Here is a 57,217-nt window from a genome sequence, read left to right as displayed (position 1 = left end):
CTCAAGCCCTACATCGGCCAGTGCCTGGGCGTGTCCCAGCTCAACGAGCTGCTCAAGGTCATCACCGACTACTACTTGGGCAAAGGCCGCGTCACCAGCCGTGCGTACCTGCCGCAGCAAGACCTCTCCACCGGCCATCTGCAAGTGCTGGTGGTGGAAGGCAAACTCGAAGCGTTGCGCAGCGCCGAAGGCAGCACGGTGACCGACCGCGAACTGGCCATGGCGTTTCCCGGCAAAGTCGGTGAAGCACTGAACCTGCGCGAGATCGAGCAACTGGTGGACCAGCTCAACCGCCTGCCGTCCAAACAGGCGCAGATGGAGCTCACCCCCGGCAAGCAAATCGGCGGCAGCGACGTGGTGGTCAAGAACACCGCGCAAAAGCCCTGGCGCGCCAGCCTGTCGCGCAACAACGACGGGCAGAAAAGCACCGGCGAACAGCAATGGGGCGCTGGCCTTGAGTGGGACAGCCCACTGGGCCTGGGTGACCAACTGATGCTGCGCGGCGGCCACGACGCCATCAGCGACCACCAGAAAACCTCGAAAAACACCATGCTCTACTACAACCTGCCATGGGGCTGGTGGAACTTCAGCTACACCTACAGCGAAAGCGACTACCGCACCTACGGCGTAACCGACGGCTTCAAATACAAGCAGGACGGCGACAACCAGAACCACCAACTGCGCGCCGAGCGAGTGATCCACCGCGACGACGTCAGCAAGACTTCGGTCAACGTCGGCCTGGCGCACCTGCGCACCAACAACTACATCCTCGACGTGCGCACCGCGCCCAGTAGCAACCGCCTCAGCGAACTGCAACTGGGCGTCAACCATGGGCGGCGCATCGGCAGTGCCTTCGTCAACCTGGACCTGGGCATGCAAAGCGGCATCGGCCTGCTCGACGCCCAGGCCCAAGACGAGCGTGACCCAGCAGGCCGTCGCCAGCCGAACTCGCGCTACCGTAAATACACCGCCACCGTCAGCTACCTGCAACCGTTCAGCCTGTGGGGCGAGTCGTTCAGCTTCAGCAGTTTGGCCACCGGGCAACGTAGCGAAGACCCGCTGTTTTCGCCGCAGCGCATGAGCCTCGGCGGCTCGGCCTCGGTGCGCGGTTTCAAGGACCAATTGCTGACCGGCGACAGCGGCGGCTACTGGCGCAACGAAGTGCGCTGGGCGCGCCCGGTGACCCTCGATTGGATGCGCCCGGCCTTCGCCGAGTACGGCGCCAGCGTTGGCTACGACCAGGGCGTGATCCGCAACGACCGCTACAACGGCAACGTGCATGGCCGGGTGTCCAGCAACTCCCTGGAACTGTTCGCCCGTGGCAAACATGTCAGCACCAGCGTGACCTTTGCCCATTCGTTAGAAAGACCCGGTGTGGTGACCGAGCGCGAAGCGCCGATCTACTTCCGCATGGATTTTTTCCTGTAATTCAACGCCCCGCTGCATGAGAGCCTGACAATGGATGTTCGCCAATTCGCCTTCCTGGCCCGCCAACCTTCTGCCGCCCTGAAGCGCCGGGACGCGTTCTTCGGCCTGCCCAAGCGCGGGCTGGCGTTGATCCTTGCCAACGCGCTGTTCTGGCAGCCGCTGCTGGCCCAGGCCGAGGGCATTGTGGTCAGTGCGCCGGGCACCACCGTGGGCGCGGCGGGCAATGGCGTGCCGGTGGTAAACATCGCCACCCCCAATGGCGCGGGTTTGTCCCATAACCAGTTCAAGGACTACAACGTCGGCCCCAACGGCGTGATCCTCAACAACGGCAACACCGCCATGGTCAACACCCAGCTGGGCGGGATCATTGTCGGCAACCCCAACCTCAAGGGCGGCGCGGCGAACGTCATCCTCAACGAAGTCAACGGCGGCAGCCCCAGCCAGTTGCGCGGCTATACCGAAGTGGCGGGGCAGTCGGCCAAGGTCATCGTCGCCAACCCGTACGGCGTGACGTGCAGCGGTTGCGGCTTTATCAACACCCCCAACGTCACCCTCACCACCGGCAAACCGGTGCTCGACGCCAGCGGCCAATTGCAGCGCTATGAAGTGGATGGCGGCGCCGTGACCATCGACGGCCAGGGCTTGAACGCCAGCAACGTCGAGCGCTTCGACATCATCACCCGCTCGGCCAAGATCAACGCACAAATCAACGCCCGCGAACTCAACGTGATCGCCGGGCGCAACGACGTCGATGCGCAAAGCCTGAAAACCACGCCCCGCGCCGATGACGGCAGCGCCAAACCCGAGCTGGCAATCGACTCCTCGGCCCTGGGCGGCATGTATGCCGGCGCGATCAAACTGGTGGGCACCGAGGCCGGTGTGGGCGTGAAGCTCGACGGCACCCTGGCCGCCAGTGGCGGCGATATTCAGCTCGACGCCAACGGGCGCTTGAGCATGGCGCAAACGGTGGCCACCGGTAACGTCAAGGTCACCGCGCAAAACATCGACCTCACCGATAAGGTCTACGCCAACGGCAACGTGCAGGTCACCAGCGCCCAGGCCCTGGTCAACCGCAAGAGCATCGCCGCTGGCCAGCGCATCGAGATCAACGCGGCCAGCGTGAACAACCCCGGCATCATCGAAGCCGGCGTCGCCGCCGATAACAGCCGCAACACCACCGGCGATCTGGTGGTGAACGCGCAAACCGTCACCACCAGCGGCAACCTGTTGGCCAGCCGCGCCCTGGCGATTACCGCCGCGCAAGCGCTGACCAACCAGGGCGCGATTATTCAGGCCAAGACCGTCGAGGTCAGCAGCGCCAAGCTCACGAACCAAGGCGCCACTGCGCGCCTGTTTGGCGAACAGAGCCTGGTGATCAACTCGCCGGCCATCGTCAACCTTGGCGGCCTGATCCGCTTCGGCGAAGGCCAGGCCGCCACGCTCAATAGCGCCTCCCTGGACAACCGCCAGGGCCGTATCGAAATGGCCGGTGGCAGCCTGGTGCTCACCAGCGCCAACCTGAACAACAGCGGCGGGCAAGTCATCGCCAACGACCTGACCGTCAACGCTGGCAACCTGAACAACCAGAACGGCGTACTGGTGGCCAAGACCGCGACCGTCACTGCCAGCAACCTCGACAACAGCCTCAAGGGCTTGATCCAGGCCGACGGCGGCGCGCTCAACCTCGCCGTGTCCAACACCTTCAATAACAATCAGGGTTTCGCCCAGGCCAGCACCGATCTGAACGTCACTGCCGGCACCCTCAGCAGCAACGCAGGCGGCGTACTCAGCGCCGACACCGGCAAGCTCACCCTCACCGCCGCGCAACAGCTCAACAACGCCCAGGGCCGCTTGCAGGCCGGGCAGGGCGATATCGAGTTGCACGCCGCGAACCTGGATAACCAGAGCGGCACGATCGTCGGCAAACAACTGCTGCTCGACGTGGCCGGCGGCGAAATCGACAACCGCGCCGGGCGCGTGTTGGGCGACCACCTCGACGTACGCGCCTCGGGCCTCGACAACCGCAACGCCGGCCTGCTGGCCGGTGGCGCCCAGGGCGTAAGTCTGTTGCTCAAAGGCCCGGGCCAGTTGCTCAACGCCCAGGGCCGCATCCAGAGCGAGGGCCTGCTGCAACTGCAAGGCGAGCGCTTGGACAACAGCGCCGGCATCCTGCTGGGCCAGACCGTCGACGTCACCGCGCAGACCTTCAACAACAGCAACAAAGGCGCGCTGGTCAGCGATGGCGGTGATGTGGTGCTCAAGGTCAGCGACCTGCTCACCAACGTCGGCGGCCAGATCGACGCGGGCGAACGCAGCGTGCTGGTCAAGCAGCTCACCACCCTCAACAACGACGGCGGCACCCTGCGCGGCAAGCGCCTGGACATCGCCGCCCAGCACCTGAACAACGACAACGGCCAACTGCTGGCCGGCGCCGAAGGCCTGAGCTACAGCGGCCAGGATGTGAGCAACCGCAAGGGCCTGATCCTCAGCGGCGGCGCCCTCACCGAACTGAACACCACCCGCCTGGATAACCAGGGCGGCACCGTGCAGGGCGACAGCCTGAGCGTCACCGCCAACAGCGTCGACAACGCCAGCGGCGGCCTGATGGCAAGCCTGGTCGGCAACCTGCAACTCACCGTAGAAGCCCTGGCCAACCGTGGCGGCAAGCTGTTCGGCAAAGAACAAGTGACCGTCAGCGGCGCCAGCCTCGACAACAGCGCGGGTGGCCAGGTCAGCGGCAATCAGATCAACCTGACCTCACGCAGTACGCTCACCAACCAGGGCGGCCTGATCGAAGCCAACCAGGGCCTAACCCTTACCGGCGGCAACCTGGATAACAGCGCCAACGGGCAACTGCGTGCCCTGGGCGGCGCCAGCAGCAAACTCAACCTCAGCGGTGCGTTGAACAACCAGAACGGCACCCTCGAATTCGGCAGCCAGGCCTTCAGCCTTGACGCTGCCAGCCTCAACAACCAGAGCGGCATGCTGCAACACGCCGGCACCGGCCTGTTCCACCTCAACACCGCCCGCCTCGAAGGCATTCAGGGCAATATCCAGGGCATGGGCAGCGCCGACTGGGCATTCGGCAAGGTCGACGGCCTGGGCCGCGTGCAACTTAACGACGTGCTCACCTACAAGAGCGACCAAGGGCTGGCCCTCAAGGCCGGTGACCGCATGGCCAGCGCCAAGGGCTTGATCCTCAACGTGGCCAGCCTGGACAACGGCGGCGAACTGCTCAGCGACGGTGACATCAGCATCACCACCGGCGATATCACCAACAGCGGCCGCGTCTCGGCCCTGCAAACACTCACCGTCGCCGCCAACAACCTCAGCCAGAACGGCGGCCGCCTGGCGGCCACCAATACGCGCCTGACCCTGGGCGGCACCCTGGACAACCTTGGTTTCCTCACCGCCCGCCAGCAACTGGATATCGTCGCCGCGCAAATCAACAACCGTGGCACCCTCGGTGCCCAGGGCGCGGTGAACCTCACCGCAGTCAACGGCATCACCAATGCCGCCAACACGCTGCTGTTCAGCGGCGGCGATATGACCTTGCGCAGCAATGGCTTCAGCAACAGCTATGGCGATGTCTACAGCAAAGGCAACCTGAGCTTCGCCGCCCGCGATGGCGGGCGTGCCGTGCTGTTCAGCAACCGCTCCGGCACCGTGGAAAGCGAAGGCTCGATTGGCATCAATGCGGGCTTTATCGAAAACGCCAAAGATGAATTCGAACTCGGGCAAACGCTGACCACCGGCAGCTTGAGTTGGATCTGTGGCCAGCACTGCGGCGAGAGCGACAACTGGGAACGCGGCGAGATCACCATCTACGAAACGTACCTTGAGGCGGCGACCAAGGACTCGGCAGCGGCGCGCTTGGTGGCGGGCAAAAACATGCTGCTGCAAGGCGACACGGTGCAGAACCGCTACAGCCTGATGGCCGCCAATGGCGACCTGAGCATCACTGCCGGTGACCTGCTCAACCAGGGCGCCGCCACGCGCACGGGCCAGCGCAAGCTTGTCATCGGCACGCCAGGTCACGTCTCTGACGATTTGTTTGAACGCATGCAATATGTCGACGTGCCCGCGTTCAATGCGGCCACGGCGGCAGGGAATTTCGACAAGGCGCGCTTCGAAGAACTCAAAAGCCGCTCACCCAATAGCCTGCCGTTCGCCTACGCAAGTGACGTCACCACCTGGACCAACAACAGCGGCCGCGGCTACGACGCCACCCTGCAAGCGGGCGGCACGGTCAACCTCAACGTCACCCGCACCCTGCAAAACGGCACGCTGCACAACAACACCCTGGCCCAGTTGACCGGCACCCTCGGCGACGACCAGACCGGCATCCCCGTCGGCGGCATCAACATCAACCTGAGCAAACACGCCAACGACCCGAGCGCCCAGGCGCCCGGCAGCGTATTGCCCGTGGTAGGCGTGGCCCCCGGTGGCGGCTTCGTGCCTGTGGACTACACCGGCACTGCCTTCGCCCCGGTCGACCCCACCACCTCGCCCACCTTCCAACTGCCCAAGGGCGAATACGGCCTGTTCGTCAAAAACGCTGACCCCACCAGCCACTACCTGATCGAGACCAACCCCGAATTCACCTCGGCGTCGGGCTTCTTCAGCTCCGACTACATGCTCGGCAAACTCGGTTTCACTGCCGACAACGCCTGGCGCCGCCTCGGTGACGGCCAGTACGAAACCCGCCTGATCCGCGACGCCGTCCTCGCGCAAACCGGCCAACGCTTCCTCGCCGGCGGCCTGTACAGCGACGCCGACCAGTTCCGCTACCTGATGGACAATGGCCTTGCCAGCAAAGACGCCCTGCGCCTGAGCCTGGGCGTGGCCCTTACCGATCAGCAAGTCGGCGCCCTGACCCACGACATCGTGTGGATGGAAAACCGCGTCATCGACGGCCAGACCGTGCTCGTGCCGGTGCTGTACCTGGCCCAGGCCGACTCGCGCAACGTACGCGGCAACAGCCTCATCCAAGGCCGCGACCTCAACCTGGTCACCGGCGGCGACCTGATCAACGTCGGCACCCTGCGCGCCAGCAACAACCTCTCCGCCATCAGCAGCGGCAGTATCTACACCGGCGGCCTGGTCGAAGCCGGCAACAACCTCAGCCTGCTGGCCCAGGACAGCATTCGCAACGCCATGGCCGGCGAAATCCGCGGCAAACAAGTCAGCCTTACGGCCCTCAAAGGCGACATCACCAACGAAACCACCGCCATCCAGGTACGTGACGGCGCCGGCATGCGCACCCTCACCGACACCAGCGCCGGCACCATCGTCGCCCGCGAAAACCTCGCCATCGACGCCGGCCGCGACCTCACCAACCGAGGCGCACTGGTAGCGGGCAACGACGCCAACTTAACCGCCGGCCGCGACCTCAACCTCATCGCCGCCAGCGACACCAGCGTCAAACACGAGACCCGCGACGGCGGGGAGAAATCCAGCATCACCACCGACGTCAAAAACCTCGCCGCCAGCGTCACGGTGGGCGGCAACCTCAACATGCAGGCCGGGCAAGACGTCAACATCATCGGCAGCACCGCCACCGCCGGCAAAGACCTCAACATCGCCGCCGGCCGCGACCTCAACGTCGCCTCGGTCAGCGACATGCACAATGTCGAGGGCAAGGAAAAGGATGGCAAAAAACGCATCAAGACTTCGGACGACCAGACCACCCAAGTGGCGAGCGTACTGACGGCGGGTGGGGATTTTGTCAGCCAGGCGGGGCGTGACACCACGATCGTGGCGAGCAGGATCAGTGCGGGGAATGAGGCTTATCTTTATAGCGGGGATAAGTTGAGTTTGTTGGCGGCTGAGAACAGTACGCATACGTTGTATGACATGAAGGAGAAGGGAAGCTGGGGCGCTAAAAAGGCGCAGATGGATGAAGTGACCCGCACCACCCAGGTAGGGAGCGAGATCAAGACAGGTGGCAACCTAGTCCTTAAAAGCGACGGCGACCAGCTGTATCAAGTTGCGAAGCTTAATAGCGGCAAGGACATCATCCTTGATAGCGGTGGTGCAATTGTCTTTGAAGGCGTCAAGGACCTGCATGATGAGAGCCACACTAAGAGCAAAAGCGACCTCTCGTGGTTCAGCGCTAAGGGCAAAGGTAATACAGACGAAACCTTGCGTCAGAGCGAGTTGGTTGCCCAAGGACAGCTTGTCATCAAGGCCGCCGAAGGCATTCGTATCGACGTCAAACAGGTCGATCAGCAGACTGTAAGCCAGACCGTTGATGCGATGGTCAAGGCTGATCCTAATTTGGCCTGGCTCAAGCAAGCTGAAGCGCGTGGCGACATTGATTGGCGCCAGGTGAAAGAGATTCACGAGAGCTTCAAGTACGACAACTCAGGGTTGGGCGCCGGTGCCAAGATTGCGATTGCGATCATGATGGCGGCGATTATGGGGCCGGTAGGTTTTGGGCTGCAGGGCGCCACCCTTGCGGTGAGCACCAGCTTGAGTACGACCGCAGTCACCAGCACCATCAACAACAAAGGCAATTTGGGTGCAGCGCTTAAGGAAACGGTCAGCGCCAATAGCCTGAAAAGCGCAGCGGTCGCCGGGTTCACGGCGGGGGCTCTTGAGTATGCCGACACCAATTGGTTCGCTGGTGCTGACGGCGCAGGTGCAGGCACAAGTACAAGCACAGTCCAAGGTGTTACCCCGAGTACGGGTTCAACCTTGGCGGTTACGAACTCCTCCAAAGATATTTTCACCTGGACGTCAGCAGGCGATATCGCGCTGCGTACCGGTGGCCGGGCGGTAATCTCTAGCGGAATATCGACGGCCATTCAAGGGGGAAGCTTTGGCGACAACTTCAATGCGGCCTTGTTGGGAGAGGCTGGCAACGTTGCAATGGCTACCGGTTTTAATTGGGTGGGTGATTACGTCACGTTCCCCAATGGCAGCCCTCAAAAGATTATTGCGCACGCTTTGATGGGGGGATTGTTAGCAGAGGCCACCGGCAGTGACTTTAAAACAGGTGCGGCGGCGGCCGGGTTAAACGAGGCATTAATTAACCAGCTTGCTTGGGCTGCGCAGGGAAATAAAGATATTACCTTGATGCTCTCACAGTTAACCGGCTTGGTGGCGGCGGCTGCAGTAGACGGCGATTTGGAAAAAGGGGCTCAGGTTGCACAAAAGGCGACTACGTTTAATTATTTAACCCATCAAAAATTTGATGAGGTTAATAATTGCATGTCGGGGAGGACCTGCTCGACAGATGCTGAAAAAAATGCCGCGAAAACGGAAGCAGAACGTCTAAGTAAGCTTCTGGATGACGAAATGAACGATGTGTGTTCCAAAAATCCTGGTAGCGACAGCTGTCGGACTGCGGTGAATTCAGCTATAAAGTACGCTGCAATTCAAGAAGCGTGGAGTGTAATGCATAGTGATGTTGAGCGCTCTACGAAGAACACATTCAATTATTTATATAATACTGAGCAAGGAAAAGAATCTTTCGTATCTTATTTTAATACGATTGACAATCGAGCAAACTTTTTTTCCGCCAGTGATACTTACGAGCATCAATTAGGCGTTGGTGCAAGATGGTTTGGAGGCGCAGATGCTGTCTCGCGTGCACCTATTACAGGGTTGGGGGCGGACGGGAATGCATCATACTTAACCTTTGGAGCGGGATGGGCGTTAGCGCCTGTATATGATTGGCGTAAGGCGGCAGGAGATGCTCTTATGACTGGCGGTTACGATAACTTTAAAGCCCTTTATGATAAAAAGGCGACCGACCCAGTAGCTTGGGATATAAGTCAGCTAAAAAATGAGCAGGCAACGCTCCAGCCTATTCATGAAGCATACTTGCAGGATCATAAGCGGTTTGTAGAATTGACCAAGGAAGCCACCAGTGTCGATGGTCCTATGAAATATATCCCTTTTGTGGAAACTCAGCGCATAGAGGGCGGCGTTGATATTTTGGATTACAAATCAAGAGTTACGTTTGGATGTAAGTTGCTCGGTTATTCAGCAAGCCAAGGGTGCGCGCCATGAACGTCAAGAAATACCCAACAATGAAAATATTTTTCGTATTTTTATTTTGCCCTTTTTTCGCAGGTCTAATCATAGGGCCAATTTCTCTAATTGTTATGCTGGTAGGTCTGTTTAGTGATGCTCGTTTGTTAGGGCAAGTCAGGGGGGGGGAAGCGTTTTCAGTCCTGTTGACTGCTCCACTTTTTGCGGAGTTGGTTTTTTTTGTCCCTTCTCTTGTATTTGCATGCTGTATAAGTTTTGTTAAGCCAGTTAGAAGTTTTAAAGTTTGCAGGAATGTTTCGATTTGCGGGGCTGTGGTTGCTTCGTTGTGGATGTTTTTGTCGGACTGTTATTTGCTTCGTAATAGTGCTGGTTACAGCTTTATGGACAGTATGCTCCCTGCTTCGATTGCTTTTTTTGGAGGGGCGCTAATTACGGGGCTGCTATCGTATTGGAGCTTACCGAAATATTCCCCTGATTGAGGTTACGAAAGGGAGGAGGGTTTATTTAAATAAACCTCGATAGAGGCAGAGGTGAGACTAAACCCTAGACATGAGAAAAGGGAGCGGATTTATTTGAGCTCGGAATGTCGGTAGAAAAGCAAATTAAATAAATCTGCCATCTTCTCCACCCTTTTCATGCGGACTGTCCGGTGGGGAGAAAGTCAGAATTAAGGTGGTGGGCTCATGGCTGGATTCAAAGAAAGTATATATTTGTCTTATTCGCAGTTTTGCGTATTTTTGAGTTCGCTTGATCAGCCGTATAACGATTGGAGTGATCGTAGTTATGCACAAGGATTTGTGTGGAGGTCGGGGAGTGTCTCTTTTAAAGCGCTGGTTGACGAAGGGAGTCATATAATTAATTTTTTCATTAACGAACAAGTACCAGCTATAAACGCAGATGTGGTTCGGGCCTTTAAAGTTCCCTTCTCGGTGAGAGATAGAAATATTGAGGTTGGTAGTATTTCGAGTACGGTTCCTCTAGAGCTGCCTGAAGGAGATTATTCTCTTCAGGTCGAATTTATAAGACCCTCCTCAAGTGGAGTGTATGAGATAAATGTCCATTTGAATTTAGGGGGCTGCGATTTTGAGGTGTTGAGAGCAGACGCCGAAATTGACGAGCAAGGTGAGTTTGATATCGATGCGGTTCCTGCGGGATAAAATTTCGGAGAAATGGGGGCGGATTTATTTTAATTCGAGATGGCGGTAAAAAAGCCTATTAAATAAAGCTGTCCCCTTTTGTTCAAAAAAGGAGCTGAATAGTGCATTCCGTACCGCTAGAACATGAGAAGCAAAAATTGATTTTCTACGTAGCTCAGGACTTAGATCAGATCTATTAGATCTCATGTGCAGCAGCTTGTGAATGAGGTCGCCGCGTCAAGAATATGGAGCATTGCCCCGCCAACCTTTATTGACGCGATAGACGAAGGGGGCGCGGAAGTAGTGGGTGGAATGTTGGAGATTTATTCAGCGCTGCAACCAAGCATACTCTCCGTTGATATGGAGTCGAAAAATCTAGATGAAGTAGAAGAAATAATCTGCGCTGTAAGAATGTTATCTGAAAAAGAGAATATTTCTTTTGAATTTCAACTGGATACAACTTTTGTTGGCGCCATTGATGATGGTGTTATTGGCCGAGTCTTGCTGGAAGGACTGCTCGTGCCGTGGCGAAATCATATGAAAGGAAAAAGTTGAGTTGGTGCAAAGAGAAGAAAAGGGCATAGATTTATTTTGATTCGAGATCGCAGAAAAACCAATCAATGGTTGAAGGGAGCTATAAATAATGACTGATGAATCAAAAAAAGGATTTTGGCGCTGGGGTTTTGTACTGTTGTTTGTTGGTATAGCAGCGGTCTTGATAAAACAAGCAACAGAAGAAACGCCTGAGCCTAGCAAAACAACCTTTCTTAGTGACTTGATAATCGTCACCGCGCGAACGCATGCCCGTAATTGGAAGGTTGACGAAAATACAGAGCTTGTTCGTATGGAGGCGACTAATAGCCATACAATAACGGTTTATTATTCTTTATTAAATTATGATCTTGATGTTGCCGGCTTTGACTTAGACGCTACTAAGTCAGCAGTTGTAAAGATTTTTTGTGATCCGAAAAATTTTGAAGAACAATCCATTTTTTCGCTGGGCGGTACTTACGTTTATGTTTTTGGTAGCAAAAATGTAAAAGAAATTGGCCGGTTCGAATTCAACAAACACAGTTGTGAAGGTTCTTTGTAAGCTATTTGATCATCGAGGCGGAGCAGTGCGAAAGGGCAGATTTATTTAGCCTTTACCCTTCCGGCGCGAGGCCAAAGCGGGCGACACGAAGGCCGCCCTATTTCCACTCAGGACGGATCGGCGTTAAGCCTGTGACTGATGACATCCAGCAAATCACACCCATCGCGCAGCGGAATGGCCAGCAAGTGGGCGAAGTCTGAAAGCACTACGGCATCGCTGCTGAGTTGTTCGCGAAAGGCTAGGTTTTCCAGCAGTTGGGTGACGGCCCGAATGCGGTGCACGGCGGCGTCGTGAAGGACGTCGAGAGGTGCCTGGGTGTCGATGATCAGGGCTGGGACGGTGCAGTCGTGGCAGGTTAGGGGAATGTATCGATTCATCATTAAGCTCTCTGGATTATTGAGGGCTCGTTCTTCGGGTCGCCAAACCCGGTCGCTTTTTGAGCGACGGCCGGACTATAAGCCGCACCGCCAAGCCCGCGCAAGGCATCAAAATGCCGCTGCTTCGGAGCGTGCCCGCAGCCGCTAACATCTTGCTATCCATTGCCGACATACTGCCCACGAACAAACGCACTACGCATACGCAAAGCCGAAGCCTCACCCCAAACATTAAAGGACCAATGTGAAAAACCTCCTCCTCATTCTCCTCACCACCCTCATCCTCGGCGGCTGCGTCAGCCACCCCCTCACTCCCGAAAACCGCGCGCAGATCAAGACCGTCAAAGTCCTGCCCGTGAAGTGGGAAAAGAACATGGTGTACTTCGGCCGTGAACAGGCCTGGGGCGCCGCCCTGGGTGCCGGGGTTGGCGCGGGTGTTGGCATGGCCAGCGGGGCGTCCAAGCTGGGTACTGCGGCGTTGAGTGGCGCCGGGTTTGCCGGCGGCATGAAGCTCGGGCAGTTGGCCGAGATGCCGACGCCGGTGGCTATTCTGACGGTGATGGAGGCGGAAAAACTCGATGTAGGCGTGTTGCTCAAGCAGGGCTTTGTCGATGAGTTGGGCAAGACTTCGACGCTCAAGGTGGTCGGCGATGATGAGCCGGCTGATGCGCAGATTCAGCTGACCGTGTCCGAGTGGGGCTTTCGCCTGACCCAGGGTTTCAGCAGCGTGATTTATCCGACCCTTAACGTGTTAGCGCAGATGGATCGCGGCGATGAGATGATCTGGCGCACCTTTGAAGCGGTCACGCCGTTTAATGGTCAGAACGTTTATGGCTATACACCGTTAACCTACCGCACGGACCCTGAAGCTTTGCGCCGGGCGTTGACCGGGATTACGCAGATTTCTGCGCAGTACCTGGTGAAGGAGCTCAAGTAGGGCTGTGCGAAGGCTCGCTGTTGTTGGTGGGCGGGTTTGTCTTAATGCCAGTCAGGGTTAAACGCAGTTCCCCTGTGGGAGCGGGCTTGCCCGCGAAGGCGGTGTGTCAGTCGCGGCATCTGTTGCTGCGCTATCGCTTTCGCAGGCAAGCCAGCTCCCACATTGGATCTTCGTTGCTTTGGGCATTGCGTTCGTTTAATTGATCGGCATTGGGCTTGCCCGCGAAGGCGGTGTGTCAGTCGCTGCATCTGTTGCTGCACTACCGTTTTCGCAGGCAAGCCAGCTCCCACATTTGATCTTCGTTGCTTCGAGTATTGCGGTCGGCAGTAGGCTAAGACCCCCACCTATGGCCGAAACAACTTGAGAACCGCTCTCAACCCCGTAAAATGCCGCAGCCGTTGCATCACCGTCTTTCAGGGAAGAATTCAGGCCAGCGCGCTTTCAGGCTGCCTAGCTCCTTGGAAAACCCAGCAACGCTGATTTCCTCACCCAAGGAGCACCCTGTGAAGACACTGTCCAAAATCCTGCTGTCGGGCCTCACCGCCGCGGCGCTGTTGACCGTGGCCGGTTGCGCCACCGAGAGCAACCGCGCGATGCCGGTGGAGCAAGTCGCCAGCGCCCACGTGGCCTATTCCGGCGTGCGTGTGCCGATTGCCGTGGGTAAGTTCGATAACCGCTCCAGCTACATGCGTGGCATCTTCTCCGATGGCGTTGACCGTCTCGGCGGCCAGGCCAAGACCATCCTTATCACCCACTTGCAGCAGACCAACCGCTTCAGCGTGCTGGACCGCGACAACATGGGCGAGATCTCCCAGGAAGCCAAGATCAAAGGCACCGTGCAGAAGCTCAAGGGCGCTGACTATGTGGTGACTGGCGATGTGACCGAGTTCGGCCGCAAAGAAACCGGCGACCGCCAGCTGTTCGGCATCCTCGGCCGTGGCAAGACCCAAGTGGCCTACGCCAAAGTCGCGTTGAATATCGTCAACATCAACACCTCCGAAGTGGTGTATTCCACCCAGGGCGCCGGTGAGTACGCGCTGTCCAACCGTGAAGTGATCGGCTTCGGCGGCACCGCCAGCTATGACTCCACCCTCAATGGCAAGGTGCTGGACCTGGCCATGCGCGAAGCGATCAACCGCCTGGTCGACGGCATCAACGCCGGCGCCTGGAACCCGCGTAACTGATCAGCCACACCACAAGGAGCAGTACACGGATGAGCAAGGCAGTGAAGTTAGCGCTGACGCTGGCAGCAATTGCGGCGGTAGCCGGGTGCCAGACGGCGCCCCAGCCCCTGTATCAATGGGAGAGCTACCAGCCGCAGGTTTACGAGTACTTCAAGGGCGAGCCCAAGGAAGCACAGGTGGAAGCACTGGAGCGCGACCTGCAGAAGATCAACGCCAGTGGCCGCAAGGCACCGCCGGGCTACCACGCGCACCTAGGCATGCTGTACATGAACATGGGCAAGGATGACCAGATGGTGCAGGAGTTTCGCACCGAGAAGGCCCTGTTCCCTGAGTCTGCTGCGTACATGGACTTTCTGCTGAAAAACGCCAAAGCCGGAGTCGCCACCAAATGAGCCTGTTAAAACTCACCGGCGCCTTGCTGGCCCTGGCGTTGCTCGGCGGTTGCGCCGCGCCCAAGACGGTCGATTATTCGGCGTACAAACAGGCACGGCCCAAGTCGATCCTGGTACTGCCGCCGATCAATGAATCGCCGGAAGTGCAGGCGTCCTACAGCCTGGTGTCGCAAGTCACCTACCCGCTGGCCGAAGCCGGCTACTACGTGTTGCCGATTGCCCTGGTGGACGAAACCTTCCGCCAGAACGGCCTCACCACCGCCAACGATATCCAGGCCGTACAACCGGCCAAGCTGCATGACATCTTTGGTGCGGACGCGGCGCTGTACATCACCATCAGCGAGTACGGCACCCAGTACATGCTGATCTCCAGCGACACCTCGGTGACGGCCTCGGCCAAACTGGTGGACCTGCGCACCGGCACCACCCTGTGGACCGGTTCGGCGCGGGCGTCGAGCGAGGAGGGCAACAACAACGGTGGCGGCCTGGTGGGCATGCTGATCACGGCGGCGGTCAAGCAGGTGATCAACAGCTCCACCGATGCGGCACACCCGATTGCCGGTATCACCAGTGCGCGGTTGCTGTCGGCAGGGCAACGCACCGGTATCTTGTACGGCCCGCGTAACCCCAAGTACGGCACGGACTAAGAGAACACCGCCATTCAACTGTGGGAGCTGGCTTGCCTGCGATGACATCGACTCGGTTTGCCTGATGTACCGAGGTGTCTGCATCGCAGGCAAGCCAGCTCCCACACTGATAGGGGTGAATTTCAAGGGTTTAACCCGAACCTCACGCACCTCGCGTCTGACCTTGTGAACGGCTCATTCATTCGCGAGGTTCAGCCCCATGTCCCGCCCTCTGCTTTATCTGCGTCCCGCTGCCCAAGGCTTCACCGTTACCCTGCTGGTAGCGCTGGCCGGGTGTGGGCTGTCTTCCTCTCCCGAGGTGGCCAAACCCGCACAACCCATCGCCGAGTTGCACAGCGCGCCGGTTGAGGGCGCGATGGCCAAACGCATGGTCATGCCGGCACCGATCATGGTGCGTGAAATGGCGATGATGAATGACCGCAGCGAACCCCGCGAGCAGTACGCCAACCTGCCCGACAACCCCGTGCATCGCGTCGCCGAAACCCCGGTCTCCACCTTCAGCGTGGATGTCGACACGGGCAGCTACGCCAACGTACGGCGCTTCCTCAACCAAGGCCGCCTGCCGCCCGAAGGCGCGGTGCGGTTGGAGGAGATGGTCAACTACTTCCCCTACCACTATGCACTGCCCACTGACGGCTCACCCTTTGGCGTCACCACCGAAGTGGCCGCCACACCGTGGAACCCGCGCACAAAACTGCTGCGCATCGGTATCAAGGCCTCCGATAAAGCCGTGGCAGAATTGGCGCCCGCCAACCTGGTGTTCCTGGTGGACGTGTCCGGCTCCATGGACCGCCGCGAAGGCTTGCCGTTGGTCAAAAGCACGCTGAAATTACTGGTGGACCAACTGCGCGATCAGGACCGCGTGTCACTGGTGATCTACGCCGGTGAGTCCCGCGTGGTGCTCAAGCCGACTTCAGGTCGCGATAAAACCAAGATCCGCAACGCCATCGACCAACTCACCGCCGGTGGCTCCACCGCAGGCGCGTCCGGCATCGAACTGGCCTACCAGATGGCCCGCGAAGGCTTTATCGACCAGGGCATCAACCGCATCCTGCTGGCCACCGACGGCGACTTCAACGTGGGCATCAGCGACTTCGACAGCCTCAAGCAAATGGCCGTGGCCCAGCGCAAAAGCGGCGTATCCCTGACTACCCTCGGTTTTGGCGTGGATAACTACAACGAACACCTGATGGAACAACTGGCCGACGCGGGCGACGGCAACTACGCCTACATCGACAACCTGCGCGAAGCGCGCAAGGTGCTGGTGGAGCAACTCAGTTCCACCCTGGCCGTGGTGGCGCGGGATGTGAAGCTGCAGGTGGAATTCAACCCGGCGCAGGTCAGCGAATACCGCCTGCTGGGCTATGAAAACCGCGCCCTGAAGCGTGAGGATTTCAACAACGACAAAGTCGATGCCGGTGAGATTGGCGCAGGGCACACAGTGACGGCGTTGTATGAAATCGTGCCCAAGGGCGAGAAGGGCTGGTTGGAGCCTTTGCGATACGCCGCCGCGCCTGCGACCGAGGGCAAATCCGATGAGCTGGCGATGCTTCGGGTGCGCTACAAACCCGCTGCGGGCGGTAACAGTCAGTTGATCGAACGCCCCATCGCCAACCAAACCACCCCGGCCAGCGATGATCTGCGCTTCGCGTCTGCCGTGGCCGCCTTCGCCCAACAGCTCAAGGGCGATGGCCGCTACACTGGCACCATGAGTGTGCAAGACACCGCCAAACTGGCGCGCTCTGCCCGCGGCGCTGACCCGTTCGGGCTGCGCAACGAGTTCGTGCAACTGGTGGAATTGGCCCAAAGCCTCAAACCCTGATCTCCACCACAACAATGAACCAATGTGGGAGCTGGCTTGCCTGCGATGCAGACAACTCGGTCCATCAGGCACACCGAGTGGATGCCATCGCGAGCAAGCCCGCTCCCACACTTAACCCTGCTTCGGCTGACAAAAAGGAGTTCGCCCACTACATGGCCGTTCCAGACGACTCACCCAGCGACGAATCGCTGCTGGCCCGCTACCGAACCGGTGACGCGGGCGCCTTCGAAGCCTTGTACAGCCGCCACCGCCAGGGCCTGTACCGCTTCCTCGTGTCCCTGTGCAACAAAGCCGAACTGGCCGAAGAAATCTACCAGGACACCTGGCTCAGCCTGATCCGCAGCACCACCCAGCCACAAGGCCGGGCGAGTTTTCGTACCTGGTTGTTCCAGATCGCCCGCAACCGCCTGATCGACCATTGGCGCAAGCACGGCATCCACAACCCCCTGCACGACAGCTACGATGAACAGCTGCACGCCCAGGCCGACGACAGCGCCGGCCCCGAGCAGCAACTGACCCTCAGCCGCGACCAGGCGCGCCTCGACGTGGCCCTGCAAGCGTTGCCCGAAGACCAGCGCGAAGTGTTTCTGCTGCGCCTGCACGGCGAGCTCGAAGTACCGCAAATCGCCACCCTCACCGGCGCCCCGCTGGAAACCGTAAAAAGCCGCCTGCGCTACGCCCTGCAAAAATTGCGGCGCCTGCTGGCCGAGGAGGTACCCGTATGACTGACTCCCGACACACCCCAGACGACGCGCTGCTCCAGCACTTTCGTCAACACAGCACGGGCGAACCGCCCGCGTCCCTCGACGCCTTCATCCTCAACGCCGCCCGCCACGAAGCGCCGCAGCCGCAACCCAGCCTGTGGCAACGCTGGCTGCAAGCCTGCCAACGCCCGCGCTGGCAAATGGCATTTGCCACCGTCGCCGGGTTGGCACTGATGATCGGCGTGGTCATGCGCTCCCCCGTGCCGCAACCCGAAATCTCCACCGCGACATTCTCTGCGCTGCACCACGAAGAAGCCGCCCAGCCAGCGCCGCAAGCCTTCTCCGCACCCGCGCCCATGGCCCGGATGGCGATAGCGCCCCGAGTTGAAAGTGCGCCTGCTCAAGCCGAAAGCGCAGTGGCGGATCAGCCAGCGCTGAAACTCAGCAAACGGGCGCTGCCGACGTTGGAAGAGGGTCTGCAGGAAATTGTGAACCTGCGCCGAGCGGGTGAAACCAGGGCCGCGGATGAAAAACTGCTGGCGCTGTACCAACGCTTTCCCGAGGAGGACTTGCCGGCGAGGCTAGAGGCGTTGCAACAGCATTGAACCTGTCGCCAAGAACCAGCCCCAGGCCTGTCGACCTGGGGCTTTTTATTACAACCCGCCGTAGGCCCGGGACCAGGCCACCGTGTCCGTGAGGGTCTGCTCCAGCACACGAAAGCTCAGCCCCAGTTCTTCTTCACTTTTACGGTGGTCAAAGCGGGTACGGTGCTCCTCGCGAATCAACAGCCGCAACGTCGCCATGCTCAGCAAGATGGGCTTTCCAGTCAGGTAAGCGTAGGCCTCTTGCACTGCGGCCAACAGGTAGAGCGCGGGCAGCGGCAGTTGACGGGAGGGCACCTTGACCCCGGCAATACGCCCCAGCGCCGGAATCAGCTGGCGCATGGTCAAGTTGCGACCGGCCGCGAGATAACGTTCGCCCCGTCGCCCGCTTTGGGCGGCGGCGATGTGCGCCCAGGCCACATCGCGGGCATCGACCAGAGAAAAGCTGCCAGGAATCAGCCCCGGCAACTTGCCGTTGATGACGTCCCTGACCAATTGCCCCGAAGACGTCGGCCCACGGTCGCCCGGCCCCCACATCCAACCGGGCAAGACCATGCAGGCGTGCATCTGCGGATGGCTTTCAAGAAACCTCAACACCTCCCGCTCAGCCAGGATCTTGCTGCGGTAGTAGTCATCCGCATCGGCTTCGGCCCGCAGGCACGTCTCGTCGATCGGCGTACCGGGGGCACCGTCGAGCACGGCAATCGACGAGGTATGCACAAACCGTCGCACACCGGCGTCATACGCCTGTTGCAGCAGGGCTCGCGTACCGACGACATTGATCTTTTCCAACTCCTCCCAATGGCTGCCGCCCTTGTAGTTATCCCGAAAAAACGCCGCGCAGTGAAACACCGTATCGCAGCCTTGCAACGCCGCCGAGAAGGCGTCCACATCAGCCATGTCCCCCACCACCAACTCCACGCCCGGCAAATCGCCGAACTGCTGCGCGCCCTTGGCCGCCGAACGGACCAGCGCCTTCACCGCATAACCCCGTGCGACCAGCTCCCGTACCAGGTTATTGCCCAGCAAGCCGGTGGCACCGGTCACAAAGGTGCTGCGCAAGCGATTGGGGTTCGTGTTCATACAGGCCATTCCATTTGTTGAGAAGGCCAGTAGATATACCCGCGAGCCCGCGCCGTAAAAACAGCGCCTACGGCATAATGGCTTTGCACATCTGCACACCAGGGAAGCGCGGAGATATGGCATTGCAGGCAAATTGGGACGATCTTCGACTGCTGCTGGCAGTCTCACGGCGCGGCAGCTTTTTACAGGCAGGCCAATTACTCGGTATCGCGGCCTCTACCGTCTCCCGCCGCCTCACCCAACTGGAAACCGCCCTGGGCGAACCACTGGTGGAACGCGGCGTGGAAGGCTGCCGGCTCACCTCCCGTGGCCAAGCCCTGGTGGACGTCGCCCTGGCGGCCGAATCCGGCCTGCGACGCCAGGCCCCCGTCGACGGCGTGCCAGCAACCCTCAGCGGCACCGTGCTGGTGAGCGCCGGCGAAGGCTTCTCTGCCAGCGTGCTCGAGGCCGCCAGCCGCTTCACAGCACAGCACCCAGGCTGCTCCGTAGAGCTGCAGGTCACCACCGACTTCCACAAAATCGTACGAGGCGTAGCCGACATCGCCATACGCACCGCACACCTGGGCGAACCTTCCCTGATCTACCGAGGGCTCGGCAAACTCGCTTACGGGGTCTTCGCAACTGCGGAATACCTGCAACGATTTCCGGCGCTAACTCCCGCCACTGCCGCCAGTATCGCCTTGCTGCCACCGCTGGACCTGCTACCGCAAATGCGCGCCGCGAAAGCTGCCGGGCTGGACCATGCGCCAATCAGGGTGAGTTCGTTTGCGGTGCAGCTTGGATCGGTGAAGCGCGGGATGGGTGTGGCGGTGCTGCCGCGTATTTTGGCGACGGGGTTGAGTGAGGTTTTTCCGGAGATGGAACTGCCGGGGATGGAGGTTTATCTGGTGACCCGGCCGCAGGCGTTGAAGCAGGGGCATATTCAGGGGTTTTTTGGGGTGTTGGAGGGGGTGTTGCGCGACGAAATATCTAGCCTGGATAAGCAGCATTCCGGGAATTCATCAAGGCCTACTAATACTCAACCCATCGGGATGTAGGCGCTTAGCCACTCGTAGCAACATTGAGTTGCGCGTGCAAGTGGCTCACAAAAAAGCCCCGGGTCTTAAGACCTCGGGTGTTTCATTCATATCTGGGTCCGCACTTCTGCGGCGATGGTGCTGGCGTCTTTTGACATTTCCAACACACCAATGCGTTGTTGCCATTCCTCGAATTTGACAGGTAGAAAGGACGCATTTGTAATGCGCAGCTTCGGTGATATACCTCTAAGGCATCAACTGCATCTCCGACAAACCGTATTCCCCCAACGAATACAGCAACGTCCCATACCCCAGCTGGACGTCGCCAACCCTGTCAGCACCATAATCCCCGCCACCACCTTCCACTTGGACGTTATTGGCCATGGCCTGCACATTCGGTGCGCGGAGGCCCTTTCGCACGGCGTAGTGGTTGTAGAGCAGTTCCCATATCGGACGGGTTTCGCCGCGATGATCGGCCGAGATGACGGTCTGTTTGAAGCTGCTGTTGGGGATGGGGGTAAACGGCACCTCCTGGCCAAGGTTGTACTTGGCCACATACTCGGCGCCCTGCAGCACGCGGTTGTTCTGGTAGCCGAACAGGTCGTTGCCCTGGCTCCAGGCCATTTGGCAGAAACTGCCGAGCAGGGCTATGTCGAGCATGGCGTGTGACTGATCACGTCCGCTTTCCTGGACTTGACCAAGGCCATCGCCGTAGAGCTTCCACACCGCGTGGGCGATGGCGCCGTTACCGGTGCCGTGCTTGAAGTAGTCGACGGCCTCGTTGTAGAGATCGCGGCGGTCGGTCAGTACGCCGATGGCCAGCATCGAGTTCATGTTGGCTAGGTCCCAGCTGGCCCCATGATGATCAGGCCGGGCGCCGTCGTGGTTCACCAGGAAGTCATGATTGATGGGGTAGAACACAGTGAGCATCATGCCTTGAAAACGCTGGAAATCTTCCGCCCGCCACTTTGGGTAGCTGCGCAGCAGTTCGGCCGCGTTGGCCAGTTGGTAGCCGTACAAGCCTGGCACCAAAGCTCTGCCGGGCTTGTCTTTGATCGCGGTGAGGGTCAAGGCCCACTGGTTCAAAATACTCACGGCCTTGTCGGCATACGCCGGGTTGTTGGAGATCTGCCAGCGCAGGGCCAGTGCATACGCGGCGGCTGCGTCGTTGAACAGAACACTGTCGTTATTCGGGCCGCCTGAAGTGCGGTACACCACCGGCACCGGGTTGGGCTGCCAGTCTAATGAGGCATGGGGGTTGGCGATCAGCTTCTGCCAGCCGGCCAGCCACGGCTGGTTATAGTTGGCCAGCTTCTCGCGTATCCGCGTGAAGTCCTCCCGGGTGTGGAGCAGGCCAGGATGCACGAACGCTTCGGTAGGCAGGGTGGGGGACGCTTGACTGCCGATACTCATCAATAGCGCATAGAGCAGCACGGCTCTTTTGGACAGGTACTTCAAACGGATCATCGTGTGTACGCCCTGATGGGGAGAACCTTGCGGTCTGAAAAGCCATTCGCACAGGACCGGAATCTGCCCCAGGGATAGTCCAGATGAAGCCTGCATACCCGGGGCTTGTTGTCAGAACGTGTAGTTGATTGCAAACAGGCCCAAGCCTGCGGTTTCGCGCCTTACCAGTGGGCTGTCGCTGGCTTGGTCGGCGTATTGAGTCAGCGTCAGGCTGGCCAGCGTTGACCAGTGCGCGTCGAAGGTGTGCTGCCAGTTCAAGGCAGCGGAGTAGGCATAGATCCCGGCGTCGGCGGTGTACTTGCTGTAGATCGAGCGTTGGCTCTGGGCCTGGGTGACGCCGAAGAACGTCTGGTTGTAGCGGCTATCGCCGGCATGGGCGTCGATGGCCAGGGCCAGGGTGTCGCGGCTTGTGTGCAACAGGATGCCTTCCAGGCCAAAGCGGTAGCGGTTGCCACGGTGCTCACCGGCCATGCGGATGTCGGCTTCACCGTTGATCGACAGCCAGTCAAGCAGTTGTTGGCTGAGGGTAAAGTTGGCGACGGTTGCGCCGTTGATATCGCCCATTCCTCTTAGCTCGTCGCCGCCCGCGCCGGTGGTGCTGTCCTTCTCCTTGCGGCCCATGTCGTAATTGATCGCCGCGCTGGCGCCGAAGCCACTGTCGGATTGAAATTGCAGGCCCACGCCGCGAGTGGTGTCGGCGAACAACGCTCCGTGCTGGATGCTGAGCATCGGCAGTACGAGCGGACGGTAGCGGTCAGCACCCATGTAGCGAGGTGTGACACCCATGCCAAGGCCCAGGGTAACAGTGGTTTCATCGGCTGCCGGGCTAGCGTCGGCCGCCTGAACCTGGGGCACGAGTGCGCAGCACAGCAGCGTGGCGGCGCCCAACAGGACGTTGCGAGTAGGGGGAGTGGTGAAGTTCATGGTCAAGCCCTTTGAGCGTAAAGAAGACAGCAGTGCGCCCGCCAACGCGCGATACCGCGCCGCCCTCGGATCTAGCTGTTCAGGCGCGTTGATAGGCTTGGACAGCGAGGCGGTGGTCGGCATAGGATCGGCTCGCGAAAGCGGGCGTAGGGCAATACTGGCAGCGCACTTTCAATAAACCGTTCGTAAATTATCAAGGTTTCATCAAGAGGCTTCTTTGTGTCAGGAAAACGTATCCTCATCGTCGAAGACGACGCCGACAGCGCCAACATTCTCGAAGCCTACTTGCTCCGGGATGGCTATGAGGTGGCCCTGGCCGAAGACGGCCAGCGCGGTCTGGACCTGTACAAAAGCTGGCAGCCCGACCTGATCCTGCTCGACGTGATGCTGCCGCGCTTGAGTGGTACCGAGGTCTTGTCCGCAGTGCGCCGCAGCAGTGACACGCCGGTGATCATGGTCACGGCCATGGGCGACGAACCGGAAAAGCTCGGCGCCTTGCGTTATGGTGCCGACGACTACGTGGTCAAGCCTTACAGCCCGCGCGAAGTGGTGGCGCGGGTGCACGCGGTGTTGCGGCGCACTACCGGCAACCAACCGGTAGAACATCTACTGCGCCATGAAAACCTGCGGGTGGATCTTGTCGCCTTTACCGCGGCCATCGAGCAAGGCGATGCACCACCGCACTGGCTGGACCTGACCCCAACGGAATTCAAGCTGCTGGTGACGTTGCTCAAGACGCCGTCCAAGGCCTTCACTCGCGATGAGTTGCTGGAAATCTGCCTGCCGGAAAGCGAAGCCCTGGCCCGCGTCGTCGACACCCATGTGCACAACCTGCGCCGCAAGCTGGAAACCCATGGCATCACCGGCGTACTGGTCACGGTGCGCTCCATCGGCTATCGGTTCAGGTAAGCCAGATGCTCAAGCAATCGCGGGTCAACGACAAACCGATGTGGCGCTGGATCGGCCTGCGCATGAGCCTGCTGGCGATCGGCGCGGTGGTGGTGATCGCGGTGTGCATGTGGATCAACGTCACACTGTCGGATTGGTATTTTGTGCAGCGCCTTCCGCCGGGGCCGCGCCATGAACTGCTGGCGCTGCGTGCCGAGCCAGGGCTCAATGAGCCACGCTTGCGTCAATTGGTTGCCCAGTACTATCCGATCGAATATTTCCAGCCGACTATCGACAATCGTGATTGGCTGATACTGATGGGTCTGGTGCTGGCCGCCATCCCCATCATCATTGCTTGCGGCCTGTGGTTTTCGCGCCCTTTATCCAGCCAGTTCTCGGCGATTGCCCAGGGCGCCCGGCGAGTCGCCGGCGGTGATTTCCTCACGCGCCTGCCTGTGCACCGCCACGCTCCCGACGAGCTGCAACGGCTGGTCAGCGACTTCAACAGCATGACCACGCAACTGGAGCGCTATGAGCGCGATGTGCGTGAATCCAGCGCGGTCATTGCCCACGAATTGCGCACGCCATTGAACGCCGCCATGGGGCGCGTGCAGGGGATGCTCGATGAGGTATTCCCCAGCGATGCCATGCAGTTGGGCATGGTCAAGCGTCAGCTCGATCAACTCAGAAAGCTGGTGGATGACTTGCACCTGTTGTCGATGGCTCGTGCTGGCCGGCTGGTGCTGGAGCGCAGCGAGTTTTCTCTGGCAGCTCTGGTGGCGGAGCGGTTGGCGTGGTTCCAGCCGCAGTTGGATGAAGCTTGCGTGCTAACGCAGGTCAGTATTGCTGATGGGCTTCGTATGCATGCCGATCGTGATCGCCTGGGCCAGGTGATCAACATTCTGGTCGATAACTTGCTGCGTTATGCGGCCGGGGGAGGCGAGTTGAATATAACGGCGCGCCGGGTTCACGGTTCGGTGGTGATTGAAGTCGGTGACCGAGGGCCAGGTATCGAAGCGCAGCATCTGGACAGCGTGTTCGACCGCTTCTGGCGTGCAGAGCGCTCCAGGGCACGTTACTCGGGGGGGAGCGGGCTAGGCTTGTCCATCGCCCGTGCGATCTGCCAGGCCCATGGCGGTACCATTACTGCCCGCAATCTGGCCGAAGGGGGTACGCTGATCAGGGCGGAGGTTCCTGTGTAGGCGTTTCTTCCTTGATTGAAACCGGCGCTCAAGGCGGTGAAATCGTAATGATCGTAGCGCTGGAAAACTGCTTGGGAAAAAGGGAGGGGAAAAGGGGATTTATTTTCACCTCTACTATCCCGACGCGACTCAACACTCTCTCACCACCCACCAAACCAAAAACAAAAAAGCCCCAGATCTCCCGACCTGAGGCTTTTTCATTTCATATCTGGTGCCCCGGCGTCGTTTGAACTGGTTGGTTTCATGCCCTATTTATATGGGGTTGGTGGGGCTCGTTTCTGTTGGGCATACACGTGGGCATACACGATGATGACTGCTATCGTTATTTTTCAAACATCCCGCAAGCGCAAAGAGGTTTTTAAATGAGTGGTCGCTTGACCGCATTGAGCCCCTACCGGCTAAACCTTGCGAAGCTGGAGGATTCGCTTTAACTCACTTTGTAGAAGAATCAAACCATGTCTTGTCAGCTCATCATTTGAGTCTAATAGACCAGTTTCCCTCATGTCTTGGACTGCATTAAGTGCAATATGGGGCCTATTTTCTGCGAAAAGTCGTCTAATCTGAGAGGAAGAAATATGTGAATCAACTTTGTCCAGCGGAATACTTCTTGCCATTTGTCGGGCTACGTACTGAGCGACTTCTTCACGTATTGGCAAGGTCGAGCCGCTTGATTGACGACTAGCATGCATCCGTCGCAGCTCCATACGTGCTTGCTCTAGCTCTTCATTCTTCTGTTCCAAATTTGCGAATAATGCTTGCTTCTCATGTTCAGCAAGCTTCGCTCTACCTGCAAGATCCTCCAAAAGCGCTCTCTGTTCTGCTTCCTTAAGCCTAATTTCTTCTTCTTCGGCCTTAACATCTGAGGGTGTTGCACCATAGTGCGGCAGTTTGTCGAGGCGATCTCGCATTCCGGAGTAGCCTTCATCGAGATGTCGAAGCCTCTCGCCGAACCCTGCTTCAATACGCCCAAGAATCTCCGACATGTCCTTTGTGAATTTGTATGTGTTGTCGTAGAACTGATTGCTTGCTTCATTCGCCTTAAAGTAAAAGGCAACGGAAAGGGCGACTGAAAAGAGGGCAAGAACGAGAGCTAAAAAATCGTTAAAAGAGAAACTCGCTAAATCAATTTTGACGTCTGCGTTGAGAAGCTTCAAAGCAACCACGGCCAGTAACGCTACCAGCAGCAAGTCGCGCAAGAACGGCAACGAGAGGAAACCCGGCCTCGTAATGGACTCTTTTGGAAGGGACACTGTTCGTCTCCGTACGAATATCAACCTAAAATAGGCGAGCGACCTAAGCGTGCCGCTTAGCTCCGTTTACATTTTGCAATGACACATTACGGAGTCATCAGCATTGTGTCCATTGTGGGCTGGGCTGCCTGGACCTACGGCGACTTAGGTTAAGAACCGTCTACCAATCTCCAATGTCTAGAGCCTGTAGTTTGACAATGGTCTGGGGCCCCTGAGGCTTTTCTATCAACACGGGGTCGGAAACCCGCGACATCGTTGTAGCGGCAGTCGTACCAGCTTACTGAAATTTCAACGTTGAAATTGAAAGGATCTTGAAGAAAAAAGGCCATCGTTACCTTGCTGGTAAAGATGCCCTTTTGTGTTGCTGATAACGCACGCATGGCGTTCGTCAACCGAGTCAACTCTGACCAAAAAGGGGACAGATTTATTTTCAAACCCTCGTGAAGCCGCGTAAGGAGGGAAACACCTCTTCGACAAATGAGACGTTGCTAGTGCTGCATAAGCGCTTTCCGAACTAGGTTTTATCAGCGCGCTTTGAGGTGTTGCATAAGCACTGAATCACCACCCACAAAAAAGCCCCAGATCTCTCAACCTGAGGCTTTTCCATTCCACATCTGGTGCACCCGGCGGGATTCGAACCCACGACCCCTGCCTTCGGAGGGCAGTACTCTATCCAGCTGAGCTACGGATGCTTGTGCGGGCGACATCATACCCATGTCGACCTGATGCGTCCATTCCGGCATTCCCCCCCGCCCCCTGTCGTCCATTTCCGACAAAAAATGGCTAATCGCCACCTTCATTCACAACTCCCCGCGCCGCACGTCCCTTTGTTTGCTTTGCTCTTGTGGCTTTAACCCCGCTTCCACGCCGCAATTCCTCAGGTGAACGCATGCATTCCAAAGGAACCGTGATGCTCGATCTCCCGCTCAGACAAACCCTGCTGGCTCGCTCCGATTTGTTTCGAGGTATGCCGGAGCATCTCTTGCGCTACGTTGCCACCCATATGGTGGAGCGCACGCTGGATGATCGTGAGCTGTTGTATTTCAAGGACGACACCCTCGAATTCATCGCGTTGGTGGTGGAGGGCCGGATTTATTCGGTGGTGCATGGGCCGGATGGGCGCGAGCAGATTATCGGCAGCACTGGGGCCGGGCAGGTGGTGGGGGAGACGGCGTTGATCAAGGATCATGGGCGCGAGTCTTCTACCTTTGCCAGTGGCCCCACGCGGTTGTTGCAGTTGGGCAGTCGGCATTTTGCGGTGTTGTTTGAGGAGCCGGCGTTTCTGCGGCGTTTGTTGATGCTGATGATGCTGCGTTTGTTGCAGGCCATCGAGTTGCTGGAGTTGGTGTGCCTGCATCGGTTGGAGTCGCGGTTGGCGCGGTTTTTGTTGGCCAACCTGGGAGAGATCGACCTGGCGTTGGCCTTGCCCAGTGTGTCGTTGCCCGCAAGCCAAGGGGTGTTGGCGTCGATGCTGAATACCAGCCGGCCCAAGCTGAATGTGCAGCTGCAAGTGTGGCGGCGCAGTGGCGTGATCAGCGGCGATCTGGAGCGCATGGTGATCAACGATGTCGAGCATTTGCGGCGCAAGGCTTTTGCGCTGAATTAGTTGTGGCGGTGTTCCCCAGGTAACAGCGTGCCCCCGTCGTGCCCTCGCAGACTGGCCCTTCATCAAGGATGCACAGGAGTGCTGGCGATGGGGATGACTGTTCAGTTCAAGGATCAATGGGCCGCCGATGACCGTTTGTTCGAAGCGAGTTGGCGCGCTGTGCACGGCGAGCTCAGGCGCCGGGCGTTGCGGCGGGCCAAGGGCAATCTGGATCAGGGCCAGGAGTGGTTGTCGGCCACGGCGATCAAGGCCCTGTTGTTTTTTCGGCGTTCGCCGGAGCGCATTCGCGACCCGGAGGGGTTTCTGTTTCTGGTCCTCGACCATGTGTTTCTCGACAGCTTGCGGCGCAGCAAGCGCGAGGGGCGGTTGTTCGATGATTCGGTGGACCTTGAACACGATCACCTGGCCGCGCTCGCCGCGCCCTGCGCCTCGGTGCTGGAGCGGGTGGAATGCTATGAGCGCCTGGAGCAGATCGAGGCGCACGTCGCACGGTTACCGCTGTTGCAGCAGCGCTTGTTCGAGATGCGTTTTGTCGATGACCTGCCTTACCCGCAAATCGCCGCCGAGCTGCACGTGAAGCTGCCGCTGGTGCGCAAGCGTGTGCAACTGCTGCGCAGTGCTTTGCGCTGAAGGCGATTCACAGACGTTGGCGTGGGGCGTTCTAGTGGTATGAGCGCAGCACGCCGCCGCTATCCACACCCAAACCTGGGTGAATGCCATCAAGGAGAGATGTATGACAGAGGTCAACAGCCAGATCACCGACGCGGTCACGCAAACCAACGTCAAGGTGGTGGCCGAGGCGCCGGCCCAGGCCATCGCGTCGCTGTACCAGGTGGCCAGCAGCGCGGCGGGCTTGTCGTTGCAGAACGCGGTCAACAGCCAGCAGGCGATGAATCAGATTTCCAACGCGGTGATCTCCAAGGCCGTGGCGCTGATCATGCAGATTGGCGAGAAGGGCTGAGCCCTCGGGAGATTGATTATGTCGTGGTTCAGCAGAAAGAAACCCGCCGCCTCCCAAGCAACGCCCGCCGCCGACCCACCTGCGCCGGCGCCCGCTGCAGCGGCCTCGCGCTCGATCATGGCGCGCATGAACGAGCACCTGCTCAACCAGGTGAGCACGCCGTCGCCCGACAGCACGGCGGCGCTCAATAGCCAGATCGTGCAGGCGGTGCAGTTCACCAACGCGCAGAACTTTGCCTATGCGCCGGCGCAGATCGCGGTGCCGGCCGACATGATGATCAGCCAGGCGGCCGGGCTGGTGGCGCAAGCGGCGGCGGGGTACTTCGACGGGGTCAGCAAGATCGCCCTGGCGGCCCAGGCCGTGCTGCTCCAGCAAATGACCGAGAACATCGTCAAGGACAACCTGCCGGCCGCTGCCGAAGACGCCTTGGGCGCCTTGGCCACCGACCTGCTGGTGGGCGCCGCTGCCGCCGTGGCTGCCGCTGCCGGTGCGATGGAGGCCGAAGCTGCCAGCGTGGCAATCGACAAGATCGACCAGAGCATCGCCAAGTACGCCGACACCTTGGCCAACCGGGCCGCGCCAACGGCCTGAACCGAGCACAGCGCTTCGGCGTTCTGCTGGGGCGGTGCAACAGCAACTTGAAAGCAACTTTTCTTGAATGAGGAGCGACATCATGGACGTTGGAGATCTTATTTTTTCGGTGAAGCAAGAAGATGACAGTACGACGCGGGCTTTCATCAAAGCCGGTCAGTTGGTCAAAGCCAAGGTGTTCTCACAGGACACGACGTATTTGAATGTGGTCCACCCGGCAATTGCGGTGAGCAAGACCATGGTGATCGAAAGCGTCGGCACTGGCCTGGCGTTGACTGACGTGAGCCTGGAAAAACCCCCTCGTACCGCCATGGTGTTTTCCTGCCGTGACACTGAGCTGGGGTTTGCGGCGGCGCTGGCGGCCAAGCAGTTCTATTTCGACAAGCTCGGCGATGAAATCGACGGCAGTTATAGCGCGTGGAACGCGATGCTTTCTGCATTCAAGAACTGGAAGGCCAACGACACCCTGCAGGCTCGGATCAATGAGTCGATAGCGATAGGCAGCGGTTCCTTTTGCTCACAATTCGCGGCCAACGCTTATGAGGTCGGCAACCTCTACAACGCGGCCAATCTGGTTCCGCCACCGCCGGCCATCTTCAATCGGCAACCCTCAGCGATGACACCGGCAGAGCTCGCGACGTTCTGTGCTGCGTCGCCGCGTTTTTTCTTTGCCGGTTTCTGGGAAGACGGCAGAGAGGTGCGGCTTTAGCGGCCCTTTTGCAGGCGACGTAAAGCCCAAGGAGATCGACATGGCACCCCCTTCCACACCCTCGGTCCTGTCCACCGACGACCGCCAACGGCTCGAAGCGATGCTGCGCAACCCGCAGATTTTCGCCGGAACGCCCCAGGCCATCGTCGACGAAACCCTCAAGCGCGCTACCGAAGTGCTTGCGCAATCGAAGGCCAACGAACAAGCGCTCAAGACCGCTGCCCTGCAACGTGAAGCGGCGCTGCGCCAGGTGTTGGACGGCGCAGCTCCCGACCAGGACGCGCAACGCAAGGAAGTGCAGGCACTGATCCAAGGGTTGATCGCCCAGATTGAAGCGGCGCTGGGCCCCACTGCAAAACCTTGACCCCGCGTTTCACAGCGTCTGTTTCGCAACGTTCATTGATGAACACGGAATGCACCGTGTACTAAATAAGGAAATTGATCATGCCATTAGTCAACGAGCAAATTACCGACGCGGTCACCCAGACCAACGTCAAAGTGGTGGCCGAATCGCCTGCGATGGCGATGAGCACTATCTATCAATCCATGGCGCAGGCCACGGCGATTCTGTTCCAGAACGCGGTGTCGGCCCAGCAGCAGCAAAACACCCTGGCCCAGGCGGCCACCAACCAGGGCGTGATGCAGATCTACAGCGTCGATACCACCGCAGGTGCGGCGGCTACCGAGAAAGTCGCCCAGGGCGGCGTGTCGGATAACCTCACCAGCCTGTTGACCGTGCTCAAGTCGTTCCAGCCTTAAGCACTGAGCAATAACGGATGTTGTTCTTTCTCAACCCAGGAGTTTCAACCATGAGTACAGTCAGCCCGCAAATCACCGATGCCGTCACTCAGACCAACGTCAAGGTGGTTGCCGAATCACCCGCGATGGCCATGAGCACCATCTACCAGTCCATGGGCCAGGCCACGGCCATTCTGTTCCAGAACTCGGTCTCGGCCCAACAGCAACAAAACACCCTGGCTCAGGCGGCCACCAACCAGGGCGTGATGCAGATCTACAGCGTCGACACCACCGCTGGCGCCGCCGCCACCGAAAAAGTTGCCCAGGGCGGCGTGGCCGACAACTTGACCAGCCTGTTGGCCGTGCTCAAGTCGTTCCAACCTTAAGCTGCGAGGTCCCCGACAGCCCCGGCGCCCACAAGGCTCCGGGGCTGTTGTCGTGTGTGCGTTTGATCCGAAAGATGAGCCGGATGCGCCATATTCGTTCTTTTTTTCGAACATCCTATTGCCCTGTACCCCCATTGATCCTAGGATTCGTTTGAGATTTCAAACGCTCTGTCTCCCGTGCGCTCTTTCATTTCTTCTGCGCGCTGGGGCTGATTTCCCTGACGGCAGCCCACAAGGCGCCTTTCAACAACTCTAATTCGCTCCGCGTGCGCGCGGTGCTGTTAAGGAAAGCCGACATGCAGCTTAAAGACACCCAGTTGTTCCGCCAGCAAGCCTTTATCGATGGCGCTTGGGTCGATGCGGACAATGGTCAAACCATCAAGGTCAACAACCCGGCCACGGGCGAGATTCTCGGCACCGTGCCAAAGATGGGCGCCGCGGAAACCCGCCGCGCCATCGAAGCCGCCGACAAGGCGCTGCCGGCCTGGCGTGCACTCACCGCCAAGGAGCGCGCCAACAAGCTGCGCCGCTGGTTCGAACTGCTGATCGAAAACCAGGACGACCTCGGCCGCCTGATGACCCTCGAACAAGGCAAGCCGCTGGCCGAAGCCAAGGGCGAAATCGTCTACGCTGCCTCCTTTATCGAGTGGTTCGCCGAAGAAGCCAAGCGCATCTATGGCGACGTGATCCCCGGCCACCAGCCCGACAAGCGCCTGATCGTGATCAAGCAGCCTATCGGCGTGACCGCAGCCATCACCCCGTGGAACTTCCCTGCGGCGATGATCACCCGCAAGGCGGGCCCGGCCCTGGCCGCCGGTTGCACCATGGTGATCAAGCCGGCCTCGCAAACCCCGTTCTCGGCCCTGGCCCTGGTTGAGCTGGCGCACCGTGCCGGTATCCCCAAAGGCGTGCTCAGTGTGGTCACCGGCAGTGCCGGCGACATCGGCGGCGAGCTGACCAGCAACCCGATCGTGCGTAAATTGTCCTTCACCGGCTCGACCGAAATTGGTCGCCAACTGATGGCCGAATGCGCCAAGGACATCAAGAAAGTCTCCCTGGAGCTGGGCGGTAACGCACCGTTCATCGTGTTCGACGACGCTGACCTGGATAAGGCCGTCGAAGGCGCGATCATCTCCAAGTACCGCAACAACGGCCAGACCTGCGTCTGCGCCAACCGCCTGTACATCCAGGATTCGGTATACGACGCCTTCGCTGAAAAGCTCAAGGTGGCGGTGACCAAATTGAAGATCGGTAACGGTCTGGAAGACGGCACCACCACCGGCCCGCTGATCGACGAAAAAGCCGTCGCCAAGGTGCAGGAACATATCGCGGATGCCCTGAGCAAAGGCGCCAAGCTGTTGGCCGGTGGCAAGGTCATGGAAGGCAACTTCTTCGAACCGACCATCCTGGTCGACGTGCCGAAAAACGCCGCCGTGGCCAAGGAAGAAACCTTCGGCCCGCTGGCGCCACTGTTCCGCTTCAAAGACGAAGCCGAAGTGATCGCCATGTCCAACGACACCGAGTTCGGCCTGGCCTCCTACTTCTATGCCCGCGACCTGGGCCGAGTGTTCCGTGTGGCCGAGGCCCTGGAATACGGTATGGTCGGCGTCAACACCGGGTTGATCTCCAACGAAGTGGCGCCGTTCGGCGGCATCAAGGCCTCGGGCCTGGGCCGTGAAGGCTCCAAGTACGGGATCGAGGATTACCTGGAAATCAAATACCTCTGCCTGGGTATCTAAGGCACGGGATTGCAGTAAACGCAGAGGGCACGAGAGCGCTGCCCCTTTGCGTGTTTCACATGGTTATTCGCAGTGGCCGGGAAAGCTGTGGCAGTCGATCATCGCATGCTGCCGTAGTTGCCTCCCCGCCACCTATCCTTGAGCCACGCCGCCCGATGAGCGGCGAATGAGGACTTTATGAGCAAGACCAACGCTTCCCTGATGAAACGCCGCGAAGCCGCTGTACCGCGCGGTGTTGGCCAGATTCACCCGATCTTCGCCGACTCCGCGAAGAACGCCACCGTGACCGACGTTGAAGGTCGCGAGTTCATCGACTTCGCCGGCGGTATCGCCGTGCTGAACACCGGCCACGTACACCCGAAAATCATCGCGGCCGTGACCGAGCAACTCAACAAGCTGACCCACACCTGCTTCCAGGTATTGGCCTACGAGCCCTACGTAGAAGTGTGTGAGAAAGTCGCCGCCAAGGTGCCAGGTGATTTCGCCAAGAAAACCCTGTTGGTCACCACCGGTTCCGAAGCGGTAGAAAACGCCGTGAAAATCGCCCGCGCCGCCACGGGCCGTGCCGGTGTGATTGCCTTCACCGGCGCTTACCACGGCCGCACCATGATGACCCTGGGCCTCACCGGTAAGGTCGTGCCTTACTCGGCCGGCATGGGCCTGATGCCAGGCGGCGTGTTCCGTGCGCTGTACCCCAACGAACTGCACGGTGTGAGCGTCGACGACTCCATCGCCAGCATCGAGCGTATCTTCAAGAACGATGCCGAGCCGCGTGATATCGCCGCCATCATCATCGAGCCGGTGCAGGGCGAGGGCGGTTTCTACGTCGCGCCAAAAGCCTTCATGAAGCGCCTGCGCGAACTGTGCGACAAGCACGGCATCCTGCTGATCGCCGACGAAGTGCAAACCGGTGCCGGCCGTACCGGTACTTTCTTCGCCATGGAACAGATGGGCGTTGCCGCCGACCTGACCACCTTCGCCAAATCCATCGCGGGCGGCTTCCCGCTGGCCGGTGTGTGCGGCAAGGCCGAGTACATGGACGCCATCGCCCCAGGCGGCCTGGGCGGCACCTATGCCGGTAGCCCGATTGCCTGCGCAGCAGCCCTGGCGGTGATGGAAGTGTTCGAAGAAGAGCACCTGCTGGACCGCTGCAAGGCCGTGGGCGAGCGCCTGGTGACCGGCCTCAAGGCCATCCAGGCCAAGTACCCGGTGATCGGCGAAGTGCGTGCCTTGGGCGCGATGATCGCGGTCGAGCTGTTTGAAGACGGCGACACCCACAAGCCAAACGCTGCCGCCGTTGCCTCCGTGGTAGCCAAGGCACGTGACAAGGGCCTGATCCTGCTGTCCTGCGGTACCTACGGCAACGTGTTGCGCGTACTGGTGCCGCTCACCTCGCCGGACGAGCAGTTGGACAAAGGCCTGGCGATCATCGAAGAGTGCTTCTCCGAACTCTGACACGCCCCTGTAGGAGCGAGCTTGCTCGCGAAAAACCCCCAGGCACCGCGTTTCAAAGGCTGCCCGCGTTTTCGTTGACGACCTTCGCGAGCAAGCTCGCTCCTACAAAAAGAAAAAGCAAAAAAACCGCTTCGGCGGTTTTTTTGTGCCTGCTTCATTGTACGCACGCGGCTGCATTGTCTAAGGTGCAAGCATTGCCGATGGAGCGTGCTGGATGACTGCTGTTGATTTACCCGCTGTACCCCGAGTGTTAATCGCCGAAGCAGACCCTTGGTCGCGGGACCTGCTCAAGCAAGTGTTGTTGAATGTGCGCTGTGACGCACGTTTGGATGTGTGCGCCGATGGGCAGCACGCCGCCACGCTGTTGGGCGAAAAAACCTATGACCTGATCCTGGCGGATTGGGAGCTGCCGGGCGTGGATGGCCTGAGCCTGCTGCGCAGCGTGCGCCAGAAGCGCCGTTCGCTGCCGTTTATCTTGCTGAGCAGTCGCAACGACAGCGCCAGCGTGCGCGAAGCCTTGCCCCTGGCGCCCACCGCCTACCTGACCCGCCCGCTGAACATGGAAAGCCTGACCCAGCGCTTGCAAGACCTGCTGCTCAATGAAGGCGAAAGCGTGTACTGCGAAATTCCACCCCTGGCGCCGGGCATGACCTTGCCCGCCTTCCTCGAGCGGCGCCGCGAGGTCTGCGATGGGGCGCCGTTGCGTGTGGATGTGAAAACCGCCGTGCAACGCAGCCTGGGGCCCGAAGGCCTGGACCTCAAGCAGTTGGAAGACCAGGTACACAGCGACCCGCAAATCACCGCCGTACTGATCGCCGCCGCCAACAGCGCCGGCTACCACGGCACGCCGGTGCAGACCCTGTCAGAGGCCCTGCATAAGTTGGTGCCCGGCCAGAGCATGAACCTCATCCTGGGCCTGGCGCTCAAGCACAACGTGGTGTTGGGCGACCCTGGGCTGGTGGCCTACGCCGAGCGGCACTGGCAACTGTCCCAGGACAGCGCCGACTACGCCCGACGTCTGGCGCGCATGTTGGAACTGGATCACCAGCGCTGCTACAGCGCCTGCATCCTGCATCGCTTGGGCGACCTGGCCTTGTTGCGCTGCCTGGAAGACTGGCGCCAGGGCGGCGGCGCCCTGGATGACGAAGCCATCGGCGAATCCCTCGACGCCTTTGGCGCTGCCTACGGTTCGGCGTTGCGCACGCGTTGGCGCTTGCCGCTGGAGTTGCGGCAGTTGATCGCAGGGATCTATTCACTTGAAGGCGGGGTGTATTCGCGCGAAGCCCTGGTGGTGAACCTGGCGGTGCAAATGGCGCGGCTGACCGAGCACGAAGGGCTGGAAGAACTGGCGGGCAGCAAGACGGCGCGGCTGCTCAAGGTCGGCTTGTCGGAACTGACCCGAGTGCGCAAAACCTGAAACACACACCGGTCAATTGTGGGAGCTGGCTTGCCTGCGATAGCGGTGGGTCAGTCAAGACGCCATCGCAGGCAAGCCAGCTCCCACAGTGGGTCGGTGTTACCCGGCGATAACGCGGTTCTTGCCTTGGCGTTTTGCCTCGTACATCGCCGCATCCGCTCGCGCAAACAGGCTGTCGAGGGTGGAGTCATCTTCGCGCAGGCCGGCCAGGCCCTGGCTGACGGTCACATTGAATTCATGCCCTTCGTAGCTGAACACCAACGCCTGGATTTCCTTGCCCAACCGCTCGGCCACCTGCAGGGCCATCTCCGGTGGGCAACCCGGCAGCACAGCAGCAAATTCTTCGCCACCAACGCGCCCGAACAGGTCGCCACGGCGCAGTACCCCGCGACCGCTTTCCGCGATGCGCCGCAGCACCTGGTCGCCCTCCAGGTGGCCGTAGGTGTCGTTGATGTCTTTGAAATCATCGATGTCCAGCAACAGGAACGCCAGCGGGGTGCCCTGCACGCAGGCGTTGTCGAAGGCCTGGTTGGCGAGTTCGAAGAAGTGTCGGCGGTTGCTGCTTTGGGTCAGTACGTCGGTGGTGGCGAGGCGATGGAGTTCCAGTTCAAGTTGCTTCTTTTCGGTGATGTCTTCGGCGATGCCCACCACGATCAGCGCTTCACCGGGCACCACCTGCTGGTTGATGTAGCACTTGTCACTCAACCAGCGGATCTGCCCGTCAGCGGTGATGATGCGGTACTCGCGGTCCTCCACGGCGCCCTGTTCCAGCACACGGGCCAGGCTGTGTTCGGCGTAGTCGAGGTCTTCGGGGTGGACGCTGTTGCGCCATTCACGGTGGTCGGCCAGCAGCAGGCCGGCGGAGCGGCCAAACAGGCGCTCGTACGCCGGGCTCACATACAGCACGCGGCGTGTTTCCCAATCGATGGCCCAGAGCACGGCGTTCACGCTGACCAGCAGGGAACTGAGCAGTTGCTCACGCTCACTCAGCCGCTCGACTTCACCTTGAGCATGCATAAGCGCCAACAGGGTCGCCGCCGCGGCCGGGCGCGGCGGCTCTGCGGTGGGCACATCGGGCAGGCTGGGCTTTTCGTGAACCATCGGTACAACTCTCTCTGGGCGCGCCGCAGGGTGCAAAAGCGGTCACTACAAGGGGTCACCATGATGGCGAAGTGTTCTTTGAGAGAGGGGAATTGCGGTGAAGTTCCGTGATCAGCATGCATTGACGGTGCCCGGAAAATGGCGCCAAAAAGCCAGTGCGTGGGAGGGCGAACCCTCCCACGGCGTGCTCATGCTGCTGTAGGGCGCAACGAGTAAGTCTTCAACTGGTGGGCAAAATCGCGCAGGGATTGAATGCCACTGGCCTCGGCTTCATGCACCCATTCCTTGATCGCCGCCAGCATGTCGTGGCCATTGGAACTGGTCTTGAGCCAGATCTGCTGCAGCGCCAGGCGCTTCTCGTAGATCACCGTGAGGGCATGGCTGTGTTCCAGCATGCTCTGGATACGCAAGTGGTGGCGGTCTTCCAGCAGGCTGGTTTCCCGCGACAGCAGGCGCTTGGCGCGGTGGAACTGGTGGCGCACCGAATGATCGACCTTCTCCAACTCCTGCTTGACCAACGGGCCAATCACCAACTTGCGGTATTGGGCCATGATCTGGAAGCGGTTGTTGAGGATCGCCATGGCAGTGTCCATGTCCAGGCTGCCCTTGCCTTCGACGCGGTGGGCGATGGGGGCCACGCGCTGCACCTTGGCCAGGCGCAGGAAGCTGAACACTTTGATCCAGGCCCAACCCAGGTCGAATTCCCACTTCTTCACCGACAGCTTGGCCGAGTTAGGGTAGGTGTGGTGGTTGTTGTGCAGCTCTTCGCCGCCGACGATGATGCCCCACGGCACCAGGTTGGTGGCGGCGTCACGGCATTCGAAGTTGCGATAGCCCACGGCATGCCCCAGGCCATTGATCACGCCGGCGGCCCAGAACGGGATCCACATCATCTGGATCGCCCAGATGGTGATACCGATGGTGCCGAACAGCAGCAGGTCGATCACGCCCATGAGCGCCACGCCCAGCAGTGGGTAGCGCGTGTAGAGTTTGCGTTCGATCCAGTCGTCCGGGCAGTTTTTGCCGTAGATACGCAGGGTCTCGGGGTTTTCCGCCTCGGCGCGGTACAGCTCGGCACCTTTGCGCAGCACGGTGGACAAGCCCTTGATCACCGGGCTGTGCGGGTCATCGACGGTTTCGCACTTGGCGTGGTGCTTGCGGTGAATGGCGGTCCACTCGCGGGTGTTCTGCGCCGTGGTCAGCCACAGCCAGAAGCGGAAGAAGTGTTTAAGGCCGGCATTGAGCTCGAGCGAGCGATGGGCCGAATAACGGTGCAGATAGACAGTGACCCCAATAATGGTCACGTGGGTCATCAACAGCGTGACTGCCACCAGTTGCCAGGCGGACAGATCAAGAAAACCGTTGTACCACATAGGCTGTATGGCCCTCAGATAAAGAAAAAAACAGCACCCGCATTATCACTTCCTTTGCAGATAAAACCAGTCACCGTTTCAGATAAGACTTACAAAGTGTTTCCTCCTCTATAATCCTGATCCTTTGTAGGGCGATTCTGGTTATTTAGTAAGGATTACTAAGCATATGCTGTTTTCATACCGAGGTGCCCTACGTGCGGGGTTGGTGTACCTGCTGGTTTCTATCGTTTGGCTCCAGCTCAGCAATTACCTATTAATCAACTTTATCGATGAACCTTGGGCGCTGGGGCGCTGGCTGCAGGCGCGCGGTTATGTGTGGGTCAGCCTCAGCGCCTTGGTCATTTACTGGATAGGCCGGCGTTTTGCCCGTGCCCATGCGTTGCAACAACCCCTGAAAGAGAACCGCGAGCGCCTGCGCCAGGCCGCTGCGGTGTTCGATTGCACCCGCGAAGGGGTGCTGGTCACCGATACCCAAGGGCTGATCGTGCACGTTAACCGCGCTTTCATGGAGATCACCGGCTACCAGTGCGAAGACGTCATGGGCCAACGGCCAAGCCTGTTCAAGTCCGGGCGCCACTCGGCGCATTTCTACCAGCAAATGTTCCAGGCCCTGGAAAGCACCGGCGAATGGAGCGGCGAAATCTGGAACCGCCGTAAAAGTGGCGAGGTTTACCCCCAGTGGCAAACCATACGGGTGATTCACGATGACCAGGGCCAGGTCAGCCACTACGTGGCGGTGTTTTCGGACATCAGCGCCATGAAGAACTCTGAGCACGAATTGGCGCACCTTGCCCATCACGACCCGCTCACCGACCTGCCCAACCGCCTGCTGTTCACCGATCGCGCCGAGCAGGCCCTGGCCTCCGCGCAGGTGCATAAACGTGGCTGCGCCCTGCTGTTGATGGACCTGGACCACTTCAAGATCATCAACGACAGCCTCGGCCATAACGTCGGCGATCAGTTGCTCAAGCTGGTGGCCGAACGCCTCAGCGGCCTGTTTGGGCCGGGGGTTACCCTGGCGCGCCTGGGGGGCGACGAATTTGCCGTGCTGGCAGAAAGCTGCCCGCAGGTGGTGCAAGCGGCGGCTTTGGCGCAGCGCATGCTCAATGCCATGAAGGATCCGTTCATTTTTGACGGCAACCAGCTGTTTATCAGCGCCAGTATCGGTATCAGCCTGTTCCCCAGTGACGCCCTGAGCGCCGAGCAACTGCTGCGCAACGCCGATTCCGCGTTGTTCAAGGCCAAGAGCGCCGGGCGCGAAGGCTACGCGTTGTATACCGAAGAGCTGACCGCCCACGCCCAGTATCGGGTGGAAATCGCTGGCGAGCTGCGTCGCGCCCTCGACCAACATGAGCTGCGCGTCTATTACCAGCCGGTGCACGACCTGCACGACAGCCGTCTGGTCGGCGTTGAAGCACTGGTGCGCTGGCAGCACCCGGAGCGCGGCCTGGTACCCCCGGGCGAGTTCATCCCCATCGCCGAACGCACCGGGCTGATTGCCGAGATCGATGCGTGGGTGATGGACCAGGCCTGCCGCCAAATGTGCCAATGGTTGGCCGACGGCGCGCCGCTGAGCTTTATCGCAATCAATGTCTCCAGCCGCCTGTTTGCCCGGCGCGAGCTGTATGAGCAAGTGGGCCAAGTGCTGCACGCCACTGGGCTGGATCCGGCCTTCCTGGAGCTGGAGGTCACCGAGAGCGCAGTGATGGACGACCCGGAAGTCGCGTTGGAGCAACTGCACCGCCTGCGCGAACTGGGCCTGCGCCTGGCCATCGACGACTTTGGCACCGGCTATTCCTCGTTGTTGCGCCTCAAACGCCTGCCGGTGCAGAAGCTCAAGATCGACCAGGGCTTTGTGGCGGGCTTACCGTGGGACGAAGACGACGCGGCGATTGTGCGCGTGGTGATCGCTCTGGCCAAAAGCATGGGCATGCAGGTGCACGCTGAAGGGATCGAGCAGGTGGAACAGGCGCGGTTCCTGCTGGATCAGGAATGCGACATGGGCCAGGGGTACTGGTTTGGACGGCCGATGCCGGCTGATGAAATCGACTGGACGCGGGCACCTCTGATCCGCCAGGACTGACGCGGTCAATGTGGGAGCCGGGCTTGCCCGCGAGGGCGTGTGTCAGTCACTGCATGTGTTACTGCACCGCCGCTTTCGCAGGCAAGCCAGCTCCCACGGGGTTCTGCGGCGCCTGTGCATGAGCGTTTTTTCTGTGGAAACCCTTGCAACCCCATGCCCTATCAGAAAATTCTTTCTGGTTATATAAACATTCTTAAATAGTATTTTTAAGAATATCCGCGCTTATCTACTATCGCCCTCACGCCGCAAGCAGTGCCGCCACTGCCAGGCACTACTCATTTCAGGAGCGAGACCATGAGCGCATCTCTACGTAGCGTTGACGGCCAGGACGAAGCAGCCATTTTGCGTGAAATCCAGAGCGCCCTGCGCGACCTGCGGTTTGGCGCGGTGGAAATCACTGTACACAACGCCCAAGTGGTACAGATCGAACGCAAGGAAAAATTCCGTCTGCAGAACCCCGGTAACAAACCGAGCTGAGCAAGAACGGCGATAGACCCGCAATTACAAGAAAAGCCAACACTCAAGAATTTCAGGAGCTTCTATGTCGTCGATTCGCCGTTATGCCTTGGCCGCATTGGCCAGTGCCGTGTTTGCCGGTTCCGCCGTTGCCAAGGACTACGAGTTGCTCAACGTCTCGTACGACCCCACCCGTGAGCTGTACCAGGATTACAACGCTGAATTCACCAGCTTCTGGAAACAGTCCCACCCCGGCGACAACGTCAAGATCCAGCAGTCCCACGGTGGCTCGGGCAAGCAAGGCCGGGCGGTGATCGATGGGCTGCGCGCCGATGTCGTCACCCTGGCCCTGGCCGGTGACATCGACGAAATCGCCAAGCTGGGCAAGACCCTGCCGGAGAACTGGCAGACCCGCCTGCCGGACGCCAGCACGCCCTACACCTCCACCATTGTGTTCCTGGTGCGCAAGGGCAATCCCAAGGGCATCAAGGACTGGGGCGACCTGATCAAGAAAGACGTTTCAGTGATCACGCCCAACCCGAAAACCTCCGGCGGTGCACGCTGGAACTTCCTCGCCGCCTGGGCCTACGGCCTCAAGGCCGGCGGCAGCGAAGCCAAGGCCCAGGAATACGTCAAGGAGCTGTTCAAGCACGTGCCGATACTGGACACCGGCGCACGCGGTTCTACCATTACCTTCGTCAACAACGGCCAGGGTGACGTGTTGCTGGCGTGGGAAAACGAGGCGTTCCTGGCCTTGAAGGAAGACGGCGGCGCCGACAAATTCGACATCGTCGTGCCGTCCCTGTCGATCCTGGCAGAACCGCCTGTGGCCGTGGTCGACAAGAACGCCGAGAAAAAGGGCAACACCGAGATCGCCACGGCGTACCTCAACCACCTGTACAGCCCGGCGGGCCAGGAGATTGCGGCGAAGAACTTCTACCGTCCACGGGATGAAAAAGTCGCCGCCAAATACGCCCAGCAGTTCCCGAAACTGGACCTGGTGACTATCGACAAAGACTTCGGCGGCTGGAAAACTGCCCAACCGAAATTCTTCAATGACGGTGGCGTGTTCGACCAGATCTATACGGCGCAGTAAGCCAAAGTAACTGTAGGGGCCTGACTTTCTGTAGGAACTGGGCTGGTGTGGGAGCTGGCTTGCCTGCGATAGCATCACCGTGGTGTGGCTGATACACCGAGGTGCCTGCATCGCGGGCAAGCCCGGCTCCCACAGAAAAGCCAGCTGCCACAAAAAGCGCGCTCCTACAGTGGTTTCTACCCTTTAACCAAGGACTCTTATGTCGCGTCGTATCTCCCCCGTCATACCCGGCTTCGGGCTGACGCTGGGCTACACCGTCGTGTACCTCAGCCTGATTGTGCTCATCCCGCTGGCGGCGATGTTTGTACACGCCGCTCAACTCACCTGGGATCAGTTCTGGAACATCATTTCCGCACCTCGTGTACTGGCGGCCTTGAAGCTGAGCTTCAGCACCGCGCTGTACGCCGCACTCATCAACGGTGTGATTGGCACTTTGCTGGCCTGGGTGCTGGTGCGCTACACCTTCCCCGGGCGCAAGGTCATCGACGCGATGATCGACCTGCCGTTCGCCCTGCCCACCGCCGTCGCCGGTATCGCGCTGACGGCGCTGTACGCGCCCAACGGCCTGGTCGGCCAGTTTGCCACCGACCTGGGTTTCAAGATCGCCTACACCCCCCTGGGTATCACCCTGGCGCTGACCTTCGTCACGTTGCCTTTCGTGGTGCGCACGGTGCAGCCGGTACTGGCCGATATCCCCCGGGAAATCGAAGAGGCCGCCGCCTGCCTCGGCGCCAAGCCGTTGCAAGTGTTCCGCTACATCCTCGTGCCGGCGCTGCTGCCCGCCTGGCTGACCGGCTTCGCCCTGGCGTTTGCCCGAGGCGTGGGTGAGTACGGTTCGGTGATCTTCATCGCCGGCAACATGCCGATGAAAACCGAAATCCTGCCATTGCTGATCATGGTCAAGCTCGACCAATACGACTACCGCGGCGCCACCTCCATTGGTGTGCTGATGCTGGTGGTGTCCTTCGTCTTGCTGCTGCTGATCAACCTGTTGCAGCGGCGCATCGAACGTCCATAAGGAGGCGCGGAACATGTCCCAATCGTCTATTTCCGCCGCGTCCTCGGCCAACGCCGCCCGGCGTGGCAGTGCGACCTCGCGACGTATCCTGATCGGCCTTGGCTGGCTGGTATTCGTGCTGTTTCTGCTGCTGCCATTGCTGGTGGTGGTGTCCCAGGGCTTGAAAAACGGCCTCGGCACGTTTTTCACTGCAATCCTTGAACCCGACGCGCTGTCGGCGCTGAAACTCACGGTGATCGCCGTGCTGATTTCGGTGCCGCTCAACCTGGTGTTCGGTGTCAGCGCCGCCTGGTGCGTGAGCAAGTACTCGTTCCGTGGCAAGAGCATCCTGGTCACGCTGATCGACCTGCCGTTCTCGGTTTCGCCGGTGATCGCAGGCCTGGTATACGTGTTGATGTTCGGCGCCCAGGGCTTCTTCGGGCCGTGGCTGCAAGACCACGACATCCAGATCGTGTTCGCCCTGCCGGGCATCGTGCTGGCGACCATCTTCGTCACCGTGCCGTTCGTGGCCCGTGAGCTGATCCCGCTGATGCAGGAGCAGGGCACCCAGGAAGAAGAAGCCGCACGCCTACTCGGCGCCAATGGCTGGCAGATGTTCTGGCATGTCACCGTGCCGAACATCAAGTGGGGCCTGATCTACGGCGTGGTGCTATGTACGGCGCGGGCCATGGGCGAGTTCGGCGCGGTGTCGGTGGTGTCCGGCCACATTCGCGGCGTCACCAACACGCTGCCGCTGCATGTCGAGATTCTTTACAACGAATACAACCACGTTGCCGCGTTTGCGGTGGCCAGCCTGTTGCTGATCCTGGCGCTCTTCATCCTGCTGCTCAAGCAGTGGAGCGAGAACCGAATCAACCGCCTGCGCAACAGCGCGGGTGAGGAATAAGTCATGTCGATCGAAGTCCGTAATGTCAGCAAGAACTTCAACGCCTTCAAGGCCCTGGACAGCATCAACCTGGATATCCAGAGTGGCGAGCTGGTGGCGTTGCTGGGCCCGTCCGGCTGCGGCAAGACCACGCTGCTGCGCATCATTGCCGGCCTGGAAACCCCGGATACCGGCAGTATTGTGTTCCACGGCGAAGACGTCTCCGGCCACGATGTGCGTGATCGCAACGTGGGCTTTGTGTTCCAGCACTACGCGCTGTTCCGCCACATGACCGTTTTCGACAACGTCGCTTTCGGCCTGCGCATGAAGCCGAAAAACCAACGCCCCACCGAAAGCCAGATTGCCAGCAAGGTTCACGAGCTGCTGAACATGGTGCAGCTTGATTGGTTGTCGGACCGTTACCCGGAACAACTCTCCGGTGGCCAGCGCCAGCGTATCGCCCTGGCCCGCGCCCTGGCGGTGGAGCCCAAGGTGTTGCTGCTCGACGAACCCTTCGGCGCCCTCGACGCCAAGGTGCGTAAAGAACTGCGCCGCTGGCTGGCGCGCCTGCACGAAGACATCAACCTGACCTCGGTCTTCGTGACCCACGACCAGGAGGAGGCCATGGAAGTTGCCGACCGTATCGTAGTGATGAACAAGGGCGTGATCGAACAGATCGGTTCACCGGGCGACGTCTACGAAAACCCGGCCAGCGATTTTGTGTACCACTTCCTGGGTGACTCCAACCGCCTGCATTTGGGCGAAGACAAGCACCTGCTGTTCCGCCCCCACGAAGTGTCGTTGTCACGCCATGAGCTGGAAGATCACCATGCGGCGCAAGTGCGGGATATCCGGCCGTTGGGTGCGACCACTCGCGTGACCTTGAAGGTTGAAGGCCAGAGTGAATTGATCGAGGCCGAAGTGGTGAAAGACCATGACAGCCTCACCGGCCTGGCGCGGGGCGAGACCCTGTTCTTCAAACCCAAGGTCTGGCAAAAAGCCCAATAACACTGCAAAACCCTTGTGGGAGCCGGGCTTGCCCGCGATGGCGGTGTGTCAGTCGACAGTTATGCCAACTGATCCACCGCCATCGCGGGCAAGCCCGGCTCCCACATTGGATCTTCAGTACTTGTTAGACCGTGGCGTTTTTCCCGCGTACCGCCACCGGCCCAGAGCGCTCTTCAATCTGGCGCTTGAGGTCCTGCCGCAACCCCAGCAAAAACGCCAACTCCGCCACCACAAACAACGGCCCCACGATCAGCCCCGACACATCGTCCACAAACGCAGGCTTCCTGCCTTCGTAGTAATGCCCGACGAACTGAATCACCCAGCCCACCACAAACATCCCCACGCCGCTGCTCAGCCACACCGCCGTGCTTTGCGCCGCCAGCACATGCCCGGCCCACACCGACAAGCCCATCAGCACCGTCATCAACACCCCCAGTGCCAGTTCCAGGCGCAGGTAAAACCACGCCGAAAACAGTGCCAACAGCACCGCAGGTGATAGCCACAGCCCGCCCACCGACCATTCGGGGCGCGACAGCAGCACGGCCACCGCCACCACAATCAACGGGATACCGATGAAGTGGCTGGCGATGTTGCGTGGGTCGCGGTGGTACGCGGCGTATTGACTGAGGTGGTCGACGAGGCTTTTCATTGTTGTTCCTCCTGTAGGATGTTTGATCATGCCCTGTCAGTCGGTGCCTAACTGTCAACTGGGCGACAATCTTCGGAGTTCGCATGGACACAGGGACATGGCACGCGCAATTGGCTCGCGGTCATTGGTTTAGCCATTTGCCGCCTGACTTGCAGCGTAGCCTGCTGGAAGCGGCGCGGTTGCGTGTGCTGACGGCGGGGCAGTACCTGTTCAAGCGTGGTGACCCGCCGTGCGGCGTGTATGCGGTGCTGGAAGGCACGGTGCGCATCAGTGCGGTCAGTGCTCAAGGCAAGGAAGCGGTGTTGAGCCTGGTGGAAACGCCCTACTGGTTCGGCGAGATCTGCTTGTTCGACAACCTGCCGCGCACCCACGATGCCTTGGCCACGGGTGCTTGCAGGCTGCTGCAGGTGCCGCAGGCGGCGATGCTCGGCATTCTCGAACGGCACCCGCTGTTCTGGCGGGAGATGGCGCTGTTGATGAGCCATAAACTGCGGCTGTCGTTGATCAATATTGAACAGACAAGCCTGATGCCCGCCTCAGAGCGGCTGGCCCATCGGTTGTTGATGATTGCCCAAGGCTACGGCGAAGTGGATCAGGCGCGCCGCGTGCTGCAACTGCCCCAGGAGGATCTGGCGGCGATGCTGGGCCTGTCGCGCCAGACCATCAACAGTCTGCTCAAGGCGCTGGAGCAACAGGGCATTATCGGCTTGAGTTACGGCGCCATCGAGATACGCGACCTCAATGGGCTGCGGCTGGCAGCGGGCCTATGAACCGCGATAGGTGGAGAAGCCGTAAGGGCTGAGCAGCAGCGGGATGTGGTAGTGCTGGTCGGCCTGCTTGACCTGGAATATCACCGGTACCTCAGGGAAAAACGTCTCGCGGTTAGCCTTCTTGTAGTAGTCGCCGGTCTTGAACACCACGCGGTACTCGCCCGGCTGCATGCTGCGGTTGGCCGGGAACAGCTCGGCGATGCGGCCTTGCTGGTTGGTGACACCTTCAGACAGCGACTGCCACTTATCGCCCACATGCTGTTCAAGGGTGACATTGACCCCGGCGCTTGGCAGGCCGTTTTCCAGGTTGAGTACGTGCACGCTCAGGGGGTTGCCGTCGGCCAGGGCCAGGTTGCACAGGCCGCTCAGGCTCAGTGCGGCGAGGGTCATGCTCAAGGTTTTCATCGCGAAGTCCTTTTGAGGGAAGTGGAATCAAGGGGTGATTTTCAAGCCCAGTTGCTCGGCGGCCTGTACGGCGCAGGTTTCATCCTGCGCGGCGCCACCGGCACCGGCGATGCCTAGGGCACCGACCAGTTCGGCGTCGGCAAACAGCGGCACGCCACCGCCGAGCAACAGCAGCTCGGGCAAGCTGTTGAGGTTGGCGGCTTCGGGGTTATTACGCGCCCGTTCGGCAAACAGCCGGGTCGGGGTTTTTGTCGACAGCGCCGTGTACGCCTTGCGTTGGCTGGCGAGGCTGTTGTGCGAGCCGACACCGTCAGCGCGCAGGCCCAGCAACAGGTTGCCACCGCGGTCGAGTACGGTCAGCGCCGCGGTGCAGTGGGCCAGGCTGGCGTCGGCCAGTTGGCGAGCGGTGTGCAGATCCAGCTCGGCATGGCGTGGTAATTGTGGCGCCGCCTGGGCGACGGTGGCCACGGCGAGGCTCAGGAACAAGGCAGTGCGGTACATAGTGAGGGCTCCAGAAAGCAGGCCGTCACGGTAACCAGCGGACGCGGACAAAAGCCGCACAATTGGATGACAGGTTTGTAATCAAACTCAGGGATTTGTGGTGGTTGTACTGGCCTCATCGCAGGCAAGCCAGCTCCCACATGATGTGAACCCCATTCCTCTGTGGGAGCTGGCTTGCCTGCGATGAGGCCCTTCCTACTGCAACCCGTCGCGAAACTGCCCCGGCGTCATCCCTGTCCAGCGTTTGAACGCACGATTGAAACTGCTGGTATCGGCAAACCCCAGCAAATGGCTGATCTCGGCCAATGAGCACTGCGGGTCGCGCAGGTGCAATAACGCCAGGTTTTGCCGGCACTCATTGAGCAGGGCGTCAAACCGACACCCTTCATCGGCCAGATGCCGCTGCAAGCTGCGCAGGCTCAAATGCAGCGCTTGTGCAATGTGTTCGGCGCTTGGCTCGCCGTCTGGCAATTGCGCCTCGATGGCGGCGCGCACCTTGCGTTCCCAGGTCAGCGGTTGCAGTTGGGCGAGGGTGCGCTTGAGCACGGTTTCGTTGTGTTCGGCCAGCTCCGGGTTGGCGTCGTCCAGATGGCTGTCGAAGTCGCTGGCGGCGAATTCCAGGCGGTCTTCGTCTGCGGCAAACCATACCGGCGCACGAAATACCGTGTGCCATGGCTTGGGGTCGGCGGGTTCCGGGCGCCGCAGGTACACGGCCAACGGCGCATAGTCGCGACCCAGGCGGTTGCGGCAGGTGCGTACGTAAATCGCCGCAAAGGCATCAATCGCTTCCGGTGCGGGCGCAGGGCTGCCTGGGGGTTGGAGCAGGCGAAAACGGTAGACGTCGCCGTGGCGGCTCAGCTCCAGGTCCAAGGCATCACTGACCACCTGGTGATAGCGCACGATGCGCTCGAACACCTCGCGCAAGCTGCCGCTGGCCACCAATGCGTAACCCAGCGCATGAAAGGTGGTGGGGCTGACAAACCGCGACACCCGCAGCCCGATCGCAGGGTCGCCACTGGCCTGTACCGCCAGCGACCATAGGCGCGTGGTGGCCGACAACCGGTAGCGGGCGTTGGGGTCGTCCATCTGCTGCGGGTCGAGCCCGGCCTCGGCGCACAGGGCGGCGCTGTCGAGGCCCAGGGCGTCGAGCTGCTTGCGCAGGGCACGGGTCCAGCTGGCGAGGGAAGTGGGTTCGGTCATGGCAATTGGCGCTTGTGGTCAACAGATTGGCGTGCGCGGCTAGCGTCCTGCGCTAGGGTTAGGTGCAGGATGCAGGCATCACTTCACAAGAGAATGGAAGCATGGACGGTACTTCTGCAAGCCCCCAGCCGTTGAACGCACAACAGCGTTCGGCGCATATCCGCGAGGTGGTGATGGCCGAAGGCGTGCGCTTGCGCCAGCGGCACCCCTGGTTGTTGCATCAGGACGCGCTGGGCGCAGGCATCCTGGCCTTTGCCCTGCTGGGCATGTTCGGCTCGGCAGCGCTCTATCTCAGCGGTCATATGGCCTGGTGGGTGTGTCTGCTGCTCAATGCCTTCTTCGCCTCGCTCACTCATGAGTTGGAACACGACCTGATCCACAGCATGTACTTTCGCAAGCAACGCGTGCCCCACAACCTGATGATGGGCCTGGTATGGCTGGCGCGGCCAAGCACCATCAACCCCTGGATACGCCGGCATCTGCACCTCAACCATCACAAGGTCTCGGGCACCGAAGCCGACATGGAAGAGCGCGCGATCACCAATGGCGAACCCTGGGGCATCGCACGGTTGCTGATGGTGGGGGACAACATGATGTCGGCCTTGATCCGCCTGTTGCGCGCCAAGACCTGGCCGCACAGGTTCAGCATCCTCAAGCGCGTGCTGCTGGTGTACGCACCGCTGGCCTTGCTGCATTGGGGCGCGTGGTACGTCTTCCTGGGCTTTCATGCCGCCAATGGGATTGCCAGTTTGATGGGCGCGCCCATTCAGTGGTCAGCCGGTACCTTGCAGGTGATGCAGGTGATCGATATCGCTGCGGTGGTGATCATCGGCCCGAACGTGTTGCGCACCTTCTGCCTGCACTTTGTCAGCTCCAACATGCACTACTACGGCGACGTGGAACTGGGCAATGTGATCCAGCAAACCCAGGTGTTGAACCCCTGGTGGCTGTGGCCATTGCAGGCGTTCTGCTTCAACTTCGGCAGCACCCACGGCATCCATCACTTTGTGGTGAAAGAACCGTTTTACATCCGCCAGATGACCACCAAGGTGGCGCACAAGGTCATGGCCGAGATGGGGGTGCGCTTCAATGATTTGGGCACGTTTGCGCGAGCCAATCGCCTGGAGCCCCAGGAGCACGCGCGCACTGAGCTCTCTTTCAGCAAGCAATGAACGCCAATGGCAGGTCGCGGATCTGTTCGCGCACCGGCGGTTGGTAATGGTCGTCGCTGGTTAATTCGTGCAACAGCTCTTCACGTAGCTGGTGGAATTCAAAACTGCTGCGCTGGCGCAGATGAGGCAGGGCGATCTCGACGACCTGCTTGATTCGCCCCGGACGCGGCTCCATCACCACCACGCGATCGGCGAGGAAAATCGCCTCTTCCACATCGTGGGTCACCAGTACCGTGGTGATCCTGGCGCGGGCGCGAATTGCCAACAGTTCATCCTGCATCTGCTGGCGGGTCAGCGCGTCGAGGGCACCGAAGGGTTCGTCCAGCAACAGGATGCGCGGGCTGGCCACCAGGCCGCGGGCAATCGCCACCCGTTGCGCCATGCCGCCGGAGAGTTGGTGGGGGTAGGCGCGAGTGAAATCGGTGAGGCCCACCAGTTCGATAAAGTCGCTGATGCGCCGGTTGCGCTCGGCCTCGCTCAGCGGCTCGTTGACCAGGCCCAGGCCGATGTTTTGCGCCACGGTCAGCCACGGGAACAGGCGGTGCTCCTGGAACACAATGCCGCGCTCGCCACCGATACCGCTGACGGCTTTGCCATCGACCTGGATCTCGCCGCGAAACTGCGTATCCAAGCCCACCAGCAAGCGCAGCAGTGTGGATTTCCCGCAACCGCTGGAGCCGACAATCGCAACAAATTCCCCTTCGGCCACCTCCAGGTTGAATTCACGGATGGCTTCCAGTTCGAAGCCGTCGACGTCGAAGGACTTACCCACGTGGTTGAAGCTGACAATCGGTGCGTTCATGCGTGTCTCCAGCGGGTGGCACGGGTTTCGATGCGTTGGCCGATCAGGTTGAGAGCGGCGCCGGTGAGGCCGACCAGCAGCATGCCGCTCATGATCAAATCCATGCGCAGCAACTGTTGGGCGCCGATCATCAGGCTGCCGATGCCGCCATCTGAGGGCATGAAATATTCGGCGCCGAGGGTGCCCATCCAGGCGTAGATCAGGCTCAGGCGCAGGCCGGCGAAAATCCCCGACGCGGCGCCCGGCAGTACCAGGCGGCGCAAGCGTTGCCAGAGGTTCAGGCGCAGCACCTGCGCGGCTTCGCGCAGCTGGGGCGACAGGTTGAGCACGCTGCGCTGGGTGGCAATAAACAACGGGAAGAAGGCGGCGAGGGCGATAAACACCCACTTGGCCAGTTCACCCAGGCCGAACCAGGCGGTGAGCAGCGGCACCCAGGCGAAAATCGCGATCTGGCGCAGCGCGGACAAAGTGGGGCCAAGTAGCCGCTCACTGCGCCGCGACAGCCCCAGCCACAGGCCCATGGCAAAGCCCAGGCTACCGCCCAGCAGCAACCCGGCCAGGGCCCGGGCAAGGCTTTTGCCCAGCGCCGTAGTCAGGCTGCCATCCAGCACGCCCGCCACGCTGGTTTGCAGCACCGCCCAGGGGCTGACCAGAATGTTTGGATCGACCCAATCTTGCTGAGTCGCTACTTGCCATAACGCCAATAGCAGCAGCGGCAACAGCCAGGGTTGCAAGCGCTGCCAGCCCTCGTAGCGTGGCCCGCGTCGAATCTGCGCAGTGGCCGGATGGGGCCAGTGCACCCACTTGCGATCCAGCCAGCCGATGCCGCGGTCCAACACCACACCCAGCACGCCAATGACCACGATGCACACGAAGACGATATCGAGCATGAACAACTGGCGCGCCCACACCATCAGGTAGCCGATGCCTTCGCTGGAGGCCAGCAGCTCCACGGCCAGCAGGGAGGTCCAGCCCGCCGCCAGGGCCAGGCGTACACCGGCCATGAACGCAGGCAGTGCGGCGGGCAGGACCAGGCGGCGGATCAGCAAGTGGCCAGGCAGGCGCAGTACACGGGCGGCTTCGCGCAGGTTGGGCTGGGCGTCGCGAACGCCTACCAGGGTATGCAGGGTCACGGGCACCACGATGGCCTTGACCAGCACCACCAGCTTGAGGGTTTCGCCAATGCCGAAAAACACCATGAACAGCGGGATCCAGGCCAGGGTCGGCACTTGCGCCAGCGCGCTGAACGTCGGGAATACCAGGCGCTCGGCGCGCGCACTGAAACCCAGGAACGCGCCCAGTATCGCGCCGGCACTGACACCGGCCAGCAGGCCCCAGAACAAGCGCTGCAAGCTGATGGCCAGATGGCTCCATAACTCGCCGCCGGCCAACTCCACCGCGCTGCTCCACACCAGGGCGGGAGTGGGCAGAATCTGCTCGCTCATCCAATGATTGCGGCTGGCCAGCCACCATAAGGCAAACAGCGTGAGCGGCAGCAGCCACGGCGATAAACGCTGGCCCAGCTGCGGCCAGCGCGGCGCGATGCCTTTGGGCGGGGCCGCCAGCGGCAGGCTCAGAAGTGAAATCCGGGCCATGGAAGACCTCCGAATGCGTTATGTGATTTCGATCTTACAAAAGCGGGATCAAGATGATTGTGAGATAAGAAAAGTCATTTAAAGCCTCACGCCGCCACGCATCCAATGCATTCGAAGAATATTTTCGATGCTGTTTATGCATAGGCCTCTGGAGGCTGCGGGTTAGCTTGCATATTTCTAAAAGCTATTAAATTGTGAATTTATAGTATTTAAAGTTTTGTTCAGTCTGTGCCTACTTTTTGCTCCCCAGGCGACCGTCGCCCACCAGGAGCTGCGCTTATGAAACTGCCCTTTAAACGTCTGATCAGCCTGTTCGCCGGCACCGCCCTGGCCGGGTTGGTGCATGCCGCCGACCTCAAGGAAATCCGCATCGCAGTGCCCGACCTCAGTGCCGGTAGCCAGCACAGCGGCGGCGGCATCACCGACGTGTTGCGTGAACAGCAGATTTTTGAAAAAGCCTTTGCCGACCAAGGCATCAAGATCCAGTGGAATTACTTCAAGGGCGCCGGCCCGGTGATCAATGAAGCCTTTGCCAGCGGCCAGGTAGACTTGGCCTATCTGGGCGACCTGGCAGCGATCATCGGCCGCTCCAATGGCCTGGATACGCGGCTGCTCAGCGCCTCTGCACGGGGAGTGAAACACTACCTCGGCGTGGTGCCGGGCTCCGGCATCAAGACCCTGCAAGACCTCAAGGGCAAGCGCGTGGCGGTGTTCCGAGGCACGGCCAGCCAGTTGTCGTTCGACAGCGCATTGGCCAGCCAGGGCTTGAGCGAGAAGGACCTGAAGGTGATCAACCTGGACTTCAACGCGGCCGCTGCCGCCCTGGCCGCCAAGCAGATTGACGCCACCTGGGGCGGTTCCACCCTGACGGCGTTGCAGGCCAAAGGTTTGGCAGAGATACCGCTGACCACCAAGGACCTCGGCGATGCCGGCAGCATCCAGGCCGTGCTGGTGGGCAGCGCCAAGTTTGTCGATGAACACCCCGATGCGGTGGCCAAGCTGCTCAAGGCCCAGCAGCAAGCGGTGCAGTGGTTGACCGATGACAACAACAAACAGGCGTACATAGCGCTGGTATCAGGGCTGGCCAGTTACCCGCCGGTGATCCTCACCAATGATTTGAAAGACCAGAAACTCAGCGAAGTTTTCCCCTCGACCCTAGACCCGGTGTTCCTGGGCAAATTGCAGGATGCGGTGGACCTGGCGTCCAGGGAGAGGTTGATTCGCAAGTCGTTTCAGGTGAGCGATTGGGTAGCGCCTGGGTTGGTGGCGGCGGGGCTCTGAGCTTGTCGGTGCCTGGGCTATCGCTATCGCAGGCAAGCCAGCTCCCACACTTGAATGTGTTCAACGCTCAAATGTGGGAGCGGGCTTGCTCGCGAAGGGGCCCTTCAAACCGCCACACTGACCTGCTGGCTATCCACCTCCACCAACGTCTCGATCATCGCCTTCGCCGCCGGCGACAACCGCGACCCCGTGCGGCTGACGATCCCGCAGCGTGCGCTCAGGGTATCCATGTGCTGCGGCAAGTTGCGCCAGTGCAGCAGCACCAGCGCCCCCCTGGCAATGTCCTCGGAAAAGGCTTCTTCAGTGCCGACGCCGATGGCATTGGTTTGCAGCACGATGCTCACCAGTGCCGGGAAGTGCTCGGTCTGGATACTCGGGGAAAAATCCATACGCCCACTCAGGTTCGCCAGCAGTTTGCGAATGCCTTGGGAGATCAGCGGCGCCGCCAGCGGGTAATCGAACATATCGTTGGTGGACAGGCTGTCCTTGGCCAGCAAGGGATGCCCAGGGCGGCAGAAAAACACCCCGCGTTTGGGGGTGAGTGCGCGGGTCTGGAAGTTCGGGTCGGCTTCGAACTGGCGGATGTCGGCGATAAAGAATTCGATCTCTTCACGGCTCAGGCGGCGGCTGAGGGTTTCCCAGTTATCCACCTGAAACGTGGTACGGATTTTCGGGTGGGCGTTGATAAACCGCGCCACCGCATCCGGCACCAGTTTCACGGCTGGCGCCGGGCCGCAGCCGAAGCGCAGGTCGCCGGCGTCGAGCTTGGTCATGCGCGTCACTTCACTGCTCAGCAGCGCTGCGCCATGCACCAGGCTCAGGGCGTGCTGCAACACCACCTGGCCTTCCGGCGTGGGGCGCAAGTCCTTGTGACCGCGGTCTACCAGCACGCAACCAAACTCCTGTTCCAGCCCCTGAATGCTGCGGCTGAACGCCGGTTGGGTGATGCCCATGGCGTCCGCGGCACGCACGAAACTGCGGTGTTCGTTGAGGGCGATGAAGTAGCGTAGTTGGCGAAGATCCATATGCTTTCCCGGCATTTTAAAAATAGGTCGAAGGCATTTGCGACCGAGCAAGCTGAGGTTTTAAATGCAAGCTCTTATTCCGTCAACGAAGCATTCATTCATTTGCTAGACCTAAATTGCATATGGATAGAGCGTTGCTGGAAAGCATCTCCACCATCAGCAGGCACACGAGGGTCATCACAATGAGCAACGCCGCATTAGCTGTTCAACCCATCGCCCAACCACTCGATATTCACCCGGTAGCCGGGCGGATCGGCGCCGAAATCCGTGGCATCAAACTGTCCGGTGAGCTGGATGCCGCCACCGTCGAGGCCATCCAGCAGGCGCTGGTGCAGTACAAGGTGATCTTCTTCCGCGAACAAACCCATCTCGATGACCAGAGCCAGGAAGCCTTTGCTCACCTGCTCGGCGAGCCGATCGCCCACCCCACCGTACCGGTACGAGACGGCACGCGGTTCCTGATGGAGTTGGATGGCACCCGTGGCCAGCGCGCCAATTCCTGGCACACCGACGTGACGTTCGTCGATGCCTACCCTAAGGCCTCGATCCTGCGTTCGGTGCTGGCGCCTGCATCCGGCGGCGATACCGTATGGGCGAACACAGCCGCTGCCTACAACGACCTCAGCGTGGAACTGCGCGCATTGGCTGACCACCTGTGGGCGGTGCACAGCAACGAATACGACTACGCCGCCCGCAAGCCGGATGTGGCGGTGGAGAAGCTGGAGGAATACCGCAAAGTGTTCACTTCCACGGTGTATGAAACCGAACACCCGGTGGTGCGCGTGCATCCGGTCAGCGGTGAGAAAACCCTGCTGTTGGGGCACTTCGTCAAACGCCTGAAAGGCTACTCCCAGGCAGAGTCGGCGCAGTTGTTCAACCTGCTGCAAGGCCATGTCACCCGCCTGGAAAACACCGTGCGCTGGCGCTGGAACACCGGTGACGTGGCGATCTGGGATAACCGCGCCACCCAGCATTACGCGGTGGACGACTACGGCACCCAGGAGCGCATCGTGCGCCGGGTTACGCTCAAGGGGGATGTGCCGGTGGGGGTGCAGGGGCAATCAAGCAAAACCACTAAAGGTCTTTAAGCCGGGTGAGGATTAAAAATGTGGGAGCCGGCTTGCTCCCACATTTGGATTTGTGGTGTTTACCAGACTCCGATCTTCACCACTTTCTCTGCCTCTGGCTCACCATAACGAAACCATTGCCCGCGCACCTCAACCTCCGTGTGGCTGATGGTGGTACGCCGCTTCAACCCGCGCAACCAGTCGAACAGATAACCCAAGTGCGTCTCGCGCACCTCGGCATAGGCGGGATCGCTGCCCAGGTCGTGCAGTTCTTGCGGGTCGTTTTCCAGGTCGAACAGTTGCGGGCGAAAGCCGTCGTACGCCAGGTACTTCCAGCGCTCGCTGCGCACCATGGTCATGCGGCAACGGTCGATGGGTTGCTCCAGACGCTCGCGAGCCGGGGCCTGGAAGGCGTAGTCGTATTCGGCAATGGCATAGCGGCGCCAGGTGGGTTGCTCGCCCTGCAGCAATGGAATCAATGAGCGGCCTTCCAGGCGATGGTCGGCGGCGGGCAAGCCCAGGGCGTCGAGGAAGGTGGGCAGGGCGTCGATGGTTTCCACCAGACGCTCATCCACGGTGCCGCGGCTGACATCGGCGCTGGCACGTGGGTCGCGCACGATCAGCGGTACACCCACCGCAGGCTCCAGCAAGAATTCTTTTTCACCGAGGAAATGATCGCCGAGGAAGTCGCCGTGGTCGCTGGTAAACACGATCAGCGTGTCGTCCCAGCGGCCAGCGCTTTGCAGAAAGTCGAACAGCCGCCCGAGTTGATCGTCAATCTGTTTGATCAGGCCCATGTAGGTCGGAATCACCGTGAGGCGCACCTCGTCACGGGAAAAGTTCAGGCTCTCCTGGTGTTGGCGAAATGCTTGGTACACCGGGTGATCGCTGGTGTGTTCAGGTTGAATCGGCGCCTGCACATGCTCGGTACCGTACAGCGCGTGATACGGCGCCGGGGCGATGTAGGGCCAGTGCGGCTTGATATACGACAGGTGCAGGCACCAGGGCTGCTCACCTTGTTCGTCGATAAAGTCGATGGCGCGGTCGGTGGTGTAGACGGTCTCCGAATGTTCTTCGGCCACCCGTGCGGGTTTGCCGGCGTTGCGCATATGCCAGCCGCTGAGCACTTCGCCGTTCTCACCTTCGGCGGCGTTGGCCCATTCGTGCCACGGGTTGCTGCCGTGGTAGCCGTGATCACGCAAGTATTGGGTGTAGGGCGCGGACTCGCGCTTATCCTCGAACAGCGGGCTGTCGGGATAGATGCCGTCGTGACGCAGGTACGCGTCGAAGCCGACCTCATTGAGCGGCTCGGCCTGGGCACTGTCGGGGTCTATCTGCAGGCGCTGCAAGGCCTCAAGGTTCGGCGTGGCGTGGGTCTTGCCCACCAGTGCGGTGCGGATGCCGTGGGGGCGCAGGTAGTCGCCGATCGTCAGCTCTTCGAGCGGCAACGGCACTGCGTTCCACGCCACCTGATGGCTGCTGACATAGCGCCCGGTGTAGGCCGACATACGCGACGGGCCGCAGATGGTGCCCTGTGTATAGGCCCGACTGAAACGCACGCCGGCGGCGGCCAGGCGGTCGATATTCGGCGTGTGCAGATGGGCATGGCCGTAGCAGGACAGGTAGTCGCGGCGCAGTTGGTCGCACATGATGTAGAGCACGTTGCGCACGGGTTTGGGGTCAGACATAGGAATTTACCGAACGGAGGACAGGTGGGTTTTTTCGCCGTTCGAGGGGCGATCTGGCAAGTGCATTTGGGGACTGGGTTCTATGCATTGAATGCATGGGTGTGGCTGCTGGCGCCATCGCAGGCAAGCCAGCTCCCACAGTTGAAATGCATTTCCCTGTGGGAGCTGGCTTGCCTGCGATGACCATAGGTATCTACATAACTCTGTTAGCTCAACGGTAACCACGATGCGAAGCGAGCCGCTCTTGATCTTGATCTGCTTTTGATCTTAGGCGCCCCGTTAAACCACGCTGGCCGGAATTCGACAGGGA

Annotated in this window: 52 protein-coding genes and 1 tRNA gene (1 of these 53 cut by a window edge); 37 read left to right on the top strand and 16 right to left on the bottom strand. The window is 60.2% G+C overall.

Going from position 1 to position 57,217, the window contains the following annotated elements:
- The 6 genes from GIV35_RS11335 to GIV35_RS11310 all read left to right on the top strand — a co-directional run.
- Positions 1-1,428, top strand: partial view of a ShlB/FhaC/HecB family hemolysin secretion/activation protein gene (locus GIV35_RS11335; protein ID WP_236264265.1) — the 3' portion only. It extends 294 nt beyond the left edge of the window; 1,428 of the gene's 1,722 nt are visible here — the last part of the coding sequence; its start codon lies off the left edge, out of view; the stop codon is at positions 1,426-1,428.
- 30 nt (positions 1,429-1,458) lie between these two features.
- Positions 1,459-9,447 carry a two-partner secretion domain-containing protein gene (locus GIV35_RS11330; RefSeq protein WP_236264264.1) on the top strand — a complete coding sequence of 2,663 codons (7,989 nt, stop codon included), beginning with the start codon at positions 1,459-1,461 and terminating at the stop codon, positions 9,445-9,447.
- The gene (locus GIV35_RS11325; RefSeq protein WP_146120476.1) at positions 9,444-9,908 is read left to right on the top strand and encodes a hypothetical protein; all 465 of its coding nucleotides are present in this window, start codon (positions 9,444-9,446) and stop codon (positions 9,906-9,908) included. The genes GIV35_RS11330 and GIV35_RS11325 overlap by 4 nt, the downstream gene beginning before the upstream one ends.
- A gap of 204 nt (positions 9,909-10,112) precedes the next feature.
- A complete protein-coding gene (gene comJ / locus GIV35_RS11320) occupies positions 10,113-10,586 on the top strand; it encodes a competence protein ComJ (protein ID WP_105225348.1) in 474 nt (157 codons plus the stop codon).
- A gap of 198 nt (positions 10,587-10,784) precedes the next feature.
- Positions 10,785-11,120 carry a hypothetical protein gene (locus GIV35_RS11315; protein ID WP_236264263.1) on the top strand — a complete coding sequence of 112 codons (336 nt, stop codon included), beginning with the start codon at positions 10,785-10,787 and terminating at the stop codon, positions 11,118-11,120.
- Between the two features lie 88 nt (positions 11,121-11,208).
- A complete protein-coding gene (locus GIV35_RS11310; protein WP_233475105.1) occupies positions 11,209-11,658 on the top strand; it encodes a hypothetical protein in 450 nt (149 codons plus the stop codon).
- A gap of 107 nt (positions 11,659-11,765) precedes the next feature.
- Here GIV35_RS11310 and GIV35_RS11305 read toward each other — a convergent pair whose 3' ends face one another.
- Positions 11,766-12,023, bottom strand: coding sequence for a hypothetical protein (locus GIV35_RS11305; protein WP_236264278.1), 258 nt, complete (start codon positions 12,021-12,023; stop codon positions 11,766-11,768).
- Between the two features lie 253 nt (positions 12,024-12,276).
- On the opposite strand from GIV35_RS11305, the gene GIV35_RS11300 reads away from it, so the two are divergent.
- From GIV35_RS11300 to GIV35_RS11270, 7 genes are all read left to right on the top strand, one after another.
- Positions 12,277-12,969, top strand: coding sequence for a hypothetical protein (locus GIV35_RS11300; protein WP_003187502.1), 693 nt, complete (start codon positions 12,277-12,279; stop codon positions 12,967-12,969).
- Between the two features lie 503 nt (positions 12,970-13,472).
- Positions 13,473-14,153, top strand: a complete 681-nt coding sequence (locus GIV35_RS11295; protein WP_005783620.1) for a CsgG/HfaB family protein — start codon at positions 13,473-13,475, stop codon at positions 14,151-14,153.
- Between the two features lie 29 nt (positions 14,154-14,182).
- Positions 14,183-14,545 carry a DUF4810 domain-containing protein gene (locus GIV35_RS11290; RefSeq protein ID WP_223023330.1) on the top strand — a complete coding sequence of 121 codons (363 nt, stop codon included), beginning with the start codon at positions 14,183-14,185 and terminating at the stop codon, positions 14,543-14,545.
- A complete protein-coding gene (locus tag GIV35_RS11285; RefSeq protein ID WP_005783625.1) occupies positions 14,542-15,192 on the top strand; it encodes a DUF799 domain-containing protein in 651 nt (216 codons plus the stop codon). Before GIV35_RS11290 ends, GIV35_RS11285 begins: the two co-directional genes overlap by 4 nt.
- A 199-nt stretch (positions 15,193-15,391) precedes the next feature.
- A complete protein-coding gene (locus tag GIV35_RS11280) occupies positions 15,392-17,014 on the top strand; it encodes a vWA domain-containing protein (protein WP_236264262.1) in 1,623 nt (540 codons plus the stop codon).
- A 152-nt stretch (positions 17,015-17,166) separates the two neighbouring features.
- Complete coding sequence (locus GIV35_RS11275) at positions 17,167-17,739, top strand: RNA polymerase sigma factor (protein WP_236264261.1); 573 nt, start codon at positions 17,167-17,169, stop codon at positions 17,737-17,739.
- On the top strand, positions 17,736-18,323 hold the full coding sequence (locus GIV35_RS11270) for a hypothetical protein (protein ID WP_236485868.1): 588 nt from the start codon (positions 17,736-17,738) through the stop codon (positions 18,321-18,323). The genes GIV35_RS11275 and GIV35_RS11270 overlap by 4 nt, the downstream gene beginning before the upstream one ends.
- A gap of 48 nt (positions 18,324-18,371) precedes the next feature.
- Here GIV35_RS11270 and GIV35_RS11265 read toward each other — a convergent pair whose 3' ends face one another.
- A complete protein-coding gene (locus tag GIV35_RS11265; protein ID WP_236264257.1) occupies positions 18,372-19,403 on the bottom strand; it encodes an SDR family oxidoreductase in 1,032 nt (343 codons plus the stop codon).
- A 116-nt stretch (positions 19,404-19,519) separates the two neighbouring features.
- Here GIV35_RS11265 and GIV35_RS11260 point away from each other — a divergent pair, with 116 nt between their 5' ends.
- The gene (locus tag GIV35_RS11260) at positions 19,520-20,440 is read left to right on the top strand and encodes a LysR family transcriptional regulator (protein WP_236264255.1); all 921 of its coding nucleotides are present in this window, start codon (positions 19,520-19,522) and stop codon (positions 20,438-20,440) included.
- Between the two features lie 225 nt (positions 20,441-20,665).
- On the opposite strand, the gene GIV35_RS11255 is transcribed toward GIV35_RS11260, so the two are convergent.
- Together GIV35_RS11255 and GIV35_RS11250 are read right to left on the bottom strand one after the other, a co-directional pair.
- Complete coding sequence (locus GIV35_RS11255; protein ID WP_202690915.1) at positions 20,666-21,886, bottom strand: alginate lyase family protein; 1,221 nt, start codon at positions 21,884-21,886, stop codon at positions 20,666-20,668.
- A 111-nt stretch (positions 21,887-21,997) separates the two neighbouring features.
- Positions 21,998-22,810, bottom strand: a complete 813-nt coding sequence (locus GIV35_RS11250) for a MipA/OmpV family protein (RefSeq protein WP_202691061.1) — start codon at positions 22,808-22,810, stop codon at positions 21,998-22,000.
- 219 nt (positions 22,811-23,029) lie between these two features.
- Between GIV35_RS11250 and GIV35_RS11245 the strand changes: the two genes are divergently transcribed.
- Positions 23,030-23,719, top strand: a complete 690-nt coding sequence (locus GIV35_RS11245; RefSeq protein WP_198762837.1) for a response regulator — start codon at positions 23,030-23,032, stop codon at positions 23,717-23,719.
- A 5-nt stretch (positions 23,720-23,724) separates the two neighbouring features.
- Positions 23,725-24,900: a sensor histidine kinase gene (locus tag GIV35_RS11240; protein ID WP_202690916.1), complete on the top strand. Its 1,176-nt coding sequence runs from the start codon at positions 23,725-23,727 to the stop codon at positions 24,898-24,900.
- 398 nt (positions 24,901-25,298) lie between these two features.
- Here the strand turns inward: GIV35_RS11240 and GIV35_RS11235 are convergent, their stop codons facing one another.
- The gene (locus GIV35_RS11235; protein WP_202690917.1) at positions 25,299-26,150 is read right to left on the bottom strand and encodes a hypothetical protein; all 852 of its coding nucleotides are present in this window, start codon (positions 26,148-26,150) and stop codon (positions 25,299-25,301) included.
- Positions 26,151-26,765: 615 nt separating this feature from the next.
- Positions 26,766-26,842 (bottom strand) — tRNA-Arg (locus tag GIV35_RS11230).
- 197 nt (positions 26,843-27,039) lie between these two features.
- Here GIV35_RS11230 and GIV35_RS11225 point away from each other — a divergent pair.
- The 11 genes from GIV35_RS11225 (at position 27,040) to GIV35_RS11175 (ending at position 35,752) form a co-directional block, all read left to right on the top strand.
- Positions 27,040-27,756: a Crp/Fnr family transcriptional regulator gene (locus tag GIV35_RS11225; protein ID WP_236264253.1), complete on the top strand. Its 717-nt coding sequence runs from the start codon at positions 27,040-27,042 to the stop codon at positions 27,754-27,756.
- An 87-nt stretch (positions 27,757-27,843) separates the two neighbouring features.
- Positions 27,844-28,386, top strand: a complete 543-nt coding sequence (locus tag GIV35_RS11220; protein WP_198844487.1) for an RNA polymerase sigma factor — start codon at positions 27,844-27,846, stop codon at positions 28,384-28,386.
- 103 nt (positions 28,387-28,489) lie between these two features.
- Positions 28,490-28,717 carry a RebB family R body protein gene (locus GIV35_RS11215; RefSeq protein WP_003187543.1) on the top strand — a complete coding sequence of 76 codons (228 nt, stop codon included), beginning with the start codon at positions 28,490-28,492 and terminating at the stop codon, positions 28,715-28,717.
- An 18-nt stretch (positions 28,718-28,735) separates the two neighbouring features.
- A complete protein-coding gene (locus GIV35_RS11210; RefSeq protein ID WP_236264252.1) occupies positions 28,736-29,308 on the top strand; it encodes a hypothetical protein in 573 nt (190 codons plus the stop codon).
- Between the two features lie 67 nt (positions 29,309-29,375).
- The gene (locus GIV35_RS11205; RefSeq protein WP_229999321.1) at positions 29,376-30,017 is read left to right on the top strand and encodes a hypothetical protein; all 642 of its coding nucleotides are present in this window, start codon (positions 29,376-29,378) and stop codon (positions 30,015-30,017) included.
- A 40-nt stretch (positions 30,018-30,057) separates the two neighbouring features.
- Positions 30,058-30,381 carry a hypothetical protein gene (locus GIV35_RS11200; RefSeq protein ID WP_105225366.1) on the top strand — a complete coding sequence of 108 codons (324 nt, stop codon included), beginning with the start codon at positions 30,058-30,060 and terminating at the stop codon, positions 30,379-30,381.
- A gap of 80 nt (positions 30,382-30,461) precedes the next feature.
- Complete coding sequence (locus GIV35_RS11195; protein ID WP_003187550.1) at positions 30,462-30,776, top strand: RebB family R body protein; 315 nt, start codon at positions 30,462-30,464, stop codon at positions 30,774-30,776.
- Between the two features lie 50 nt (positions 30,777-30,826).
- On the top strand, positions 30,827-31,141 hold the full coding sequence (locus tag GIV35_RS11190; RefSeq protein WP_003187551.1) for a RebB family R body protein: 315 nt from the start codon (positions 30,827-30,829) through the stop codon (positions 31,139-31,141).
- A gap of 296 nt (positions 31,142-31,437) precedes the next feature.
- Positions 31,438-32,880 (top strand): NADP-dependent succinate-semialdehyde dehydrogenase, encoded by a 1,443-nt coding sequence (gabD, locus tag GIV35_RS11185; RefSeq protein WP_003187552.1) that lies wholly within the window; start codon positions 31,438-31,440, stop codon positions 32,878-32,880.
- A 177-nt stretch (positions 32,881-33,057) separates the two neighbouring features.
- Positions 33,058-34,335, top strand: a complete 1,278-nt coding sequence (gene gabT, locus GIV35_RS11180; RefSeq protein ID WP_014716416.1) for a 4-aminobutyrate--2-oxoglutarate transaminase — start codon at positions 33,058-33,060, stop codon at positions 34,333-34,335.
- 214 nt (positions 34,336-34,549) lie between these two features.
- The gene (locus GIV35_RS11175) at positions 34,550-35,752 is read left to right on the top strand and encodes an HDOD domain-containing protein (protein WP_034125447.1); all 1,203 of its coding nucleotides are present in this window, start codon (positions 34,550-34,552) and stop codon (positions 35,750-35,752) included.
- A gap of 99 nt (positions 35,753-35,851) precedes the next feature.
- On the opposite strand, the gene GIV35_RS11170 is transcribed toward GIV35_RS11175, so the two are convergent.
- Together GIV35_RS11170 and desA are read right to left on the bottom strand one after the other, a co-directional pair.
- A complete protein-coding gene (locus GIV35_RS11170; protein ID WP_202690920.1) occupies positions 35,852-36,853 on the bottom strand; it encodes a GGDEF domain-containing protein in 1,002 nt (333 codons plus the stop codon).
- A 188-nt stretch (positions 36,854-37,041) separates the two neighbouring features.
- Entirely contained in the window at positions 37,042-38,226 is a 1,185-nt protein-coding gene (gene desA, locus GIV35_RS11165) for a delta-9 fatty acid desaturase DesA (protein ID WP_032894197.1), read from the bottom strand.
- Positions 38,227-38,392: 166 nt separating this feature from the next.
- Between desA and dibA the strand changes: the two genes are divergently transcribed.
- The 6 genes from dibA (at position 38,393) to GIV35_RS11135 (ending at position 44,752) form a co-directional block, all read left to right on the top strand.
- Positions 38,393-40,309, top strand: coding sequence for a phosphodiesterase DibA (dibA, locus tag GIV35_RS11160; RefSeq protein ID WP_105225368.1), 1,917 nt, complete (start codon positions 38,393-38,395; stop codon positions 40,307-40,309).
- A 294-nt stretch (positions 40,310-40,603) separates the two neighbouring features.
- Positions 40,604-40,786: a sulfur starvation response protein OscA gene (oscA, locus tag GIV35_RS11155; protein WP_003170956.1), complete on the top strand. Its 183-nt coding sequence runs from the start codon at positions 40,604-40,606 to the stop codon at positions 40,784-40,786.
- Between the two features lie 64 nt (positions 40,787-40,850).
- Positions 40,851-41,861, top strand: a complete 1,011-nt coding sequence (locus GIV35_RS11150; protein WP_003187562.1) for a sulfate ABC transporter substrate-binding protein — start codon at positions 40,851-40,853, stop codon at positions 41,859-41,861.
- A gap of 199 nt (positions 41,862-42,060) precedes the next feature.
- The gene (gene cysT / locus GIV35_RS11145) at positions 42,061-42,879 is read left to right on the top strand and encodes a sulfate ABC transporter permease subunit CysT (protein WP_032894195.1); all 819 of its coding nucleotides are present in this window, start codon (positions 42,061-42,063) and stop codon (positions 42,877-42,879) included.
- 13 nt (positions 42,880-42,892) lie between these two features.
- A complete protein-coding gene (gene cysW, locus GIV35_RS11140) occupies positions 42,893-43,765 on the top strand; it encodes a sulfate ABC transporter permease subunit CysW (protein WP_003187565.1) in 873 nt (290 codons plus the stop codon).
- Between the two features lie 3 nt (positions 43,766-43,768).
- Positions 43,769-44,752 (top strand): sulfate/molybdate ABC transporter ATP-binding protein, encoded by a 984-nt coding sequence (locus GIV35_RS11135; protein WP_198716299.1) that lies wholly within the window; start codon positions 43,769-43,771, stop codon positions 44,750-44,752.
- Positions 44,753-44,876: 124 nt separating this feature from the next.
- Here GIV35_RS11135 and GIV35_RS11130 read toward each other — a convergent pair whose 3' ends face one another.
- Positions 44,877-45,401 (bottom strand): Mpo1 family 2-hydroxy fatty acid dioxygenase, encoded by a 525-nt coding sequence (locus GIV35_RS11130; protein WP_019819908.1) that lies wholly within the window; start codon positions 45,399-45,401, stop codon positions 44,877-44,879.
- A gap of 83 nt (positions 45,402-45,484) precedes the next feature.
- Between GIV35_RS11130 and GIV35_RS11125 the strand changes: the two genes are divergently transcribed.
- On the top strand, positions 45,485-46,171 hold the full coding sequence (locus GIV35_RS11125; protein ID WP_105225370.1) for a Crp/Fnr family transcriptional regulator: 687 nt from the start codon (positions 45,485-45,487) through the stop codon (positions 46,169-46,171).
- On the opposite strand, the gene uraH is transcribed toward GIV35_RS11125, so the two are convergent.
- The 3 genes from uraH to GIV35_RS11110 form a co-directional block, all read right to left on the bottom strand.
- Complete coding sequence (gene uraH, locus GIV35_RS11120) at positions 46,166-46,576, bottom strand: hydroxyisourate hydrolase (RefSeq protein ID WP_014716425.1); 411 nt, start codon at positions 46,574-46,576, stop codon at positions 46,166-46,168. The genes GIV35_RS11125 and uraH overlap by 6 nt on opposite strands.
- A gap of 27 nt (positions 46,577-46,603) precedes the next feature.
- Positions 46,604-47,077, bottom strand: a complete 474-nt coding sequence (locus GIV35_RS11115) for a GlcG/HbpS family heme-binding protein (RefSeq protein ID WP_236264251.1) — start codon at positions 47,075-47,077, stop codon at positions 46,604-46,606.
- Positions 47,078-47,272: 195 nt separating this feature from the next.
- Positions 47,273-48,277: an AraC family transcriptional regulator gene (locus GIV35_RS11110; RefSeq protein WP_236264250.1), complete on the bottom strand. Its 1,005-nt coding sequence runs from the start codon at positions 48,275-48,277 to the stop codon at positions 47,273-47,275.
- A gap of 101 nt (positions 48,278-48,378) precedes the next feature.
- Here GIV35_RS11110 and GIV35_RS11105 point away from each other — a divergent pair, with 101 nt between their 5' ends.
- Complete coding sequence (locus tag GIV35_RS11105) at positions 48,379-49,449, top strand: fatty acid desaturase (RefSeq protein WP_236264249.1); 1,071 nt, start codon at positions 48,379-48,381, stop codon at positions 49,447-49,449.
- On the opposite strand, the gene GIV35_RS11100 is transcribed toward GIV35_RS11105, so the two are convergent.
- Both GIV35_RS11100 and GIV35_RS11095 read right to left on the bottom strand, forming a co-directional pair.
- Positions 49,436-50,251 carry an ABC transporter ATP-binding protein gene (locus tag GIV35_RS11100; RefSeq protein WP_236264248.1) on the bottom strand — a complete coding sequence of 272 codons (816 nt, stop codon included), beginning with the start codon at positions 50,249-50,251 and terminating at the stop codon, positions 49,436-49,438. The two genes, GIV35_RS11105 and GIV35_RS11100, sit on opposite strands and share 14 nt — an antisense overlap.
- Positions 50,248-51,846, bottom strand: a complete 1,599-nt coding sequence (locus GIV35_RS11095) for an ABC transporter permease (protein WP_236264246.1) — start codon at positions 51,844-51,846, stop codon at positions 50,248-50,250. Before GIV35_RS11095 ends, GIV35_RS11100 begins: the two co-directional genes overlap by 4 nt.
- A gap of 279 nt (positions 51,847-52,125) precedes the next feature.
- Between GIV35_RS11095 and GIV35_RS11090 the strand changes: the two genes are divergently transcribed.
- Positions 52,126-53,127: an ABC transporter substrate-binding protein gene (locus tag GIV35_RS11090; protein ID WP_236265828.1), complete on the top strand. Its 1,002-nt coding sequence runs from the start codon at positions 52,126-52,128 to the stop codon at positions 53,125-53,127.
- 104 nt (positions 53,128-53,231) lie between these two features.
- On the opposite strand, the gene GIV35_RS11085 is transcribed toward GIV35_RS11090, so the two are convergent.
- Complete coding sequence (locus GIV35_RS11085; protein ID WP_105225377.1) at positions 53,232-54,152, bottom strand: LysR family transcriptional regulator; 921 nt, start codon at positions 54,150-54,152, stop codon at positions 53,232-53,234.
- A gap of 182 nt (positions 54,153-54,334) precedes the next feature.
- Here GIV35_RS11085 and GIV35_RS11080 point away from each other — a divergent pair, with 182 nt between their 5' ends.
- A complete protein-coding gene (locus GIV35_RS11080) occupies positions 54,335-55,240 on the top strand; it encodes a TauD/TfdA dioxygenase family protein (RefSeq protein WP_072434701.1) in 906 nt (301 codons plus the stop codon).
- A gap of 59 nt (positions 55,241-55,299) precedes the next feature.
- Here the strand turns inward: GIV35_RS11080 and GIV35_RS11075 are convergent, their stop codons facing one another.
- Positions 55,300-56,907: an alkaline phosphatase family protein gene (locus GIV35_RS11075; RefSeq protein WP_236265827.1), complete on the bottom strand. Its 1,608-nt coding sequence runs from the start codon at positions 56,905-56,907 to the stop codon at positions 55,300-55,302.
- Positions 56,908-57,217: the final 310 nt, after the last annotated feature.

The sequence above is a fragment of the Pseudomonas sp. PA-1-6B genome, from assembly GCF_021609545.1.
In the GTDB taxonomy this organism is placed as follows: Bacteria; Pseudomonadota; Gammaproteobacteria; order Pseudomonadales; family Pseudomonadaceae; genus Aquipseudomonas; species Aquipseudomonas fluorescens_BV.
This window is presented reverse-complemented; position numbering and strand designations above follow the sequence as displayed.

Excerpts from the sequence above, each read along its gene's own strand:
- GIV35_RS11330 (WP_236264264.1), top strand. The coding sequence starts at position 1,459 with ATGGATGTTCGCCAATTCGCCTTCCTGGCCCGCCAACCTTCTGCCGCC.
- GIV35_RS11325 (WP_146120476.1), top strand. The coding sequence starts at position 9,444 with ATGAACGTCAAGAAATACCCAACAATGAAAATATTTTTCGTATTTTTA.
- comJ (WP_105225348.1), top strand. The coding sequence starts at position 10,113 with ATGGCTGGATTCAAAGAAAGTATATATTTGTCTTATTCGCAGTTTTGC.
- GIV35_RS11310 (WP_233475105.1), top strand. The coding sequence starts at position 11,209 with ATGACTGATGAATCAAAAAAAGGATTTTGGCGCTGGGGTTTTGTACTG.
- GIV35_RS11290 (WP_223023330.1), top strand. The coding sequence starts at position 14,183 with ATGAGCAAGGCAGTGAAGTTAGCGCTGACGCTGGCAGCAATTGCGGCG.
- GIV35_RS11285 (WP_005783625.1), top strand. The coding sequence starts at position 14,542 with ATGAGCCTGTTAAAACTCACCGGCGCCTTGCTGGCCCTGGCGTTGCTC.
- GIV35_RS11280 (WP_236264262.1), top strand. The coding sequence starts at position 15,392 with ATGTCCCGCCCTCTGCTTTATCTGCGTCCCGCTGCCCAAGGCTTCACC.
- GIV35_RS11275 (WP_236264261.1), top strand. The coding sequence starts at position 17,167 with ATGGCCGTTCCAGACGACTCACCCAGCGACGAATCGCTGCTGGCCCGC.
- GIV35_RS11270 (WP_236485868.1), top strand. The coding sequence starts at position 17,736 with ATGACTGACTCCCGACACACCCCAGACGACGCGCTGCTCCAGCACTTT.
- GIV35_RS11265 (WP_236264257.1), bottom strand. The coding sequence starts at position 19,403 with ATGAACACGAACCCCAATCGCTTGCGCAGCACCTTTGTGACCGGTGCC.
- GIV35_RS11260 (WP_236264255.1), top strand. The coding sequence starts at position 19,520 with ATGGCATTGCAGGCAAATTGGGACGATCTTCGACTGCTGCTGGCAGTC.
- GIV35_RS11255 (WP_202690915.1), bottom strand. The coding sequence starts at position 21,886 with ATGATCCGTTTGAAGTACCTGTCCAAAAGAGCCGTGCTGCTCTATGCG.
- GIV35_RS11250 (WP_202691061.1), bottom strand. The coding sequence starts at position 22,810 with ATGAACTTCACCACTCCCCCTACTCGCAACGTCCTGTTGGGCGCCGCC.
- GIV35_RS11240 (WP_202690916.1), top strand. The coding sequence starts at position 23,725 with ATGCTCAAGCAATCGCGGGTCAACGACAAACCGATGTGGCGCTGGATC.
- GIV35_RS11225 (WP_236264253.1), top strand. The coding sequence starts at position 27,040 with ATGCATTCCAAAGGAACCGTGATGCTCGATCTCCCGCTCAGACAAACC.
- GIV35_RS11220 (WP_198844487.1), top strand. The coding sequence starts at position 27,844 with ATGGGGATGACTGTTCAGTTCAAGGATCAATGGGCCGCCGATGACCGT.
- GIV35_RS11215 (WP_003187543.1), top strand. The coding sequence starts at position 28,490 with ATGACAGAGGTCAACAGCCAGATCACCGACGCGGTCACGCAAACCAAC.
- GIV35_RS11210 (WP_236264252.1), top strand. The coding sequence starts at position 28,736 with ATGTCGTGGTTCAGCAGAAAGAAACCCGCCGCCTCCCAAGCAACGCCC.
- GIV35_RS11205 (WP_229999321.1), top strand. The coding sequence starts at position 29,376 with ATGAGGAGCGACATCATGGACGTTGGAGATCTTATTTTTTCGGTGAAG.
- GIV35_RS11200 (WP_105225366.1), top strand. The coding sequence starts at position 30,058 with ATGGCACCCCCTTCCACACCCTCGGTCCTGTCCACCGACGACCGCCAA.
- GIV35_RS11195 (WP_003187550.1), top strand. The coding sequence starts at position 30,462 with ATGCCATTAGTCAACGAGCAAATTACCGACGCGGTCACCCAGACCAAC.
- GIV35_RS11190 (WP_003187551.1), top strand. The coding sequence starts at position 30,827 with ATGAGTACAGTCAGCCCGCAAATCACCGATGCCGTCACTCAGACCAAC.
- gabD (WP_003187552.1), top strand. The coding sequence starts at position 31,438 with ATGCAGCTTAAAGACACCCAGTTGTTCCGCCAGCAAGCCTTTATCGAT.
- gabT (WP_014716416.1), top strand. The coding sequence starts at position 33,058 with ATGAGCAAGACCAACGCTTCCCTGATGAAACGCCGCGAAGCCGCTGTA.
- GIV35_RS11175 (WP_034125447.1), top strand. The coding sequence starts at position 34,550 with ATGACTGCTGTTGATTTACCCGCTGTACCCCGAGTGTTAATCGCCGAA.
- GIV35_RS11170 (WP_202690920.1), bottom strand. The coding sequence starts at position 36,853 with ATGGTTCACGAAAAGCCCAGCCTGCCCGATGTGCCCACCGCAGAGCCG.
- desA (WP_032894197.1), bottom strand. The coding sequence starts at position 38,226 with ATGTGGTACAACGGTTTTCTTGATCTGTCCGCCTGGCAACTGGTGGCA.
- dibA (WP_105225368.1), top strand. The coding sequence starts at position 38,393 with ATGCTGTTTTCATACCGAGGTGCCCTACGTGCGGGGTTGGTGTACCTG.
- oscA (WP_003170956.1), top strand. The coding sequence starts at position 40,604 with ATGAGCGCATCTCTACGTAGCGTTGACGGCCAGGACGAAGCAGCCATT.
- GIV35_RS11150 (WP_003187562.1), top strand. The coding sequence starts at position 40,851 with ATGTCGTCGATTCGCCGTTATGCCTTGGCCGCATTGGCCAGTGCCGTG.
- cysT (WP_032894195.1), top strand. The coding sequence starts at position 42,061 with ATGTCGCGTCGTATCTCCCCCGTCATACCCGGCTTCGGGCTGACGCTG.
- cysW (WP_003187565.1), top strand. The coding sequence starts at position 42,893 with ATGTCCCAATCGTCTATTTCCGCCGCGTCCTCGGCCAACGCCGCCCGG.
- GIV35_RS11135 (WP_198716299.1), top strand. The coding sequence starts at position 43,769 with ATGTCGATCGAAGTCCGTAATGTCAGCAAGAACTTCAACGCCTTCAAG.
- GIV35_RS11130 (WP_019819908.1), bottom strand. The coding sequence starts at position 45,401 with ATGAAAAGCCTCGTCGACCACCTCAGTCAATACGCCGCGTACCACCGC.
- GIV35_RS11125 (WP_105225370.1), top strand. The coding sequence starts at position 45,485 with ATGGACACAGGGACATGGCACGCGCAATTGGCTCGCGGTCATTGGTTT.
- uraH (WP_014716425.1), bottom strand. The coding sequence starts at position 46,576 with ATGAAAACCTTGAGCATGACCCTCGCCGCACTGAGCCTGAGCGGCCTG.
- GIV35_RS11115 (WP_236264251.1), bottom strand. The coding sequence starts at position 47,077 with ATGTACCGCACTGCCTTGTTCCTGAGCCTCGCCGTGGCCACCGTCGCC.
- GIV35_RS11110 (WP_236264250.1), bottom strand. The coding sequence starts at position 48,277 with ATGACCGAACCCACTTCCCTCGCCAGCTGGACCCGTGCCCTGCGCAAG.
- GIV35_RS11105 (WP_236264249.1), top strand. The coding sequence starts at position 48,379 with ATGGACGGTACTTCTGCAAGCCCCCAGCCGTTGAACGCACAACAGCGT.
- GIV35_RS11100 (WP_236264248.1), bottom strand. The coding sequence starts at position 50,251 with ATGAACGCACCGATTGTCAGCTTCAACCACGTGGGTAAGTCCTTCGAC.
- GIV35_RS11095 (WP_236264246.1), bottom strand. The coding sequence starts at position 51,846 with ATGGCCCGGATTTCACTTCTGAGCCTGCCGCTGGCGGCCCCGCCCAAA.
- GIV35_RS11090 (WP_236265828.1), top strand. The coding sequence starts at position 52,126 with ATGAAACTGCCCTTTAAACGTCTGATCAGCCTGTTCGCCGGCACCGCC.
- GIV35_RS11085 (WP_105225377.1), bottom strand. The coding sequence starts at position 54,152 with ATGGATCTTCGCCAACTACGCTACTTCATCGCCCTCAACGAACACCGC.
- GIV35_RS11080 (WP_072434701.1), top strand. The coding sequence starts at position 54,335 with ATGAGCAACGCCGCATTAGCTGTTCAACCCATCGCCCAACCACTCGAT.
- GIV35_RS11075 (WP_236265827.1), bottom strand. The coding sequence starts at position 56,907 with ATGTCTGACCCCAAACCCGTGCGCAACGTGCTCTACATCATGTGCGAC.